Origin of the sequence: Streptomyces sp. NPDC004610, assembly GCF_040609715.1 — a bacterium.
Taxonomy (GTDB): Bacteria; Actinomycetota; Actinomycetes; order Streptomycetales; family Streptomycetaceae; genus Streptomyces.
This window is the reverse complement of record NZ_JBEXLA010000031.1, coordinates 1-57,671: the sequence shown is the minus strand read 5'-3', so window position 1 is coordinate 57,671 and position 57,671 is coordinate 1. Positions and strand designations below refer to the sequence as shown.

At 72.4% G+C, this 57,671-nt stretch carries 46 protein-coding genes and 1 pseudogene (1 of these 47 running past the window's edge); 26 read left to right on the top strand and 21 right to left on the bottom strand.

All coding sequences use genetic code 11. The features are described from left to right. The 6 genes and pseudogenes from ABZX40_RS29710 to ABZX40_RS29685 all read right to left on the bottom strand — a co-directional run. Nucleotides 1–268: the 5' end (the start) of an aromatase/cyclase gene (locus ABZX40_RS29710; RefSeq protein ID WP_355744613.1), read on the bottom strand. Its footprint begins 683 nt before the window's first position; the window shows 268 of its 951 coding nt (coding positions 1–268); its start codon is at nt 266–268; its stop codon lies beyond the left edge, outside the window. Between the two features lie 117 nt (nt 269–385). Further along, a complete protein-coding gene (gene fabG, locus ABZX40_RS29705) occupies nt 386–1,189 on the bottom strand; it encodes a 3-oxoacyl-ACP reductase FabG (protein WP_355744616.1) in 804 nt (267 codons plus the stop codon). 9 nt (nt 1,190–1,198) lie between these two features. Continuing rightward, nucleotides 1,199–1,477, bottom strand: coding sequence for an acyl carrier protein (locus tag ABZX40_RS29700; RefSeq protein WP_355744619.1), 279 nt, complete (start codon nt 1,475–1,477; stop codon nt 1,199–1,201). A 36-nt stretch (nt 1,478–1,513) separates the two neighbouring features. Further along, complete coding sequence (locus ABZX40_RS29695; RefSeq protein ID WP_355744622.1) at nt 1,514–2,746, bottom strand: ketosynthase chain-length factor; 1,233 nt, start codon at nt 2,744–2,746, stop codon at nt 1,514–1,516. Continuing rightward, nucleotides 2,743–4,015: pseudogene (locus ABZX40_RS29690) on the bottom strand (beta-ketoacyl-[acyl-carrier-protein] synthase family protein). The gene ABZX40_RS29695 and the pseudogene ABZX40_RS29690 overlap by 4 nt, the downstream one beginning before the upstream one ends. Continuing rightward, the gene (locus ABZX40_RS29685; protein WP_355744625.1) at nt 4,012–4,341 is read right to left on the bottom strand and encodes a TcmI family type II polyketide cyclase; all 330 of its coding nucleotides are present in this window, start codon (nt 4,339–4,341) and stop codon (nt 4,012–4,014) included. The pseudogene ABZX40_RS29690 and the gene ABZX40_RS29685 overlap by 4 nt, the downstream one beginning before the upstream one ends. Before the next feature lie 517 nt (nt 4,342–4,858). On the opposite strand from ABZX40_RS29685, the gene ABZX40_RS29680 reads away from it, so the two are divergent. The 10 genes from ABZX40_RS29680 to ABZX40_RS29635 all read left to right on the top strand — a co-directional run bounded on the left by ABZX40_RS29680 (nt 4,859) and on the right by ABZX40_RS29635 (nt 18,881). Then, the gene (locus ABZX40_RS29680; RefSeq protein WP_355744628.1) at nt 4,859–7,951 is read left to right on the top strand and encodes an aminotransferase class III-fold pyridoxal phosphate-dependent enzyme; all 3,093 of its coding nucleotides are present in this window, start codon (nt 4,859–4,861) and stop codon (nt 7,949–7,951) included. A gap of 2 nt (nt 7,952–7,953) precedes the next feature. Continuing rightward, nucleotides 7,954–9,207, top strand: a complete 1,254-nt coding sequence (locus ABZX40_RS29675; protein WP_355744631.1) for a substrate-binding domain-containing protein — start codon at nt 7,954–7,956, stop codon at nt 9,205–9,207. Between the two features lie 311 nt (nt 9,208–9,518). Then, nucleotides 9,519–11,141, top strand: coding sequence for an ABC transporter substrate-binding protein (locus ABZX40_RS29670; RefSeq protein ID WP_355744634.1), 1,623 nt, complete (start codon nt 9,519–9,521; stop codon nt 11,139–11,141). A gap of 6 nt (nt 11,142–11,147) precedes the next feature. Next, nucleotides 11,148–12,113 carry an ABC transporter permease gene (locus ABZX40_RS29665; RefSeq protein WP_355744637.1) on the top strand — a complete coding sequence of 322 codons (966 nt, stop codon included), beginning with the start codon at nt 11,148–11,150 and terminating at the stop codon, nt 12,111–12,113. Continuing rightward, nucleotides 12,110–13,009: an ABC transporter permease gene (locus ABZX40_RS29660; protein ID WP_355744640.1), complete on the top strand. Its 900-nt coding sequence runs from the start codon at nt 12,110–12,112 to the stop codon at nt 13,007–13,009. Before ABZX40_RS29665 ends, ABZX40_RS29660 begins: the two co-directional genes overlap by 4 nt. Further along, nucleotides 13,006–14,043, top strand: coding sequence for an ABC transporter ATP-binding protein (locus ABZX40_RS29655; protein WP_355744643.1), 1,038 nt, complete (start codon nt 13,006–13,008; stop codon nt 14,041–14,043). Before ABZX40_RS29660 ends, ABZX40_RS29655 begins: the two co-directional genes overlap by 4 nt. Continuing rightward, nucleotides 14,040–14,858 carry an ATP-binding cassette domain-containing protein gene (locus ABZX40_RS29650; protein ID WP_355744646.1) on the top strand — a complete coding sequence of 273 codons (819 nt, stop codon included), beginning with the start codon at nt 14,040–14,042 and terminating at the stop codon, nt 14,856–14,858. Before ABZX40_RS29655 ends, ABZX40_RS29650 begins: the two co-directional genes overlap by 4 nt. Continuing rightward, nucleotides 14,855–15,904 (top strand): P1 family peptidase, encoded by a 1,050-nt coding sequence (locus tag ABZX40_RS29645; RefSeq protein ID WP_355744649.1) that lies wholly within the window; start codon nt 14,855–14,857, stop codon nt 15,902–15,904. Before ABZX40_RS29650 ends, ABZX40_RS29645 begins: the two co-directional genes overlap by 4 nt. Continuing rightward, entirely contained in the window at nt 15,874–17,034 is a 1,161-nt protein-coding gene (locus tag ABZX40_RS29640; protein WP_356009091.1) for a C45 family peptidase, read from the top strand. The genes ABZX40_RS29645 and ABZX40_RS29640 overlap by 31 nt, the downstream gene beginning before the upstream one ends. Before the next feature lie 47 nt (nt 17,035–17,081). Beyond that, nucleotides 17,082–18,881, top strand: a complete 1,800-nt coding sequence (locus tag ABZX40_RS29635; RefSeq protein ID WP_355744655.1) for an MOSC domain-containing protein — start codon at nt 17,082–17,084, stop codon at nt 18,879–18,881. A gap of 3 nt (nt 18,882–18,884) precedes the next feature. On the opposite strand, the gene ABZX40_RS29630 is transcribed toward ABZX40_RS29635, so the two are convergent. Continuing rightward, nucleotides 18,885–19,637, bottom strand: coding sequence for a hypothetical protein (locus ABZX40_RS29630; RefSeq protein WP_355744658.1), 753 nt, complete (start codon nt 19,635–19,637; stop codon nt 18,885–18,887). A 342-nt stretch (nt 19,638–19,979) separates the two neighbouring features. On the opposite strand from ABZX40_RS29630, the gene ABZX40_RS29625 reads away from it, so the two are divergent. Next, nucleotides 19,980–20,939 carry a bile acid:sodium symporter gene (locus ABZX40_RS29625; RefSeq protein ID WP_355744738.1) on the top strand — a complete coding sequence of 320 codons (960 nt, stop codon included), beginning with the start codon at nt 19,980–19,982 and terminating at the stop codon, nt 20,937–20,939. A gap of 726 nt (nt 20,940–21,665) precedes the next feature. Beyond that, nucleotides 21,666–22,841 (top strand): MFS transporter, encoded by a 1,176-nt coding sequence (locus ABZX40_RS29620; RefSeq protein WP_356009093.1) that lies wholly within the window; start codon nt 21,666–21,668, stop codon nt 22,839–22,841. An 87-nt stretch (nt 22,842–22,928) separates the two neighbouring features. Here the strand turns inward: ABZX40_RS29620 and ABZX40_RS29615 are convergent, their stop codons facing one another. Beyond that, complete coding sequence (locus ABZX40_RS29615; RefSeq protein ID WP_355744663.1) at nt 22,929–23,375, bottom strand: Asp23/Gls24 family envelope stress response protein; 447 nt, start codon at nt 23,373–23,375, stop codon at nt 22,929–22,931. Between the two features lie 329 nt (nt 23,376–23,704). Between ABZX40_RS29615 and ABZX40_RS29610 the strand changes: the two genes are divergently transcribed. The 5 genes from ABZX40_RS29610 to ABZX40_RS29590 all read left to right on the top strand — a co-directional run bounded on the left by ABZX40_RS29610 (nt 23,705) and on the right by ABZX40_RS29590 (nt 28,102). Next, the gene (locus ABZX40_RS29610) at nt 23,705–24,670 is read left to right on the top strand and encodes an ABC transporter substrate-binding protein (RefSeq protein ID WP_355744665.1); all 966 of its coding nucleotides are present in this window, start codon (nt 23,705–23,707) and stop codon (nt 24,668–24,670) included. Continuing rightward, nucleotides 24,667–25,440 (top strand): ABC transporter permease, encoded by a 774-nt coding sequence (locus ABZX40_RS29605; protein ID WP_355744668.1) that lies wholly within the window; start codon nt 24,667–24,669, stop codon nt 25,438–25,440. Before ABZX40_RS29610 ends, ABZX40_RS29605 begins: the two co-directional genes overlap by 4 nt. Next, nucleotides 25,437–26,213, top strand: a complete 777-nt coding sequence (locus tag ABZX40_RS29600) for an ABC transporter permease subunit (RefSeq protein ID WP_355744671.1) — start codon at nt 25,437–25,439, stop codon at nt 26,211–26,213. Before ABZX40_RS29605 ends, ABZX40_RS29600 begins: the two co-directional genes overlap by 4 nt. Before the next feature lie 26 nt (nt 26,214–26,239). Then, nucleotides 26,240–27,019 (top strand): ABC transporter ATP-binding protein, encoded by a 780-nt coding sequence (locus ABZX40_RS29595; protein WP_355744674.1) that lies wholly within the window; start codon nt 26,240–26,242, stop codon nt 27,017–27,019. 396 nt (nt 27,020–27,415) lie between these two features. Beyond that, on the top strand, nt 27,416–28,102 hold the full coding sequence (locus ABZX40_RS29590; protein ID WP_355744677.1) for a response regulator transcription factor: 687 nt from the start codon (nt 27,416–27,418) through the stop codon (nt 28,100–28,102). Between the two features lie 25 nt (nt 28,103–28,127). Here ABZX40_RS29590 and ABZX40_RS29585 read toward each other — a convergent pair whose 3' ends face one another. Continuing rightward, entirely contained in the window at nt 28,128–29,333 is a 1,206-nt protein-coding gene (locus ABZX40_RS29585; RefSeq protein ID WP_355744680.1) for a histidine kinase, read from the bottom strand. Between the two features lie 592 nt (nt 29,334–29,925). On the opposite strand from ABZX40_RS29585, the gene ABZX40_RS29580 reads away from it, so the two are divergent. The 3 genes from ABZX40_RS29580 to ABZX40_RS29570 all read left to right on the top strand — a co-directional run bounded on the left by ABZX40_RS29580 (nt 29,926) and on the right by ABZX40_RS29570 (nt 33,745). Continuing rightward, nucleotides 29,926–31,443, top strand: coding sequence for a subtype B tannase (locus ABZX40_RS29580; RefSeq protein WP_355744683.1), 1,518 nt, complete (start codon nt 29,926–29,928; stop codon nt 31,441–31,443). 330 nt (nt 31,444–31,773) lie between these two features. Next, nucleotides 31,774–33,063 (top strand): alpha/beta hydrolase, encoded by a 1,290-nt coding sequence (locus tag ABZX40_RS29575; protein WP_355744685.1) that lies wholly within the window; start codon nt 31,774–31,776, stop codon nt 33,061–33,063. A 112-nt stretch (nt 33,064–33,175) separates the two neighbouring features. Continuing rightward, a complete protein-coding gene (locus ABZX40_RS29570; RefSeq protein ID WP_355744687.1) occupies nt 33,176–33,745 on the top strand; it encodes a hypothetical protein in 570 nt (189 codons plus the stop codon). Between the two features lie 224 nt (nt 33,746–33,969). On the opposite strand, the gene ABZX40_RS29565 is transcribed toward ABZX40_RS29570, so the two are convergent. Next, nucleotides 33,970–34,572 (bottom strand): TetR/AcrR family transcriptional regulator, encoded by a 603-nt coding sequence (locus ABZX40_RS29565; RefSeq protein ID WP_355744689.1) that lies wholly within the window; start codon nt 34,570–34,572, stop codon nt 33,970–33,972. A 209-nt stretch (nt 34,573–34,781) separates the two neighbouring features. Between ABZX40_RS29565 and ABZX40_RS29560 the strand changes: the two genes are divergently transcribed. After that, complete coding sequence (locus tag ABZX40_RS29560) at nt 34,782–36,188, top strand: MFS transporter (RefSeq protein ID WP_355744691.1); 1,407 nt, start codon at nt 34,782–34,784, stop codon at nt 36,186–36,188. Between the two features lie 95 nt (nt 36,189–36,283). Continuing rightward, nucleotides 36,284–37,609 carry a carboxylesterase family protein gene (locus ABZX40_RS29555; protein ID WP_355744694.1) on the top strand — a complete coding sequence of 442 codons (1,326 nt, stop codon included), beginning with the start codon at nt 36,284–36,286 and terminating at the stop codon, nt 37,607–37,609. A 329-nt stretch (nt 37,610–37,938) separates the two neighbouring features. Here the strand turns inward: ABZX40_RS29555 and ABZX40_RS29550 are convergent, their stop codons facing one another. Continuing rightward, nucleotides 37,939–39,393, bottom strand: a complete 1,455-nt coding sequence (locus tag ABZX40_RS29550) for an APC family permease (protein WP_355744696.1) — start codon at nt 39,391–39,393, stop codon at nt 37,939–37,941. Nucleotides 39,394–39,623: 230 nt separating this feature from the next. Further along, nucleotides 39,624–40,289 (bottom strand): TetR/AcrR family transcriptional regulator, encoded by a 666-nt coding sequence (locus ABZX40_RS29545; protein WP_355744699.1) that lies wholly within the window; start codon nt 40,287–40,289, stop codon nt 39,624–39,626. A gap of 92 nt (nt 40,290–40,381) precedes the next feature. Here ABZX40_RS29545 and ABZX40_RS29540 point away from each other — a divergent pair, with 92 nt between their 5' ends. Then, nucleotides 40,382–41,896, top strand: coding sequence for an NAD(P)/FAD-dependent oxidoreductase (locus tag ABZX40_RS29540; protein WP_355744702.1), 1,515 nt, complete (start codon nt 40,382–40,384; stop codon nt 41,894–41,896). Between the two features lie 246 nt (nt 41,897–42,142). On the opposite strand, the gene ABZX40_RS29535 is transcribed toward ABZX40_RS29540, so the two are convergent. Continuing rightward, complete coding sequence (locus ABZX40_RS29535) at nt 42,143–43,375, bottom strand: NAD(P)/FAD-dependent oxidoreductase (RefSeq protein WP_355744705.1); 1,233 nt, start codon at nt 43,373–43,375, stop codon at nt 42,143–42,145. A gap of 173 nt (nt 43,376–43,548) precedes the next feature. On the opposite strand from ABZX40_RS29535, the gene ABZX40_RS29530 reads away from it, so the two are divergent. Then, nucleotides 43,549–44,952, top strand: a complete 1,404-nt coding sequence (locus ABZX40_RS29530; RefSeq protein ID WP_355744707.1) for a PucR family transcriptional regulator ligand-binding domain-containing protein — start codon at nt 43,549–43,551, stop codon at nt 44,950–44,952. A gap of 160 nt (nt 44,953–45,112) precedes the next feature. Here the strand turns inward: ABZX40_RS29530 and ABZX40_RS29525 are convergent, their stop codons facing one another. The 8 genes from ABZX40_RS29525 to ABZX40_RS29490 form a co-directional block, all read right to left on the bottom strand. Beyond that, nucleotides 45,113–47,170 (bottom strand): FAD-dependent oxidoreductase, encoded by a 2,058-nt coding sequence (locus ABZX40_RS29525; protein ID WP_355744710.1) that lies wholly within the window; start codon nt 47,168–47,170, stop codon nt 45,113–45,115. Nucleotides 47,171–47,390: 220 nt separating this feature from the next. Further along, complete coding sequence (locus ABZX40_RS29520; RefSeq protein WP_355744712.1) at nt 47,391–48,020, bottom strand: TetR/AcrR family transcriptional regulator; 630 nt, start codon at nt 48,018–48,020, stop codon at nt 47,391–47,393. A 151-nt stretch (nt 48,021–48,171) separates the two neighbouring features. Further along, nucleotides 48,172–49,095, bottom strand: coding sequence for an SDR family oxidoreductase (locus ABZX40_RS29515; protein WP_355744715.1), 924 nt, complete (start codon nt 49,093–49,095; stop codon nt 48,172–48,174). 306 nt (nt 49,096–49,401) lie between these two features. After that, nucleotides 49,402–50,700, bottom strand: a complete 1,299-nt coding sequence (locus tag ABZX40_RS29510; RefSeq protein WP_355744718.1) for an MFS transporter — start codon at nt 50,698–50,700, stop codon at nt 49,402–49,404. Between the two features lie 177 nt (nt 50,701–50,877). Further along, nucleotides 50,878–51,267: a RidA family protein gene (locus ABZX40_RS29505; RefSeq protein WP_355744721.1), complete on the bottom strand. Its 390-nt coding sequence runs from the start codon at nt 51,265–51,267 to the stop codon at nt 50,878–50,880. 338 nt (nt 51,268–51,605) lie between these two features. Then, entirely contained in the window at nt 51,606–53,078 is a 1,473-nt protein-coding gene (locus ABZX40_RS29500) for an FAD-dependent oxidoreductase (protein WP_355744723.1), read from the bottom strand. Between the two features lie 432 nt (nt 53,079–53,510). Further along, nucleotides 53,511–54,116, bottom strand: a complete 606-nt coding sequence (locus ABZX40_RS29495) for a TetR/AcrR family transcriptional regulator C-terminal domain-containing protein (protein ID WP_355744726.1) — start codon at nt 54,114–54,116, stop codon at nt 53,511–53,513. Nucleotides 54,117–54,154: 38 nt separating this feature from the next. After that, nucleotides 54,155–55,453: an MFS transporter gene (locus ABZX40_RS29490; protein ID WP_355744729.1), complete on the bottom strand. Its 1,299-nt coding sequence runs from the start codon at nt 55,451–55,453 to the stop codon at nt 54,155–54,157. Between the two features lie 199 nt (nt 55,454–55,652). Here ABZX40_RS29490 and ABZX40_RS29485 point away from each other — a divergent pair, with 199 nt between their 5' ends. Both ABZX40_RS29485 and ABZX40_RS29480 read left to right on the top strand, forming a co-directional pair. Next, the gene (locus tag ABZX40_RS29485) at nt 55,653–57,158 is read left to right on the top strand and encodes an FAD-dependent oxidoreductase (protein WP_355744732.1); all 1,506 of its coding nucleotides are present in this window, start codon (nt 55,653–55,655) and stop codon (nt 57,156–57,158) included. Next, nucleotides 57,155–57,562 carry a RidA family protein gene (locus ABZX40_RS29480; protein WP_355744735.1) on the top strand — a complete coding sequence of 136 codons (408 nt, stop codon included), beginning with the start codon at nt 57,155–57,157 and terminating at the stop codon, nt 57,560–57,562. Before ABZX40_RS29485 ends, ABZX40_RS29480 begins: the two co-directional genes overlap by 4 nt. Nucleotides 57,563–57,671: the final 109 nt, after the last annotated feature.

Here is a 57,671-nt window from a genome sequence, read left to right as displayed (position 1 = left end):
CGGCGACCGGCGGGGCGCTGATCTCCTGCCGGAAGGTGACGCGCAGGCCGTCCGGGTCCAGGGTGCGGCGGGAGGTCCAGTGCTTGGCCTCGTCCCCGGCGGTGGCCCAGATCCGGATGCGCTCCTGGTCGCCGCTGTGCTCGACCCGGTCGACATGGATGGTGGGCGGGAAGATCCGGGGCCAGTTCACCACGTCGGCCAGCAGCCGGTAGACGGCCGGCGCGGGGGCGCCGACGGTGATCTCGTGCTCGACCTCACGGGTCGTCATGGTCACTGCTCCTCGGGAGGGGGTGGGTGAGTGGGTGGGTGTGGGGTGCCCGGCGCCGGGGTGCCGGGATGCCGGTCGGCGGCTCGACCGCCCACGGCGATGGAACCGGCGGGCGGTTCAGAAGTTGCCCAGACCGCCGCAGACATTGAGGGCCTGGGCCGTGATGGAGGCGGCGGCGTCCGAGGCGAGATAGCCGACCAGTCCCGCGACCTCCTCGGGGGTGGAGTAGCGGCCGAGCGGGATCTTCGCGGTGAACTTCTCCAGGATCGCGTCCTCGGTGGTGTCATAGGCGGCGGCGTAGCCCTGGCGGACCCGCTGGGCCATCGGGGTCTCCACATATCCCGGGCAGACCGCGTTGACGGTGATCCCGGTGGGGGCCAGCTCATTGCCGAGGGCCTTGGTGAACCCGACCACGCCGTGCTTGGACGCGGAGTAGGGGGCGCCCAGCACCACGCCCTGCTTGCCCGCCGTGGAGGCGATGTTGATGATCCGCCCCCGGTCCTTGTGCCGCAGTCCGCCGGTGGTGAGGACCTCGCGGGTGAGCCGGAAGACACTGGTCAGATTGGTCTCGATGACGTCCTCCCACAGTGCGTCGGGGAGGTCGGCGGTGACGCCGCCGCCGGAGCGGCCCGCGTTGTTGACCAGGACGTCGATCGTGCCGAACCGGGCGAGGGCGGCCCCGACGAAGTCCCGCACGGCGGCGGCGTCCCGGACGTCGACGACCGTGCCGCCCACGTCGAGACCCTCGGCGGTGAGTTCCTTGACGGTGGCCTCGACGTTCTGCGCGTCGCGGGCGCCGATGAAGACCCGGTGTCCCTGGGCGCCCAGGAGCCGGGCGACGGCCAGGCCGATCCCGCTGGTGGCGCCGGTGACGAGGGCGACCCGGCCCGCGGTGGGGGCGGTGGTGGAGGTGTCGGTCATGGCGGGTCCCTAGGAATGGTCGGCGGTGCGGGAGACGGTGAGCAGTTCATTGACGACGTCGATGAGTGCCCGGGGGGTGAGCCCGTCGGTGAGCACGTCGTCGTCCAGGGTGATGCCATAGGCGCGCTCGATGCGGCTGCCGGTCTCCAGCAGGGCCAGCGACTCGTAGCCGAGCGCCTCGAAGCCGGTGTCGAGGACGTCCGTGTCGAAGTCGACGCCCTCCTGGGCGCCCGCGGCGGCCAGCAGGATCTGGCGGAGGTCGGTGAGGGTGAACAGCTCGGCGGACAAGGGGACTTCCCTTCCGGTGGGACGGGGGCCGGACAGTCAGGCGCCGGTGTCGGCGGGGGCGCGCAGCACGACCGCGGAGTTGAAGCCGCCGTGCCCCCGGGCCAGGACCAGCGCGGTGCGCAGGGCGCCGTGGCGCGGCCGGTCGACCACGAGGTCGAGGGCGTACTCGGGGGCGGGGCGGACGTTGACGGCGGCGGGGACGACGCCGTCGCGCAGGGCGAGCAGCGCGGTGGCCAGATCGAGGGGCGCGGCGCCGGAGTAGAGCCGTCCGGTCATGGTCTTGGGTGCGCTGACCGGGACGCCGGACGGGCCGAAGACGGCGGTGAGCGCGTCGGCCTCGGCCCGGTCGAGGCCGGGGTCGGCGGCGGCGTCGGCGAACACCACGTCGATGTCACGGGCGTCGGCGTCCGCGTCGGCGAGGGCGAGTTCGATGGCCCTGCGCAGGGCGGGCGGGCGCCCGCTGCCGGGCCGGGGGTCGAAGGTGGCGCCGTAGCCGGCGATCTCCCCGTAGGGGGTCGCGCCGCGCTCCCGGGCCGCGTCGGCGTCCTCCAGGATCAGGATGGCGCCGCCCTCGCCCGGCACATGTCCCTGGGCGTCCCGGTCGAAGGGGAGGTAGGCGCGGTCGGGTTCCTCGCTGGTGCTGAGCCGGCCGCTGGTGAGCTGGGCGACCCAGCCCCAGGGGCACAGGGAGGCGTCGATGCCGCCGGAGACGATCAGCCGGGTGCCCTTGCGGATCTGGCGGCGGGCCTGGGCCACCGCGTCGAGCCCACCGGCCTGGTCGCTGACGACGACCCCGCTGGGGCCCTTCATCCCGTTGCGGATGGAGATCTGGCCGCTGTTGACGGCGTAGAACCAGGCGAACGACTGGTAGGCGGAGACGTACTCGCTGCCCTGGCCCCACAGTTTGCGCAGTTCGTTCTGGCCGAACTCGAAGCCGCCGGAGGCGCTCGCGGTGACCACGCCCATGTCGAACCCGGCGAGCCGGTCCGGGTCGACCCCGGCGTCGGCGAGAGCCCAGTCGGCGGCGGCCAGGGCGATCCTGGTCATGCGGTCGGTCTGCGGGATGAGGCGGCCCGGCAGATGCTCCTCGGCGGCGAAGCCGGGGATCTCGCCGGCCAGCCGGGCGGGGTAGCCGGAGGGGTCGAAGCGAGTGAGGCGGCCGATGCCGCTCTTGCCGCCGCAGGTGGCGGCCCAGTAGTCCCGGGTGCCCAGGCCGTTGGGCGAGGCGACGCCGAGCCCGGTCACCACGACGGACGCTCGGGTGTTCACAGCGGGGTCCTTTCCGGGTCGGCGAGCACCATCGCGCTCTGGAAGCCGCCGAAGCCGCTGCCCACGGTGAGGACCACATCGGTGAGCTGTTCGCGGGCGTGCAGCGGGACGTAGTCGAGGTCGCACTCGGGGTCGGGGGGTGCGCAGATTGGCGGTCGGGGGCACCACGTCGTGCTCCATGGCCAGGACCGAGGCGGCGATCTCGATGGAGCCGATGGCGCCCAGGGAGTGGCCCACCATGGACTTGATGGAGCTGACCGGTGTCCGGTAGGCGTGCCCGCCCAGGCTCTTCTTGAACGCGGCGGTCTCATGGCGGTCGTTCTGTTTGGTTCCCGAGCCGTGCGCGTTGATGTAGTCGACGGCCTCGGCGGGCAGCCGTGCCTCGTCCAGGGCGACCCGGATGGCCTCGGCCATCTCCGCTCCGTCCGGGCGCAGTCCGGTCATGTGGTAGGCGTTGGAGCGGGTCGCGTATCCGGCGATCTCCGCGTAGATGTGGGCGCCGCGGGCGCGGGCCCGGTCGAGTTCCTCCAGGACAAACACGGCGGCGCCCTCGCCGAGGACGAATCCGTTGCGGGTGCCGTCGAAGGGGCGGGAGGCGTGGGCCGGGTCCTCGTGGCGGGGGGTGGTGGCCTTGATGGCGTCGAAGCAGGCCATGGTGATCGGGGAGATCGGCGCGTCCGACGACCCGGCGACCATGACGTCGGCGGAGCCCTCGCGGATCAGTTCGGCGGCGTAGCCGACCGAATCGATGCCGGAGGTGCAGCCGGTGGAGACCACGGTGGTGGGGCCCTCGGCGCCGACCGCCCAGGCCACCTCGGCGGCGAAGGAGCTGGGCACCAGATGGTTGTAGAGGTGCGGCGCGGCATAGGCGTGGTCGACCAGGTCGAGCCGGCCGCCGTCGCTGACCACCCGGTACTCCTCGTCCAGGCCCATGGTGGCGCCGACGGCGCTACCGACGGTGACGCCGGTCCGGTAGGGGTCGGTGGCGGTGAGGTCGACGCCGCTGTCGGCGACCGCGCCGCGCGCGGCGACCACGGCGAACTGGGCGGCGCGGTCCATCCGGCGGACCTCCTGCGGGGTCAGTCCGTGGCGGTAGGGGTCGAAGTCGATCTCGGCGGCGACCCGGGAGCGGAACGGGGCGGGATCGAAGAAGGTGATGCCGCGGGTCGCCGTGCGGCCCTCGCTCAGCAGATCCCAGAAGTCCCCGGCCCCCACCCCGCCGGGAGCGAGGACCTCCAGACCGGTGATGACCACCCGGCGGCCGGTCACGCGGACGCCTCCCAGGTGTAGAAGCGGGTGGCCATCGCGTCGGCCGGGGAGCGCCAGGTCGCGGGGTCGTACGCCTCGATGTACGGCTTGAGGTCCTTGCTGATGCCGATGAAGCGGGGGTCGGTCCTGGCCGCCTCGATCTGCTCGCCCCCGTTGTCCTCGTCGAAGTCCTGGAGGTGGAAGTACAGCCCCCGGAACGAGAAGAGCTGGCGCCGCCGGGTGCCCATCCGGTGCGGCATCTCGGTGGCGTCGAAGGCGCCGAACAGCCGGGCCACATCGGTGCTCGCGCCCGGTTCCAGCCTGGCGACGATCAATGTGCTGTGCATGCGTACTCACTCCTCGTCGACCTGTAGTCCTTGGCGTCCCGGCGGCTCTCGCCGCGCCCTGAAGCCCCCCGAGCGAATGAACGGACCCGCGCTTTCAAGGCTCAGCCGTTCCGGGGCGCGGATCAACACAGGCCGTTTCAGGGCTTTGTCAGGGGTTGTCAGGGACGGCACGGCAATGTCAGGCCGGTGCCGGGCGGCGGCAGGGACGGACACGAACGGGACAACGGGGCGGCGGTCAGGTCAGACGACGGGCACGCGGGGCCCGCCGGGGAGGCCCCCGGGGTGTCCCTCGCGGTCGGCCACGATCCGATGTCGGTCCGCCCGATTTCCGTTCCGCCCGTTGACAGGGCCGCCGGGCCGTCCCTATCTTCACCATCACCCTGCCGGATCGTTCCGGCAGCGGGAACCGGCCGCGCGGCACGCACGGCACCACCCCCTGCCCGCCCCCCGGGCGGCCCCGCACGCCACTGATCGGAGCGCTATGGCCATCCCGTCCGCAGACTGGCCGATCCCCAGGATGGCCGCCGTCGGCGAGGAGTCACTCACCGCCCTGCTCAAGGAGCGGTTCGGGGTCGTCGGCACCCTGCACAACCTCGGCAGCCAGCAGGATCTCAACCACCGGGTGCGGACCGGCGACGGCGGCGACCATGTGCTGAAGATCGCCAATCCGGTGACCCGGCCCGCCGACCTCGACCGGCAGGTACGGGCGATCGAGGCGCTGTCCGCCGCCGCGCCGGACCTGCGGCTGCCCCGCGCCCACCGGGGCACCGACGGCGCGTTCGTCCAGCGGGTCACCGTCGACGGGACCGAGCTGCACGCCCGGCTACTCGACCATGTGCCGGGCGAGCCGATCATGGACAGCCGCTATCTCGCGCCGGAGGTCGTCGCCGCGCTCGGCACCCTGTCCGGGCGGGTGGCCGCCGGGCTCGCGGGGCTCGGCACCGTCGAGGGGGAGGGCTTCCGGCAGTGGGACCTGCGCAATGGGCTCGCGGTGGTGGAGACCCTCGCCCCGTATCTGGCCGACCGTACGGCGGCCGACCGGGTGCGCGCCGCCGCGCGCGCCGCCGACGACCGGCTTGAGCCGTATGTCGCGCGGCTGCCCGTCCAGACCATCCACGGTGATGTCACCGACAACAACGTCGTCTGCGAACCGGGGCCCGACGGCCGCCCCCGGCCGGTCGGCGTGATCGACTTCGGTGACCTCGGCGCGGGCTGGGCCGTCGCCGAACTCGCCGTGACCTGCACCTCGGTGCTGCACCATCACGGCAGCGGACCCGCCTCCGTCCTGCCCGCGGTCCGCGCCTTCCACGCCGTACGGCCCCTGTCGGCCGACGAGGCGGACGCGCTGTGGCCGCTGATCGTGCTGCGCTGCGCGGTGCTGGTGGTCAGCGGTCGGTACGACGTCCTCCAGGATCCCGGCAACGACTACGCCACCGCCGCGCTCGACCGCGAGTGGGCCATGCTGGAGTCGGCCCTGTCCGTCCCCACCGAGGTGATGACCGCGGCCGTGCGCGCGGCGACCGGGCATCCGGCGCCGCCCGGTCCGCCCGCCGCCCGGCACTCGCTGCTGCCCGCCCCGGACGGCCCGGTGGACCTGCTCGATCTGTCCGTCCTCTCCGACGCCCTGCACGACGGGGCCTGGCTCGACCCGGACGCCGAGGAGATCTCGGCCGCGCGGGCGCTGGAGTCGGGGGCGGCGGCCGTCCTCACCCGGCACGGCGAGCACCGCCTCACCCGCTCCCGCCCCGACGACCCGTCGGCGGCCACGGCGGCGCTCGGGGTGGAGGTGTGGACGGCCCACCGGACGACACTGACCGCGCCCTGGGACGGCGAACTGACCCGGCACGCACGAGGCGGGGTGACCCTCTCGGCGGAGGGGTGGCATCTGGTGATCGACGGGGTCTATGGCGGCGATGGCGATGGCCTTGCGGGTGACGGGGTCGACGGCGCGCATCGCCTCGCGGGTGACGGGGTCGACGGCACCGAACGCCTCGCGGGTGACGGCGTCGACAACGCCCATCGCCTCACGGATGACGGCATCGACGGCACCCATCGCCCCGCCCCCGAGGACCGCGCCGAGCCCGTCCGCGCCGGTGCATCGATCGGCGTCCGCGCCCCTGAACCGATCCGCGTCCGCGCCGGTGAGCCGATCGGCGTCCTCGCCCCCCGCACGGCGGCCCACATACTCCTCACCCGTCTCGACGCCCCCGCCGCCGCACCCCGGTTCGCCGGGCCCGCGCTCGCCGCCGGGTGGCTGGCCTGCTGTCCCGACCCCACCGGCCTGCTCCTGACGGCCGGGACCCGGGAGCCCGCCACCGGCGACGGCTCCCCCGCCCGGCTCCTCACCCGCCGCGACCGCTCCTTCGCCGCCGTCCAGGAGCACTACTACGACGCCCCGCCCCGGATCGAACGCGGCTGGCGGCAGTACCTCGTGGACACCGAGGGCCGCTGCTATCTCGACATGCTCAACAATGTGACGATCCTCGGCCACGGCCACCCCCGGCTGAGCACCGCCGTGCATCGGCAGTGGCAGCGGCTCAACACCAACTCGCGGTTCCACTACGCCTCGGTGGTGGAGCTGTCGGAGCGGCTGGCGGAGCTGCTGCCGGCCGGGCTCGACCAGGTGTTCCTGGTCAACAGCGGCTCCGAGGCGGTGGACCTGGCCCTGCGGCTGGCCTGGGCGGCGACCGGGCGGCAGGACACTCTCGCCATCGGCGAGGCGTACCACGGCTGGACCTACGCCAGCGACGCCGTGTCCACCTCGATCGCCGACAACCCGGGCGCCCTCACCTCCCGCCCGGACTGGGTGTACGCCCTGCCCGCGCCCAACACCTACCGGGGCACCCACCGGGGTGCCGAGGCGGGCCGGTACGGCACCGAGGCGGTCGCGGCGATCGAGGAGCTGGCCGCGTCGGGGCGCCCGCCGGGGGCGTTCATCTGCGAGCCGTACTACGGGAACGCGGGCGGTATGGCGTTGCCGGACGGCTATCTGGAGCAGGTGTACGCGGCGGTCCGGGCGGCGGGCGGGCTGTGTGTCGCCGATGAGGTGCAGGTCGGCTACGGCAGGCTCGGCGACCACTTCTGGGGGTTCGAGCAGCAGGGTGTCGTCCCGGACATCGTCACCGTCGCCAAGGCGATGGGCAACGGGCATCCGCTGGGCGCGGTCGTCACCACCCCCGAGATCGCCGCGGCCTACCGCACGCAGGGGTACTTCTTCTCCTCGGCGGGCGGCAGCCCGGTCAGTTCGGTGGTCGGGCTGACCGTCCTGGACGCGATCCGCGACGAGCGCCTCCAGGACAACGCCCGCACGGTCGGCGACCGGCTCAGGAGCGGGCTGCTGGAGCTGGCCGGACGCCATCCGCTGATCGGCGCCGTGCACGGCAGCGGGCTCTACCTCGGGGTGGAGCTGGTGCGCGACCGCGCGACCCTCGAACCGGCGGCCGAGGAGACCGCCGCGATCTGCGAGCGGCTGCGGGAGCTGGGCGTGATCGTCCAGCCGACCTCGGACCGGCAGTGCGTGCTGAAGATCAAGCCCCCGCTGTGCCTGACCCCCGACAGCGCGGACCGGTTCGTGGCCGCGCTGGACGACGCCCTGACCCACGGATGGTGACGATGAGCGACGACCACCGGCCGGTACCGGGCCCGCGCGAACCCCGGTCCGCCCCTGCCCCCCGTGCGGCGGAACCCCGGGAGTCCCGGGCCGGAACCACCACCCCCCACACGGCGGAACCCCGCGAACCCCGGGCCGGAACCACCACCCCCGACGCGGCGGAACCCCGCGAACCCCGGGCCGGACTCACCACCCCCCACGCGACGGAACCCCGCGAACCCCAGACCGGAACCACCACCCCCGACGCCCGGGAACCGCGAGCCGCGCCGACCATCGCGGACGTGGCCCGCCTCGCGCAGGTGTCCCGGACCACCGCCTCCGACGCGCTGCGCGGCCACGGCCGGGTGTCCGAGGCGACCCGGGAGGCGGTGGCGGCGGCGGCCCGGCAGCTCGGCTACTCCCCCAACCGCAGTGCCCGTTCGCTGCGCACCTCGGTGACGGAGACGATCGGGCTGCACATCCCGGAGTTCCTGACCAGCGCCGAGTACTACATGTCGTTCGTGTTCGGGGTGATCGAGGAGGCGACCCGGGCGAGTCTCAATGTCACGCTGATGTCCGCGGGGCATCTGGGCGATCGGCCCGGCGCCCCGCAGGTCGACGGTCTGGTGCTGTGCGATCCGATGGCCGGTGATCCGGTGGTCGACCAGCTGATGAGCTGCGGTCTGCCGGTGGTGACGGCCGAGCGGTACGTCGGGGAGAAGGAGTCCACCGGGGTCGTCGTCTCGGACCACCACCGCCATCTCGAACAGCTCCTGGACCATCTCGCCGAGCGGGGAGCCCGCCGGGTCGCGTTCCTGGCCTCGGACACCACCGGCGAATGGGCCACCACCCTGTGCGCCACCTACAGCGACTGGTGCGCCCGGCGCGGGGCCCCGGACCTGACCCATCGGGCGCCGTTCGGCTCCCCGCCCGAGGTGCTCCAGGCGGAGGTGCGGCGGATGCTGGCGCTGACCCCGGGGATCGACGCGATCGTGTGCGCCGCCGACGGGGCGGCGGCGGCGATCCTGCCCGAACTGCGCGCCGCCGGGCGCACGGTGGGCGAGGATCTGCTGCTGGCGTCCTGTGTGGACAGTTCGGCGATGCGGCTGGCGCAGCCGCCGATCACCTCGATCCAGCTCCACCCCCGCGCGGTGGGCGCGGAATGCGCCCGTCTGCTGTGCGAGATCCTCGCCCGGCAGACCCCGGAGGGCACGATTCGCTCGGTCCCGATAGAGCTGAACATCCGGGATTCCAGCCACCCCGCACCGATCCGATAAGCCGAGTCGAGCCGAGCCGATAAACAGCGGCGCAGAACTCGGCCGACCGCTCTCCGACGCCTAATCCCTGCCCCACCGCGGCGAATTCCCGATCCCGCCCGGCACAGCCCCGTCACAGCTCCCCCATGGGTCTTTCGCGGACAGCCTTCCTGGTTGTCCGCGAAAGACCCATGCCCCTTTTCAGGTTACTTCTGCGAGTCTTTCCGGTAATCAGAGAATTTCGCGCGAAGTGCATTGACATCGGCTTGTGACGGCACATAGCTTTCCGGCACGCCGGAACGATCCGGCCATGTTTGGCAAGGAGTTGAACCGTGCGCAGATCCTCCTCCGTCATAGCCTGTTCCACCGTCCTCGCGACGGCCCTCACCGCCTCCTGCACCGCCGCCGCGGGCCCCGACAGCGCGGCCGGCGCCGATGTCCCCGCCGGCTATCTGGCGGTCGCCGACCAGGCCCTCAAGGGCCAGGGCCCGCTCACCGTCCAGGTCGACTACGACTCGGCGGAGGCGGGCGGCCTCGATCCCCAGCTCGCCGGGAGCGCCCGTTCCTGGTCCCTGGGCTCCCTGGTCTACGAGCCGCTGGTCACCGTCGGCACCGGCTTCGAGATCGAGCCGCTGCTCGCCGAGTCCTGGACGCAGCCCGCCCCGACGACCTATGTGTTCACCCTGCGCGACGGCGCCACCTTCTCCAACGGGCGCGCGGTCACCCCCGACGACGTGGTGGGCAGCCTGGAGCGCCTCGCCGACTCCGACGCCCCCTACGGCGCCCAGCTCGGCCCGGTGGAGTCGGTACGGGCCACCGGCCCCGCCGAGGTCACCGTCGAGCTGGAGAAGCCCTACGGCGCCTTTCTCTCCGCGCTGTCGAACACCCCGGCCGCCGTCCTGCCGATGAAGGAGATCGAGGACGGCTCGCTGGACATCGAGAAGGAGATGCTCGGCACCGGTCCTTTCGTGGTCGGCGAGCACAAGCAGGACCGCTACTGGACGTTCACCCCGAATCCGGAGTACCGGTTCGCCGACCAGGTCGGTGTCTCCGAACTCCAGGTCGAGATCGTCCCCCAGGAATCCACCCGGCTCGCCGCCGTCCGCAGCGGCAACGCGGGGCTCGCCTTCTTCAACAACGTCGATTCCATGGACCAGTTGTCCGGAACGGCGAACGCGAAGGTCGTCAACCAGCAGTACAGCGACTTCTATTACCTGATCCAGAACTCCCAGAACCCGGATTCCCCGCTCGCCGACCAGAAGGTGCGGTTCGCCCTGAACAGCGCCCTGGACCGGCAGCAGATCGCCGACAACGCCCTGGGCGGCCAGTCCCGGCCGACCGGCGTCGCCCCCTCCGTCCTGCCCGGCGGCTGCGACCCCGCCGCGCTGCCCGGCGCCCAGGCCGGAGCGGAGGGCGCCGAGGCGGCGATCGAGGCGGCCGGGGCCGAGGGCACCACCCTGCGCCTGGCCGTCTACACCTCGGAGCCCGCGCTCGCCCAGATCGCCCAGGTCGTCCAGCAGCAGTACGCCGCCGCCGGAATCGAGGTGAAGATCGAGAAGTTCGACGACGCGACCTATCTCGACCAGGTCTTCGGTGAGAACCCCGACTTCGACATGGCCATCGGCTGGTTCGCCGGCTACGCCGACGCCTCGATGGTGTCGCGCTGGTGGAACCCGTCCGTCGCCGGCTTCTCCAGCGCCTTCCTCACCAACGACACCACGCTCAACGAACTGATCGACACCGCCACCGCACAGGCCCCCGGCGACGGCCGCGACGCCGCGCTGCGCGAGGTGTGCGAGCGGGTGGACACCAACGCGGAGATGCTGCCGCTGGTCACCCGCCCCGGTGTCGTCGGCTACCGCACCGACAAGGTCAGCCCCACCCTCCACGCCCGTGAGGGATACGGCAACCTGCTGCGCAACATCACCGAGTACAAGATCCCCGGCGGCAAGTAGCCCGCCATGACCTACTTCCGCTGGGCTCTCGGGCGCCTCGGTGTCGCGGCCCTCACCCTCTTCGGTGTCTCCCTGCTGATCTTCGCCGCGGTCCGCGCGATGCCCGGCAGCTACTCCGACCTGGTCCTCGGCCCGCTCGCCACCGACGCCGACAAGGCCGCCGCCGCCGAACGCTACGGCCTGGGCGGCTCCCTTCCCGAGCAGTACGCGCACTGGCTGCTGAACGCGGCCCGCGGCGACTTCGGGATCTCGATGGCCAGCCAGACCCCGGTGGCGACCGAGTTCGCCGACCGGCTGCCGGCCACCGTCACCCTCACCGTCCTCGCCCTGTGCGTGACCGTCCTCATCGGTGTCCCGCTGGGCGTGCTCACCGGGATCCGGGGCGCGGGCGGCGGAAAGACCGGCCGCGTCCTGGGCAGCCTGGGGCTGAGCCTGCCCGAATTCGTCGTCGGCTCCCTCGTGGTCTTCGTCTTCACCCGGTACGGGCTCGGCCTGAGCGTCGGTGTCTATGTCCCCTGGGACCAGGGCCCGTTCCGGTCGGTGCTGTCCCTGGCCCTGCCCGCCGCGGTCCTCGCGGTGTTCTGCACGGCGGCCGTCGCCCGCACCACCCGGGACGCGGTCCTCGGCGTCCTCGTCGAACCGCATGTCGCCGCCGCCCTCGCCCGGGGCGAGTCCACCGCCCACATCGTGCGCCACCATGTGCTGCGCAACGCCTCCCTCCCCGTCCTGACCCTGCTGGCCACCCTGAGCGCCTATCTGCTGGGCGGGGCCGTGATCGTGGAGCGGCTCTTCAACACCCCGGGGCTGGGCTCGTTCCTGGTGGACGGCCTGGACCGGCGGGACTACGCGATCGTGCAGGCGGGGGTCCTGCTCGCGGCGACCGTGTTCATCGCCGTCAACGTCCTGGTCGACATCGTCTGCGGAGTCATCGACCCGAGGATCAGCACCCAGGCCGGGAGGACCACGACATGAGCGCCCTCACCTCACGGGACACCAAGCCGGTCACGCCCCGCCGTGCCCTGTCCCGGCTGCGGTCACTGCTCGCGCCGCGCTCCTTCGACGGGCTGTTCCGGGTGGCGCTGTGGGTGCTGCTCCTGCTGGTCGCCGCGACCGTGCTGAGTCATCTGACCGGCCTGGGCGGCGACCCCGAGGCCACCGTCGGCGAGCGGCTCACCCCGCCCGGCGCCGGCGCCGTCCTCGGCACCGACAACCTGGGCCGCTCCCTGCTCCCGAGGCTCCTCCAGGGCATCGGCACGACCCTGCTGCTGTCCTCGCTCGCGGTCGTCACCGCCGCCGCCATCAGCACCGCGCTCGGCATCCTCGCCGGGTACCGGGGCGGCCGTACCGCCGAGGCCGTCTCCCGGGTCTCGGACGTCCTGTACGCCTTCCCGTCCATCGTGCTGGCCGTGCTGGTGTCGGCGGTGCTCGGCCCCGGCCGGTCCGCCGCCCTGGCCAGCACCGTACTGGTCACCGTCCCGCTGATGACCCGTATGGTCGCGACCGCCGCGCGGTCGGTGGCCCGCCGGGACTTCGTGGTCGCGGCCCGGATCAGCGGTGTACCGGCGCTCACCCTCATGCGGCGGCACATCCTCACCAATGTCTCCGGCACGATCGCCGTGCAGGGCACCTACGCCCTGTCGGTCGGCATCCTCGTCGAGGGCGGCCTCGGCTTCCTCGGGTACGGGGTGCAACTGCCCGACGCCTCCCTCGGGCTGCTGATCCAGGAAGGCAGCCTCTACCTGGTCAACGCCCCCTGGCTGATCATCGCGCCCGGCACGGTCCTGGTCGCCGCGATCGTCGCCATCAACCTCATCGGGGACAGCCTGCGCGACCACTTCGAACCCCGTGAAACGAGGGCGCTGATATGACCCCCGCCACCATGGCTCCCGCCGGGAAGAGCCCCATCGTCCTCATCGACGACGTCACCGCCGAGTACCGCACCCCGCAGCGCACGGTCCGCGCCCTGGACGGTGTCGGTCTCGCCGTCGAGGCGGGCGGGCATGTCGGGATCGTCGGGGAGTCCGGGTCCGGCAAGTCCACCCTCGGGCTGCTCATCGGCCGCCTGCTGCCCGACACCACCCGCTTCCCCTCGGGCCGGGTCCTGGTGGACGGCGAGTCCGTGCTCGACCTGCCCCGCGACCGGCTGGCCCGGCTGCGCCGCGAACGCCTCGGCTTCATCCCGCAGGACCCGGTCGGCGCCCTGGACCCGACCCTGCGCATCGGCCGCCAGCTCGCCCTCACCCTGCGCGCCAAGGGCACCCGCCGACCGGCCCGCGCGGACCTCGTCCGGCGGCTGGAGCAGGTCCGTATCAAGGACCCCGAACGGGTCCTGGGTCTCCATCCGCACGAGATCTCCGGCGGGATGGCCCAGCGCGTCGTGATCGCCATGGCGATGGCCCGCACCCCGGCCGTACTGATCGCCGACGAACCCACCGCCGCCCTCGACGCCCAGGTCCGCCAGGACGTGCTGCGGCTGCTGTTCACCCTCGCCGACGAGCACGGCACCACCCTGGTCTGGCTCAGTCACGACCTCGGCGGTGTCGCCCGGTGGTGCGGCCGGATCGCGGTGATGTACGGCGGCCGGATCGTGGAGGACGGGCCCACCGCGGACGTCCTCGGCGCTCCCCGGCACCCCTACACCGCCGCGCTCGCCGCCGCCGACCCGGCGCGTGCCGTCGACGGCGACCGGCTGCGGGCCATCGCGGGCGCCCCGCCGGTGCTCTCCGGCGCGGCGACCGGCTGCGCCTTCGCGCCCCGCTGCCCCGCCGCCACCGACCGGTGCGCCACGGTGCGGCCGGAGCCGCGGTCCCTCCGGGAGCGGACGGTGCTGTGCCATCACCCGCTCGACGGCGAGGGCACGCCGACGCCCCACCCGACCACGCCCGTGGAGGCGGCCCCGTGAACCCCGTCGACCGCACCCCGGAAGACCCCGCCGTGACGGACACCGGCCCCGTGAAAGTCACCGGCGATTCCGGTCCACTCCTCGAACTCGACGCCGTCAGCGTCGTCTTCCCCGGGCGGCGCGGCAAGGGCGGCCCGGTCACCGCCGTCGACCGCGTCAGCCTCACCATCGCCCCGGGCGAGACGCTCGGGCTGGTCGGCGAGTCCGGGTCGGGCAAGTCGACCACCGGTTCGCTGGCGCTGGGGCTGCTCCGCCCGACCTCCGGCACGGTCCGCTTCCTCGGGGAGCCGCACCGGCGCCGGGGCCCGGCCGGGGCCATCCAGGCTGTCCTCCAGAACCCGCACTGGTCCCTCAACCCCCGGCTGACCATCCGTGACAGCGTCGCCGAACCCCTCGCCGCCGCCACCCGCACCCGGCTGCGCGCCCACCACGGCGCGGTCGCCGGCCTCCTCGACCAGGTCGGCCTGCCGGAACGCTTCGCCGACCGGCTGCCGCACGAACTGTCCGGCGGACAGCGCCAGCGCGTCGCCATCGCCCGCTCCCTGATCACCCGGCCCCGCTTCATCGTCTTCGACGAGGCCGTCAGCGCCCTGGACGTGTCCGTCCAGGCCCAGACCCTCAACCTGATCCGCGACCTCCAGCAGGAACACGGATTCGGCGCCCTGTTCATCTCCCACGACCTCGCGGCCGTCCGCTACGCCGCCCACCGCATCGCCGTGATGCGGGGCGGCCGGATCCTCGAACTCGCGGACACCGCCCGCTTCTGGCACACCCCCGAGCACCCGTACTCCCGCACCCTCCTGGAGAACCTGTGACCCTCACACCCGACACCCCCGCGACCGCCCCGGAGCACTTCCTGACCGGCGCCCCCGTCTTCGGCCCCTGCCGGGGCAACGAGGACGTCCACCCCGAGCCGCGCCCCAGCACCGACCGCACGGTCCGCTACGACTTCCCCGGCGTGGAGGTCGGCACCGCCGAGTACGCCGAGGGCCCCACCGGTGTCACCGTCGTCCATGTCCCGGCCGGTGCCCGGATGTCCATCGACGCCCGGGGCGGCGCCATCGGCCTCACCTACGGCGCCGACAGCTTCGCCCACGCCGTCTGCCTGGCGGGCGGCTCCCTGTACGGGCTCGGCGCGGCGCCCGGCGTCGCGAACGAACTCCTCACCCGGGTCGGCAACGACGTCAACTGGGACCAGCTCAAGTGCGTGGCGGGGGCGATCATCTACGACTTCAGCGCCCGCGACAACGCCGTCACCCCGGACGCCGCCCTGGGCCGGGCCGCGATGCGTGCCGCCCGGCACGGCGAGTTCCCGGTCGGCCGCTGCGGCGCGGGGGCGTCCGCCTCGGTCGGCAAGGTCGAGTACTCCCGTACCGAGTTCGCGGGGCAGGGCGCGGCGTTCCGGCAGATCGGCGACATCAGGATCCTCGCGGCGACCGTGATCAACGCGGTCGGGGTGATCGTGGACCGGGACGGCAGTGTGCTGCGCGGCAACTACGACGCCGCGACCGGCACCCGCGCTCTGCCGCAGCTGGACTACGCGGAGGCGTTCGAGAAGAACCCGGGCGCGGTGCCCGCGACCGCGCCGGGCAACACCACCATCTCGGTCGTGGTCACCAACGTCCGTCTGGACGACCGGGAGCTGGCCTACTTCGGCCGTCAGGTGCACGGTTCCATGCACCGCGGCATCCAGCCCTTCCACACCAATCTGGACGGCGACACCCTGTTCACGCTCACCACGGACGAGGTCGATCTGCCGCGCAACCCGATGCGCACCGGGCAGGACACCATGACCTCCGTCGCGCTGGGCGCGGTGGCCTCCGAGGTGATGTGGGACGCGATCCTGAGCAGCGTCCGGTGACCCACGCCGAACTCTCCCCCGCGGGCGGCCCCCCGCCGCTGCCCGCCCCGGCACCCGCCCTGCCCGCCTTCCACTCCGACGACCCCGACCCCACCCGGCGCGGCCACGCCTTCGGCCGGACCCACGGCCACCGGATCCGCGCCACCGTCACCGCCTACCGCGAACTGTTCGACGCCGTCGGGGTGGCCCCGCACGATCTCCGGCCGCACGGCGAGCAGGCCGTCGACGAGATCGCCCGCTGGGCCCCCGACCTGTACGCGGAACTCGCCGCGTCGGCGTCGGGGGCCGGGCTCCCGGTCTGGGAACTGGCCCTGGTCAACGCCCGTACGGAGGTGCTGGCGACGGTCGGGGCGACCGCCGAGGGTGAGTGCTCGACCGCCGTCCATGTCGGGGGTCCGGGGGCCCCGCACACCATCCAGACCTGGGACTGGCACGAGGAGATGGCGTTCGCCCGCACCCTCACCGGGCACCGGGCGGGCGCGTCGGGCCCCGGGGTGCGGACGTTCACGGAGGCCGGTGCGCTGGCGAAGATCGGGGTCAGTGAGGCGGGCCTCGGTGTCCACTTCAACATCCTCAGCCACCGCGAGGACGGCGACGGCATCGGCGTACCCGTGCATGTCGTCGCCCGCCGGATCCTGGACCTGGCGGGGACGGTCGCCGAGGCCGTCGACATCGCCCGCTCGGCCCGGGTCACGGCGTCGACCGTGCTCACCGTCGTCACCTACGACGGTCGGCGGGCGGACGCGGCGAGCATCGAGATCTCCCCGGCGGGGGTCGCCGTCGTCCGCCCGGACGCGGACGGTTTCCTGCTGCACACCAATCACTTCCTGGACCCGGTGCTGGCGCTCGGGGAGAACGCGGCGCCCACCGGCAGCACCTACGCCCGCCACGCCCATCTGCACACCCACCGCGCCCTGCTGGCCGACCCCGACCCCGAGCGGTGGACGGAGCTGCTGCGGGCGCACGACAGTGACGGGGCGCCCGTGTGCTGCCATCCCCAGGACGGGCTGCCGTTCCATCTCCAGTGGCGGACCCTGCTCACCGTGAGCCTGGACCTCGCCGCCGCCCGGCTCAGACTCCACCCGGGCGGCCCCTGCACGGCGGCCCCGGACACCTGGATCCACCTGTGACCGGACCGCCCATTCCACCGGCCCCGTACCGGGGTCTCACCGCTCGGGTGGCACGGATCGTCCGCTACCCCGTCAAGGCGATGGCGGGCCGGCCCCTGCCCCGGGTGTTCCTCACCCCGGGGCAGGGGCTCCCCCTGGACCGGGTGATCGGGCTGCGCAACGGCACCCTGATGGTGCGCCGGCACACCGGCTGGACCGACAGCACCGCGTTTCTGCGCCTGCTGAAGAACGCCTCCCTCGCCCGTCACACGGTCACCCTCACCGAGGAGGGCGAGGGCGTCGCCGTGCTGTGCGTCACCGCGCCCTCCGGTGACCGCATCACCCTGCGGCTGCGTGACGGTCTGCCCCTGCCCGGCGACATCGACCGGGCGGACGCGGCCCTGCGGACCTGGTTCCCGGACGGCCCCCACGGCCCCGTCACCACCGACGCCCCCGGTGTCTCCCTGTGGGACTGGCCGACGGCACCGATCTCCCTGATCAATCTGGACACGGTCAAAACACTCACCGACGCGGCCGGGGTCCCGGTCGACCACCGGCGGTTCCGCGCCAACCTGTATGTCGAAGGGCTCGGCCCCTGGCGGGAGTTCGCCCTGGTGGGCCGGCGGGTGGCGCTGGGCGGGGCGGAACTGGACATCGTCCAGGCCACGGACCGCTGCCGCGCCACCACCGTCAACCCCGACACCGGCCACCGCGACCTCAACGTCCCGGTCCTGCTCGCCTCCCGCTTCGGGCATCTGTACTGCGGGGTGTACGCCCGGGTCGTCCGGCCCGGACCGGTCACCGAGGGCGACCGGCTCACCGTGCTGGACACCCCCGCCGACCCCCGCACCCTCCCGGCCCCCGAACCCGACTGGCCCCGCTACGCCACCGTCACCGCCCTGCGCGAGGAGAGCCCGACGGTCACCACCGTCCGCCTGCACGACCCCGCCGGGCTTGGCGCCGCCCCCGGCCAGCATCTGCGCGTCCACCTCGCCGACGGCCACGGCCCGACCTGGCGCAGCTACACCCTCACCGGCACGACCCCGGGCGCCCTCGCCATCAGCGTCAAACGGGTACCGGACGGCCGGGTCTCCCCCCTCCTGCACACCCTGCGCCCCGGCACCCCCCTGCGCATCTCCGGCCCCTACGGCTCCCCGCTGGTGTCCCCCGAGGCGTCCCGCCCGCTGCTGCTGGCGGTCGCCGGGGTGGGGGTGACGCCGGTGCTCCCCATCCTGCGCGCCCTGGCCGACAGCACGCCCGACCGCCCGGTGACGGTCCTCAATGTCGTCCGCACCCTTGAGGACGCCCCCCTGTGGCCGACCATCACCGCCCTCCTCGCCCGTCTCCCCCACGCCACGGGACGGCTGTACGTCACCGGCACCTGCGGCCCCCTCCCGCCGGACGCCCGCCCCGGCCGCCCCACCGAGGCCGACTACGCCGACCTCGCGCCCGACCCCGGCGGGGAGGCGTACCTGTGCGGCCCCGCCGAGTTCGTGAAGGCGGCCCGCACCGGTCTGCTGGCCGCCGGGCTGGCCCCCGACGCCATCGCCGACGAGCACTTCTTCTCACCCGTCGAGGTACCCCTCACCGACCGCCCGCCCCCGGCGCCGGGCCCCTTCACGGTCCGCTTCGCGGCGAGCGGCACGGAGGCGACCTGGACCGCGGACGACGGCACCCTCCTGGACCTGGGGGAATCCGCCGGTGTCCGGCTGCCCTCCGCCTGCCGCGCGGGCGCGTGCGGCACCTGTCTGCAACGGGTGGACGGCACGACGGCCCATCTGATCACCCCGGGCCCGCCGGTCCCGGCGGGACACGCGCTGCTGTGCTGCGCGGTTCCGGTGGGGCCGGTGACGGTGACGAGCGCCTGAGGGTCACCACGACTCCTGGGCGTCCACGACATCCGGGTGCGATGGCAGCGCACCGGGGCGGTCCACGCCGTAGGCGGGGTTGAGTCCCAGGGCGAGCCGCGTGGCGCCGTCCCCCTCCAGCAGCACGCGTGAGGGCCCGCCTATGTGCTCGTTCTCGACGTAGTAGCGGGTCCGGGTGTGGACGGCCTCGATGGCGTGGCGGAGGGTCTCCAGGTCCAGTGCCTCGGGGCCGTCCTGGACCCCCTCGACGAGGCCGTCCACCAGGGTCTCGGTGAAGGGGTCCCCCAGGGGCCAGAAACTGGGTGTCCCGGCGGCCATCACGACGGCCCTGGGCGCGGAACCGGCGAAGGTGCCCAGGGCGGTGTCCACATCACCGCAGTCCAGAACGACCACGGGACGGGCCGCCCGGCTGCCCCCGACGATCCCGGCCACGGCATCGAGGCCGATCCCGCTCCCCGGCCCGCCCGCGAACCAGAACATCAGCACGTCCGACGCCGCCTCCGCGTACTCCCGGAGGACGTCGAGGACCTCGCCCGGACGCTCCACGCCGGGGAACGCGCGGGTGTTCCCCCGGTAGAAGGCGCCACCGGGGCCGGGGACGGTCAGTACCCGCGCCAGCCGCCCCGCGAGCGCCTCCGGCTCCCCGACCGAGGGTTCATGGCGCAGCCCCGCGCTGGACCCGACGAGCACCGCCCGTGACCGCTCGCGCTCGGGCAGCAGGGGGTGACGCGGCGGCAGTACCGGAGGCATGATCATCTGGTTCCCCTTGCACGGCGGTTGAGCGCGGGATCGATCGGTTCGCATCGGCACGAGCGCCTTCAGGATCGCCTACGGCGCGGGGTGACGCAGCGGAATCCGCGGGCCGCCGCACCCGGCCCGGACCCACCGGTGGCCCGCACCCCGGGCGGGCGCACCACTGAGAAGCGGCCGGGCGATGCGGCGGTACGGCGTGCGCGGAGCGGGAGCCGCAGGTCGGGGCACCTGCCGTGGGCTGTGACAATGGCGGCGAGCACAGGGCCGCCACGAGGTGGCCGGCAGGGACGGCGCGAGGGAGCGGTTCGGGTGTCGCAGCGGGGACCGCAGGGCCTGGCCGAGCGGATGGAACACCACCAGGTCCCGGTCTATCTGGCGGCGATGGCCGTCGGGGGACTGCTCGGCTGGGCGGCACCGGGGCTCGGGCCGGGGCTGGAGCACGCGATCAACCCGGTGCTCGGGGCGCTGCTGTTCGTCACCTTCCTCCAGGTCCCGGCCGTGGAGCTGGTGCGGTCGCTGCGCGACGGGCGGTTCCTGTCGGCGGCGCTGGCGGTCAACTTCGTGGTGGTGCCGCTGGTGGTCGCGGCGATGTTCGCGTTCCTGCCGGACGATCAGGCGGTGCGGCTCGGTGTGCTGCTGGTGCTGCTGTGCCCGTGCGTGGACTATGTGATCGTCTTCTCCGGGCTTGCGGGCGGTTCCAGCCGTCGGCTGCTGGCGGCGACGCCGGTCCTGCTGGTGGCGCAGATGCTGCTGCTGCCGGGGTTCCTCTATCTCTTCATGGGCCCGGAACTCGCGGACATCGTCGAGGTGCGCCCGTTCGTCGAGGCGTTCGTCGTCCTGATCGTGATCCCGCTCGCCCTGGCCTGGGCGCTCCAGGCATGGGCGTCGCGCGGTGCGGGCGGCCGACGGGTGTCCGGCGCCGCGACCTTCATGATGGTGCCGCTGATGGCCGCCACCCTGTTCGTCGTGGTGGCTTCGCAGGTCCCGGGGCTCGGGGACAGCCTGACCGACGTGGCCGCCGTCGTCCCGTTCTACGTGGTGTTCCTCGTGGTGATGGCGGGCGCGGGGAAGGGGGTGGCCCGGCTGTTCCGCCTGGACGTGCCCGCGGGGCGGGCGATCGTCTTCACCGGGGCGACCCGCAACTCCCTGGTCGTGCTCCCTCTGGCCCTCGCCCTGCCCGGGGACATGGCCGTCGCGGCGGTCGTCGTGGTCACCCAGACGCTGGTGGAGGTCGTCGGCATGGTCGCCGGTGTCCGCCTGGTGCCTCGGCTGGTGCCGGAGCGGGGTGCGGCGGCCGGCGGCTGAGGTCACCCGGGCGGGGGTTCGGGTGGCCCGCGCTCCCCGGACAAGATGCGAATCGTAAGAGATCCCCGATCGGTGTGTGCCGACATGCGGGTGTGCTCTCCAGGTACCGGCCGTCAGCGGACCGTGAATCGGGTTATCGCACGAGGCAATTCGGAAAATCACCTTTGCTTTCCCCGTGTTCACCGACGGCCGGACCGCTTCGCGTGATCCGTGCGCCTTTCCGGTTTGCCCCGCCGATCTCCGCGCCCATGACCTGCCCCGGTGCGCTCAGATGGTGTCGGTGAGCGGATCTTTCCCCTACCCGGGCGGTTTGCGCACCATTTACACCCTCGCAATGAATTGTCCCAATTGGCGCGGGTAGCAAAGACTTCGGGATCGAGAGACCTGATGGTCGCGGAGCTGCTCATGTCCTTCGTCCCGTGATTCAGATCAAGCCCCTTGCGCAGTCGCCGATCCGCTCTCCGCACAGCGGAATTCGGCGCGGGGCTCTTCCCGTCACCCCGGCAGTAAACACGTCCTGCCTCATCTCATGGACGCGACCTTCGGCCTGACGGCCCGACCGCTGCCGGCCGAGGCGTACACCGCCGCCACCCGCTCCGCTTTCCCTTGCGAGGAGTCTGTGATGCCACGATCCGAGCCGCCGCTCCCACCCACCCGGGTGGCCGGCGAACCGGCCACCCGCCACGGGACCGGACGGCGGCCCACCGCCCTGCTCCGGGCCACCGTATGAGCGAGCGCGCGGCGTCCGCGTCGGCTCACACATCCCTGGCGGTGTCCCTGGAGACCGCCCGTCGGCTGCTGACGGCGTTCTTCGCCGGTCTCGGCGCCGCGATGGCCGTCTGGGGCGCCCGTCTTCCGTCCGTCCAGGATGCCGCGCAGATCGGCGCCGGACGCCTCTCCCTGGTCCTTCTCGCGGCGGCCCTCGGCATGGTCGCCGGACTGCAACTCGGCTGTCATCTGGCCCACCGCCACGGACCCTCGCGCCTGCTGGCGGGTCCCGGCGCGGTCTTCGGCCTGACCCTGGTGCTGCTGGCGCAGTGCCGCTCCCTGTCCACGCTCATCGCGGCGGCCACCCTCTTCGGGCTCGCGCACGGCGTCCTCGACGTCGGTGTCAACTCGGCCGCCGTCAACTGCCAGACCGCCTACGGCCGCCCCATCATGGCGTCGCTGCACGCCGCGTGCTCGGTCGGCGGGGTGGGCGGTGCCGCCCTCGCCGCGGGCGCCGCCCGGATCTCCCACACCCTCCTCTTCACCATCGTCGGCGTGCTGGTGGCCCTCGCCGCCGCCGCCGCGGCCCCCGCCCTGCGCCTGGCACCCCAACTGGACGCGGACCCCGCCGGAGCGGGCGCCACCCGCAACCCCGCCGACTCGTCGCGCCGTACGGTGTGGCTGCTGGCCGGGCTCGCGGCGGCCTGTCTGCTCAGTGAGGGCGCGGCACTGGACTGGTCGGCGGTGCATCTGAGCGGGCTGGGCGCCAGTGAGGCGGTCGCCGCCGCGGCCTACGCCCTCTACTCCGCCGCGATGGCCGTGGGACGGCTCCTCGGTGACCGGCTGACCGCCCGCTACGGGGCCGCGGCCGTGGTGCGCACGGGTGCTGTCGTGGCGGCGGTCGGGCTGGGCGGCTCGCTGCTCGTCGGCAATGTCGCCGGGGCCCTGGTCGGCTGGGCGGCGCTGGGGCTGGGGCTGTCCATCACCGTGCCGTCGCTGATCACCGCCGCGGGCCGGGGCGGGCCCCGTACCGTCGGTGCCGTCACCGCGGTCGGTTACATCGGGCTCGTCGCGGGCCCGGCGGCGATCGGGGCGCTGGCCACGCTCACGTCGCTCCCCCTGGCCCTCGCCCTGCCCGCCGTCCTGGCGGCGGTGGTCGCGCTCGCCTCCCGCCGGGCGCTGGACCCCCGTTGACAGCCGAGCGGCACGGCTCGGCCGCCGCTCCGGGGCGGGCCCGGGGCGGCGGCCCTGCCCCCGGCCGGTGTCGGGGGCCACAGCCCCTCACTGCACCCGCACGCTCTCCTCATCGCCGTCCGACTCGTCGTCCTGCGGCGTGTGGACATCGAAGACATTGATATTGATCTCGACGACTTCCAGACCCGTCATGGTCTCCACGGCGTCGGTGACACGCTTTCTGACATCACCGGACAGTTCATGGATGGGAATGCCGTACTCCACCGCGATGTCCACATCGACCGCGGTCTGTTTCTGGCCCACTTCGACCTTCACACTGCGGTCGCCCGAGGCCGTCCCGGGTATGCGGCCGGTGACGGCGCCAAGGGCCTTCGACGCTCCGCGGCCCACCGAATACACTCCGTCGGTCTCGCGGATCGCGATCCCCGCGATGGCCGCCACGACGGCGTCGGAGATGGTCGTCGTGCCACGAACGCCCCCGTTCTCCCGGCCCTTCCTGGCTGTCACCGTCTTCTCACTCTGAGAAATGGCCATATCCGCCTCACAGAGGTCTCTTCACCGGCCCTTTCCTCCACTGTGCGCCAGTCGGCCACCTTCCGCCATCACGGGCGGTCGCACCCCTCGCCGAGCCCGGTGACTCCCCCGCCCGGCTACCGCCCCGGCCGTACCCCGTACCCCCCGTACGGCAGCCGCCGTACGCCCCGGTGACGGCCCCCGGGGGATGTGTGGGAGGAGCGCGGACGACACCTTTGGCAACGTCGAACCCGACGTCATGTCATGACCCTTCGTCTTTCTCCCCAACACATCCCATTGCGCGCGGACCGGCCGGAACGGATCGGACACGGCCCGCGGGAGGACAGAACATGCAACGCCTATTCGCCGGCATCGCCGCCGTCGCCCTTCTGCTGGGCGCCACCGCCTGTGGTGCGTCCGCCGACTCCGACAGTTCCGCCTCCGAGAGCGGCGGCGTCTCCCGTGTCGATGTCGGAGTCATTCCGATCGTCGATGTGGCCGCCCTCTATCTCGGCAAGGAGCAGGGGATCTTTGAGAAACACGGTCTCGACATCTCGATGACCACGGCGCAGGGCGGCTCGGCGATCGTGCCGGGTGTGGTCAGTGGGCAGTTCCAGTTCGGCTTCAGCAACACGACCTCGCTGATGGTCGCGCAGAGCAATGGCGTCCCGGTGAAGGCCGTGTCCAACGGTGTGGCCACCACCGGTGTGAGCGGCGAGGACTACGGCGGGCTCGTCGTCCAGGAGGGCAGCTCGATCAAGTCCCCCAAGGACCTGGAGGGCAAAACCGTCGCCGTCAACACCCTCAAGAACATCCTCGACACCTCGGTCCGTGAGTCCGTGCGGGGGGACGGTGGCGACCCGTCGAAGGTGAAGTTCGTGGAGCTGGCCTTCGACCAGATGCCGGCCGCCCTGGAGAAGGGCCAGGTCGACGCCGCGATGGCCGTCGAGCCCGCGCTGACCACGATCCTGGAGCAGGGGGGCGTGCAGGTCGCCTCGCCGTATGTGGATGTGGCCGAGGACCTCACCGTCGCCATGTACTTCACCTCGCAGGAGTACGCGCAGCAGAACCCGGAGGTGGTGGAGAAGTTCCAGCTGGCCACCGCGGAGGCGCTGGCCTACGCCAACGGCCACCCGGACGAGGTCCGTGACATCGTCGCCACGTACACGGAGATCCCGTCCTCGGTCCTGTCGAAGGTGACCCTGCCGAAGTGGCCCGAGGACATCAGCCGCTCCTCCGTGGAGAAGCTGGAGCAACTCGGCCAGCAGGACGGCCTGTTCAAGACCGCCCCGGACCTGGACGAGCTGCTGCCGTGAACCCTCCGAACTTCGCCCTCGGCGCGGCGGGCCTCACGGCCTTCCTCGCCGTCGGCGAGGCCGTGCCACGGCTCGGCCTCGTCAGCACGGACTACTTCCCCCCGCCGAGCCGCATCGCGGGCGCACTGGGTGAGGAACTCGGCGACCCGGCCTTCTGGTCGGCGCTCGGGGACACCCTGACCGGCTGGGTCCTCGGCCTCGCCCTCGCCTCGGGCGCCGGCATCCTCGTCGGCCTGCTCCTCACCCTCGTACCGTTCCTGCGGCGTGCCACCGCCTCCACCATCGAGTTCCTGCGCCCCATCCCGTCCGTGGCGCTGATCCCCCTGGCCGTGCTGCTGTACGGCTCCGAACTGCGCTCGGTCCTCCTGCTGGTGGTCTACGCGTCGTTCTGGCAGATCCTCCTCCAGGTGCTGTACGGCGTCCAGGACGTCGACCCCGTCGCCGACGAGACGGCGCGGTCGTACGGGCTGGGCACCTGGGCCCGCGTCCGGCATGTGACCTGGCCGACGGCGCTGCCCTATGTCATGACCGGCATCCGGCTGGCCGCGGCCGTCGCCCTGGTGCTCGCCATCACCGCCGAACTGGTCATCGGGGCACCGGGGCTGGGCTCCCTCATCGCGGTCGCCCAGGCATCACAGGCCGTGCCCGACATGTACGCCCTGATCACGGTGACCGGAGTCCTCGGGCTGCTGATCAACGTCGGTGCCCGAGCAGTGGAGCGCAGGGCGCTGGCCTGGCACCAGTCCGTGCGCGGGGAGGTGGTGTCATGAGGGCGCTGACCCGGCAACTGCTGTTCGCGATCGGCCTGCCCGCTGTGCTGCTGACGGTGTGGTGGGCCGCGTCGGACGGGAGCACCGACCCGTTCTGGCCGCCGCTGCGCACGATCCTGGAGACCTTCCCCTCGGTGTGGACCGGGGAGCGGCTGCGGGCGGATCTGCTGCCCAGTGTGCTCCGGCTGACCGCGGGCTATCTGCTCGCGGCGGTCGTGGGCATCGGCCTGGGCACCCTCATCGGCTCGTACCGGGCGGTGCGGGCGTTCTGCGAGCCCGTGCTGGAGTTTCTGCGGGCGGTGCCGCCGCCGGTGCTGGTACCGGTGATCATGCTGTTCGCGGGCATCGGCGACACGATGAAGATCGTGGTGATCGCGAGCGGCTGTGTCTGGCCGATCCTCCTCAACACGGTGGAGGGGGTGCGCGCGGTCGACTCGGTCATGCTGGAGACGGCGCGCACCTATCATCTGCGCGGGGTGGGGCGGCTGCGCCATCTGGTGCTGCGTTCGGCGAGTCCGCAGATCGTCGCCGGTCTGCGGCAGGCCCTGTCCGTCGCCATCATCCTCATGGTCATCAGCGAGATGTTCGCGGCCAACAACGGGATCGGCTTCACGGTGGTGCAGTTCCAGCGCAGTTTCGCCATCGCCGACATGTGGACCGGGATCCTGATCCTGGGTCTGCTCGGCTTCCTGCTCTCCCTTGCCTTCCAGTTCGCCGAGCGCCGGGTGCTCGGCTGGTACCACGGCCTGCGCGCGTCCACCCGGCGGTCGTGAGTGAACATTCCGAAAGGGCGAAAACCATGCTCGACGTACGTGGCCTCAGGAAGGTCTACCAGGGGTCCGGCCGGCAGGTGGAGGCGGTCCGGGACCTCACCTTCACGGTGAAGGCCGGTGAACTCGTCTGTCTGGTGGGCCCGTCGGGCTGCGGCAAGACGACCCTGCTGAAGTGCATGGGGGGACTGCTCGAACCCTCCGGTGGACAGGTGCTGCTCGCCGGTGAGGCGGTCACCGGGCCGCCGCCCGGCATGGCGATCGTCTTCCAGGAGTACGGGCGCAGTCTCTTCCCGTGGATGAAGGTCGGTGAGAACGTCGATCTGCCCCTGAAGCAGAAGGGGACACCGAAGGCGAGGCGCCGGGAGCTGGTCGCCGACGCGCTGCGGTCCGTCGGACTCCCGGACGCCGCCGACGCCTACCCCTGGCAGCTGTCCGGGGGCATGCAGCAGCGTGTGGCCATCGCCCGCGCCCTGGCCTACGAGCCGCAGGTCCTCCTCATGGACGAGCCGTTCGCGGCGGTCGACGCGCAGACCCGCGCGGATCTGGAGGACCTGGTGCGAACGCTGTGGCGGGAGCGCGGGATCACCATCCTGTTCGTCACCCATGACATCGACGAGGCGGTCTACCTCGGTGAGCGGGTGATCGTCCTGTCCGCCTCACCGACCGTCGTCCAGGACGAACTCTCCGTCGACCTGCCCGACGAGCGCGATCAGCTCCACACCCGGGTCACCCCTCGCTTCACCGAACTGCGGACACATGTCTACGAGCAGATCCAGGCGGCGAAGCGGGCGGTGGTGAAGAACTGAAGCACTGGAGGACTGAAGGGTTGAAGCACTGACGGACTGGAGGACTGGAGGGCTGGAGGACCCGGAGACACGAACGGCTCCGCCGCGACCGCCGCCGCCACCGCCGACGACGGGCACCGGTCCGCTGATCCCGGCCGCGCCGCCCCTCCGTCACGCTCAGGAGGGGCGGCGCCCGTCTCTGCCGCGCCGGCGCAATGGGAGGCTCTCCGGCGGTGGCGCGCTCAGGGGGCGTCATCGGCATGAGTGCCGGTCCCCGCCGGAGCGGCACCCCGTACTCGGCATCGCGGCCTCACGGGCCTCGGATCCGGGGAACTCGGCGGCATCGGTCCGGCCGCTCCCGGGACAGCCCCGCACTTACCCGGAGACTAAGTCTCCGCTTTGCCGTATGGTGTCGGCATGAACGATGCCTCGATCCGGGTGGCCATCGCCGACGATCAAGCACTGCTGCGGGGCGGCTTCCGCGTTCTGATCGACTCGACCGCCGATCTGACGGTGGTGGGCGAGGCCGCGACGGGCCGCGAGGCCATCGAGGTCGTCCGCCGCACCACACCGGATGTCGTCCTCATGGACATCCGTATGCCCGAGCTGGACGGTCTCGCCGCCACGCGGGAGATCGTCTCGGATCCGGCACTGGACGGCGTCCGCATCGTCATCCTCACCACCTACGAGGTGGACGAGTACATCCTCACCGCCCTGCGGGCCGGGGCGTGCGGCTTTCTGGGGAAGGGGATGCGCCCGGCGGAACTGCCGGAGGCCATCCGTATCGCGGCGCGCGGCGAGGCGCTGCTCTCCCCCAAGGCGACCCAGACCCTGATCGCGAGATATCTGGCGCTGCCCGACGGACCGCCGCCCGCCGTGTCCGGGCAGCTGGCCGATCTCACCGACCGCGAGCGGGAGATCGTGGCGCTGGTGGCCGAGGGACTGTCCAACGAGGTCATCGCCGACTATCTGATCATCTCCCGCCAGACCGTCCGCACCCATGTGCACCGGGCCATGGCCAAACTCGGCGCCCGGAACCGGGCACAGCTCGTGGTGTTCGCCTATCAGACGGGGCTGGCCCGCCCCTCGGCGGCGGACCTCTAGGACCGGGCCCACCGGCACCGGATCGCTACCCGTGAGCCGGGCGGCGGCCGGGCTGCTCCGGCCGGGAGGCGGGAAGCAGGGCGTCCACGCTGAACCGCTCGGTGTCCCGCTCGACATCGAGGTGACCGCCGACCGAGGCCGCCCGCTCGTGCAGACCCAGCAGACCGCTCCCGGTCCCCCAGCGTTCCCGGCGAGGCGCCGCGGACCCGGCCGCTGAATCCCGCCCCGCCGCACCGCCGTCGACCGGGTTGACCACCGTGATCCGGAGCCGGTGCGCGGTGCTGGACAGACGTACCGTCGCCGTCCGGGGCGTGGCGTATCTGAGCGCGTTCGTCAGGGACTCCTGGATGATGCGGTACCCGGCCAGGCTCACGGCCGGGCTCAGGGCGGGGGTCTGCGCCCCGTCGTGCTGGAGGTCGATCGCCAGACCGGCGGCCCGGAATCCGGCGAGGAGATCGTCGAGGCGGTCGAGGCCGGGCAGGGGCTCCGGCGGGGACTGCGCCGGGGCGTCGCCGTCGGGCTGGCGCAGGACGGTCAGGATGGTGCCGAGTTCGGAGAGCGTGGCGCCGCTCGCCGTGATGACATGCTCGATCGCCGTCTCGGCGGCGTCGGGTTCCCGGCGCAGCAGTTCGGCGGCCACTCCGGCCTGGAAGTTGATCACGGTGATGCTGTGGGCCACGATGTCGTGCAGTTCGCGGGCGAGCCTCAGGCGCTCCTCGGCCACCCGCCGGGACGCCTCCGCCTCCCGGGTCCGTTCGGCGCGCTCGGCGCGGTCCTTGATGGCCCGGATGTAGGCGCGCCGGCTCCTGGCCGCGTCACCGATGGCGGTGGCCGCGGCCAGCCAGGCGATCAGGACGAAGTTGGCGGGGTCGAAGAAGTGACGGCCCGTCACAAGGAGCGCCGGGACCGAGATCACCGCGGCGGTGACCGTGCCGACGATCACCGCCCGGGTGCGCGAGGCCGCCACGGCAGCCGAGTACAGCGCCACCAGACAGCACACGATCCCCGGGCCGGGCTCCCCCCTCCACAGCAGCACGGCGAGGAAGACGACGGCCGTCATGGCGAGGGCGGGCACCGGCATGGTCCGCCGCACCGTGAGCGGCGCCGCCGAGAGGAAGGTGACCAGCACCGCGGACCCTACCGGGACGCCCTCGCCGAGGAATCCGGGGAGGACGATGCCCGCGCAGACAGCCGCCAGCGCCCCGTCGACCAGGAACGGATGTCCGGGCACCCGGCCACGGATTCCCCCCGGCGCACGCGCACGCGTCCCCTCACCCGCACTCGCACTCGCACTCGCACTCGCACTCGCACTCGCCACCGAGCCCCGGGCAGCCATTTCCCGCGGCCGGAGCACACGCACACCGTTCACGCCGTTCACCGTACGCGCCGCAGCCGGTGCGGACACCCCGCCCGCAGCAGCGGAACCGGAGCCGCCCTGTCCGCGCCCGCCGTACCGCACCCACGCGGCGAGCTGCGCCTTTACGGCGGCCAGGGGTCCCGGCGACCCGCCCGCCCTACGCCGCCCCGCGTAGGCCGCGCGGCAGGATACGGCGGACGCCGTAGGCGGGAGTGACGGCGTCCAGGGGACGCGCCGACCGAAGAGCAGCAGGCAGTTTGAGCGCATCGCACCCCATGCGACGAGGCCACCGCATCGGCTCCGGTACAGCTCGCCAGACCAGGGAGCCGCGACCGCACAGCCCGATACCCGCCGACCCGACTCCCCTGCGCGGCACAGGCCGAGCGCCACCCGCCCGCACCGCCGCCAGGAGCGTCAGCCGTCGGAGAGTGGCCCCACCCACCCGCACTCCGCGAAGGACAACGATGTGAAGCGCCGAATCTTCCTTTCCGGTACGGCAGCCACCGCCGCGGGAGCGGCCACCGCCTGGTACAGCGGCGGTACGCGGGACGCGGCGGCGTCGACCGGTGACTCACTGGCATTCCCCCGGACCGCGTACACCACGGCGACGAAGACCGTCACGACGGCCGACGGCAGCCAGAAGCGGGTCACCTACCGGCTCTGGCAGAACGTCGTCTATGTGTCCCGGCCCGTGGACGCGACCTACCAGAGCCTCAAGGTCGAGGAGCCGTTCGAGATCGACGGGAAGGCGGTCAACGCCTCCCGCGCCCCGATCTTCTTCTACATCCCGATCGGCGGTTTCATGGCGGGCACCGCCTCCGGCAACACCGGCGGCGGAGGCGGCACCCCCACCCCGGGACCCACGAACGGCCCGCTGCCCCCCGGGGCGGGCGACCGGGGCCGGAACGCGGAGCTGGCCCTCGCCGCCGGCTATGTCGTGGTCACCTCGGGCGCCCGGGGCCGGAACAACGTCAAGGACGGCACGTACTACGGCAAGGCGCCCGCCGGGATCGTCGACCTCAAGGCGGCGCTGCGGTACATCCACCGGAACAGGGGCTCGCTGCCCGGCAACCCGAGCAAGATCATCACCAATGGCGGCAGCGCCGGTGGCGCCTTCTCGGCCGTGCTGGGCGCCTCGGCGGGCAGCCCGCTGTTCGAGCCCTACCTCCAGGAGATCGGCGCGGCCAAGGCGAGCGACGCGGTGTTCGCGTCCGCCTGCTTCTGCCCGATCATCGACCTGGGCAACGCCGACAAGGCGTACGAGTGGATGTTCGGCTCGGCCGAGTTGTCCGGCGCGCTGGTCGACCAGGTGGCCTCCAAGGAACTGGCCTCGCAGTTCGCGGCGTACCAGGCATCGCTCGGCGTCCGGGGCATCAACCGTTTCGGCCGGGTGACCGCCGCCAACTACGACCGCTACCTGCTGGAGAACTACCTCCGGCCGGCCGCGACCCACCGTCTGCGGTCCCTCTCCACCGCCGACCGGGCGGCCTATCTCACCGCCAACCCCTTCATCACCTGGTCGGGCAGCAAGGCGTCCTTCACCTGGGACGGCTTCATCGAGCATGTGGGCCGGTCCCGCTCCCTCCCGGCGTTCGACGACAAGAACATGGCCCAGCCGGAACCCGGCTACTTCGGCGACGCCACCCGCAACGCCCGCCACTTCACCGACTTCGGCCTGCGCTACGCGACCGGCGACAGCACCGCCACCGTCGACAGCGACATCCCGCACAAGGTCCGGCTGGTCAACCCGATGCACTATCTGAGCCAGGAGAACCCGCGGCGGGCGCGCCGGTGGTGGCTGCGGATCGGTACCAGCGACACCACACACTCCCTGACCGCCATCACCAACCTCGCCCTCAAGACCCAGAACCTCGGCGACGAGGTCAACTTCAAGATGTTCTGGGACGGCGGCCACGGCGCCAACGACGACCCCGGCGACATGATCACGTGGATGGGCCGGATCACCGGGTACGCCGCCCGGTAGCACCACGGGGCTCATACGGGCCCGGGGCTCGTACGGCCTCGTGCGGCCTCGCATGGGCCCGCAGGGGCTCGCACGGCCTCGCACGGGCCCGCACGGCCTCGCCGTCGCCCCTCGGGGTGGTCGGGCGCATCGATTGCCCGACCACCCCGGCTCCTCACCCCCGCCCCCACCCCCACGCCCACCCCCACCACCACCTCCCCTTCCCTGCTCTCGGCGCCTCGTCACCCTGAAACGGAGATGCTATCTCCGTTTCATGTAGAGTAGGGAAATGGAAACGGAGATCCGATCTCCGTATACCGCACCATTCCGCGAGACCCCACGGGAGAATCCGTGCTGCACCAACACTCCAGCCCCACCGACCCCGCCACGATCGGCCGCCGGCGCCCGGCGCGACGCCGGGCGAGGGGCACCGCCCTCATCGCCGTCACCCTGGTGACCGCGCTCGCGCTGACCGCCTGCTCCTCCGACGACTCCTCGGACGAGGCAGCCGCCGCGCCCTCCTCGGCGTCCCCGTCGTCGTGCCCGACCGCGGAGATGAGCATGCCCCAGGGCGGTGACATGCCGGAGGGCATGCCCAGTGACATGCCGGAGGGCATGCCGTCCGACATGCCCGCGGGCGGCGCGATGGACCTCGGCGAGGCCACCAGCATCAAGGAGACCGACAACAGCACCAGCACCGTCATCGACCCTCAGGGCCCCGCGATCACCTGCGACACCTCGGCCGTCACCACCACGAACGACATCACCTACTCCACCCCCACCACCGACGGCACCAGCACCGAGCTGAAGCTCGACATCCAGGTACCCAAGGACACCTCCGAGGCCAAGCCCCTGGTCGTCTACCTCACCGGCGGTGGCTGGCAGCGCGCCGAGCGCACCGGCAACCTCGACCAGCGCACCTATGTGACCAACCAGGGCTATGTCGTCGCCAGCATCCAGTACCGCACCACCGTCGACGGCGGCACCTACACGGACGCCCTGACGGATGTGAAGTCCGCGATCCGCTATCTGCGGGCCAACGCCGACACCTACAACATCGACACCGACAATGTCTTCGTCTGGGGCCAGTCGGCCGGCGGCTACCTCGCCGCCATGACCGGGGTCACCAACGGCGACGACACCTATGACGCGGGCGACCATCTCGACCAGAGCAGCGATGTCCAGGGCGTCATCGACGAGTTCGGCCCCGCGAACCTCTCCCGCATCGCGGACGACTACGACCAGGCCGCCAAGGACAGCAACTACGAGGCGGGCAACCCGGCCGCCCAGTGGGTCTACGGTGCCGGTACCACCAAGTCGACCAAGGAGTACACCAGCGAGGTGGCCGCCGCCGACCCCGCCACCCACATCACCTCCGACACGGCGCCGTTCCTGCTCCTGCACGGCAGCGCCGACCCGCTCGTCTCCCCCAGCCAGACGCTGAACCTCTTCAACTCCCTGACCGAGGAGGGTGTGGACGCCGAGCGCGTGGTGCTCACCGGCGCGGGCCACGGCGACATGACCTTCGGCCCGGCCGCGACCGCCGCGGACGGCTCCGAGGACGCCGAGAACGTCCTGCCCTGGTCCACCGAGGAGACCATGAGCCACATCACGGACTTCCTCGCCGACAAGACCGGCTGACACCCGCAGCAGAGCACTAGCAGTAGCACTAGCAGAAGCAGAAGTAGCGCAGTGGCTTTCGCCCTCCCGCCCGCCAGGGACGGAAGCTCAACAATGAGAGGACCGGCATCACATGGGATACATCCGCGGGTTCGTCCCCTGGATCGCGTCAGGCGTCGTCTCGGCGGTCGCCGACTGGCGCTGGGGCGCGGTGGCAGGCTTCGTCACCGGGGTGCTGCTGCTCCTTCAGGACCGGCGCCGGGGGGTGGCCCTCGACGCCCTGGTCCTGGAGGCCAGCAGCATCATCTACTTCGCCGTCATCGGGACCTATGCCTTCATCTCCCCCGACTCGGCGGTCGCGGAGTACAACGGCACGCTGTCCTTCGTCTGGCTGGCCGGGACCGCGTGGTTCAGCCTGGCCGTCCATCGCCCCTTCACCCTCGGGATCGCCCGCAGGCAGGCGCCGGAGGAGTACTGGAATCACCCCGGCTTCATCGCCGTCAACAATGTCATCACCGCGGTGTGGGCGGGCGGGTTCACCTTCATCTTCGTCGCGCTGACCGTGTGCGAGCTGACGGACGCCTCGGGCTGGCTCCAGGGTCTGGCCCATGGGGTGGGGCTAGTCGTCCCGGCCGTCGTCACCAAGGTCTATCCCGCGCGGATCCAGGCCCGGATGGCGGCCCTCAGGCCCCAGGCGGGGTGACGAGCGGAAGGCTGAGCCGGTTGGTCACCGGCTGCCGGACGACGGACAGCCGGTGATGCGACACGGACCACGGGTAGCCCGATCACTTCGATCGGGCTACCCGTCCTGACGTTCCGGGACCTCACCCGCGGGCTCGTTCACGAGCGCAGTTGACTATACATTTGTTCAGTTACCTAGCGCGGCGTGCCGCCTACCCCCACCTACGCCACTCCACACCACCGAGGTCATTCGGTGACGAGCCACACCACCTCATCGACGAAGTCGAAAAGGGCGTCGGCGGCCACCGGATCCCCGGAGGAGTGCCAGAGCGCGACCCGGCCATGGGCGGCCGTGAAGACCAGGACCGCGGCTCGCCGCGCCGGCAACCGCAGCCGTACGCCGGCCCGCTGGCAGCGCTCGAAGGCCGTGGCCACCTTGGTGACGAGGTCGATCATCGGCCCGCTCCGCGGGGCCGTCAGGGGCTGATGGTTGATCAGCAGGCGGTAGTGACCGGGGTTGTCCACCACGAACTGACAGTAGGTGCGCACCTGGGCCCGCACCCGCTCCAGCACGGCGTCCGGCGGGCATGACTCGTCGGCCGCGTCCATGGCCTGCGAGATCTGCTCGTAGTCGTACCCGATCAGCCCCTTGACCAGTGCCGACTTGTCGGCGAAGTGCTGGTAGATGGCGCCGGGCGAGATGCCCGCGGCGCGGGCGACGCCACGGATCGTCAGCCCTTCCTCGCCGCCCAGTTCGGACAGCAGGCGTGCGGCTGCCTCCAGGATCTCCAGGCGGAGCCGGTCGCCCTGCCCTCGTGGATTGCGCGCTCGCTGCGATGTCTCGGCCACGAGGCACTTTAACCGGTGACGCCGGATTCGGCGCCCTCCATGACCTCGGTCACATCCCACCCGATCACGGGCCGCACCCGCCGGGACGGGGCGCTACGCCGCCCTCCATGAATGAACGAATGTTCAGTTACCGAGGGTGGCGGCGTGCGTCGACACCCCCGCCCTCCACAGCCACCGGAGAACCTCATGAGCATCAGCAAGAACAGAGCGTGAGCGTCGACAAAGACGAGAAGGGCGAGACGGCCGAGAAGGGCGAGAAGGGCGAGAAGGGCGATAGGGACGACGAGGAAACGCCCCGTGGCGGGCGGGCCCCCGGGTGGATTCCCGCTCTTCTCGGAGTCGTCTACGGACTCGCCACCACCGGTACGTCCGCCCTCGCGGTGAGCCTGCCCCAGGTCTCGGGTGAGTTCGACATCAGCGCGAGCGGCGCCGCCTGGGCGATCAGCGTCTACACGGTGATGCTGGCCGTGGCGACCCCGCTGCACGGACGGCTGGCCGACGCGTACGGGCTGCGGGTGCCGCTGATCGTCGGGGTGGTGACGATGTCGGTCGGCGCGGTCGCCGCCGCGCTGGCCCCGTCGTTCCCGCTGCTGCTCGTCGCGCGGATCGTGCAGGGCTTCGGTGGGGCGAGCATCGCGGTGCTGACCACCGCGCTGCTCTCGGCGCTCTGGGAGGGTCCGGCGCGCGGTGCGGCACTGGGCCGGGTGACCGGGGTGGGTGCCACATTCAGCGCGCTGGGCCCGCTCATCGGCGGTGCGCTGGAGAATCTCGGGGGGTGGCGGCTGGCGGTGACCATGCCCGCGCTCGGGCTGCTCGCCCTTCCCTGCCTGGCCCGGCTCGCGCCGTCCGGCGGTTCCGGCAACCGTATCGACCGGACCGGCGCCCTGCTCGTGGCGACCGCCGCGTCCGGGCTCGTCCTGCTGTTGCAGTCGCCGTCGTCGGGTGCGGTCACGGGCGTCATCGGCGCGGTGCTCCTCGCCTCGGGCGCTCCCGCTGTCGTCGCCTGGGTGCGGGCCCGGCCGCAGGGGTTCCTGCCACGCCCGGTCGTCACCAACCCGGTCGTGCTGCGCAGCGCGTTCGCGGCCTCCGCCATCCCGGCGAGTTGGTTCGCGCTGCTCGTCGGGGTGCCCAGTGTGGCCGCGGGCTGGGGCTGGACGCCGCTGGAGACGGGTCTGCTGATGCTGCCCGCGGCGGTCGTCGGACTGGTGGCGCCGTCGTTCTGCCGCAAGGCGCTCGCCAAGCTGGGTGCCCGGCTCGCCATCACCGTCGCCTGCACCCTCGCGATGCTGGCCCTGCTGGTCGCCGCGGCCGGGGCCGCCATGGACTCGGCTCCGGTGCTGGCGGTGGGCGTCGCCCTGACCACCGTGTCGTTCGCGATGGGCCAGCCCGCCATGATGTCGGCCGTCAGCGAGGCGGTGGACGCCGCCGATCGTGGCGTCGCCATCGGGATCGCGACGCTGGTGTCCTTCACCGGTGCCAGCGTCGGCGCCTCCCTGGTGGGCGGCCTCGGCGGGGTGGCGAGCCTGTCGACGGTGTTCCTCGTGCTGACGGCGCTGCCGGTGCTGGGGCTGACCGTCCTGCTGCTGGCCGGGCGGCGGCGCGCCGCACTCGCATGACCGTGCCGGTGCCGCCTCCGCCGCTGCCAGTGCCGGGGCGGCCCCGCCCGGCCGAACCCCCAGTCCCCCCCACGCACACAACAAGGAACCCCACCATGAGCACAGTCACCCCCACCGGATCCGTTCTCGCCCGCCCAGAGTCCGGCCCGGTCACCGGCCTCCGTGGCACGGACCGGCTGCTGCGGTTCCCCGGGATCCGCTACGGAACGGCCGAGCGGTTCGCCCGGCCGGTCCGCGCCGACCGGCACGGCGGCCCCGTCGACGCGACCCGGCCGGGCCCGGTCTGCCCGCAACTGCCCTCCCGTCTGGAACCGGTCTACGGCCCGCACCGGAACGAGCCGCCGCAGTCCGAGGACTGTCTGTATCTGGCGATCACCACACCGGCTCTCACCGGGAACCGGCCGGTGATGGTGTGGGTGCACGGCGGCGGGTATCTGACCGGTGGCGGCACGCTCCCCCAGCACGACGGCGGGCGGCTCGCCGCCGACGGTGATGTCGTCGTCGTGTCGGTCAACTACCGGCTGGGCGCGCTGGGTTTCCTGGCCCTCGAAGGCGTCAGCGACGGCAATCTCGGCCTGTACGACCAGATCCTCGCGCTGGAGTGGGTGCGCGACAACATCGCCGCGTTCGGCGGTGATCCGGCGAACGTCACCCTGTTCGGCCAGTCCGCCGGGGCGACCTCGGCGCTCGCGCTGCTGTCGGTCCCGCGCGCCCGGCGGCTGATCCGCCGGGTGATCGCGCAGAGCGCACCGGCCCTGTCCAGGCTCCCCACCCGTGACGAGGCGTTCGCGGCCGGGCCCCGCTTCGCCGAGGCGGCCGGGGGCGATCTGCGGACCCTCCCGGTCCGGGCGATCCTCGACGCCCAGGCCAGGACCGAGCGGTGGAACACCGCATCGCCGTCGCGGGCGGGGACGGTGTCGTTCCGGCCCGCGCTGACGGCTCCGTTCCCGGACGCCGGGACCCGTGAGCGGACCTTCCGGTCGGCGCCCGTGCCGGATCTCGTCATCGGCTGCACCTCCCGGGAGGGCGGCGCGTTCGTCGTCGGCGCCCCGACCCCGGTGCCCGAGGAGGCCGTCGCGGCGATGTCCCGTACGACGTTCATCGAGCCCGCGCACGAGATCGGCCGCCGGGTCCTCGACGCCGGTGGAGCGGCCTTCGTGTACGAGTTCGGCTGGGCGCCGGTGGAAGGGGGGTTCGGCGCGGTGCACGGCATCGAGGTGCCGTTCCTGCTGGGGACGCGGGAGGCGTGGGCCGGGAGCCCGGTCCTGGGCACCACCGACTGGGCCACCGTAGAAGCCCTGGGCCGGACCCTCCGGCAGAGCTGGGCGCGTTTCGCGTGGCACGGATCGCCGGGCACCGCCGGGTTCGCGTGGCCGCGTTGGGACGGCGAGGAGGTGTCCGTGCGGCGGATCGGTCGGTGACTTGTATGTGCCCTGTGCCCCTGCCGTCGCGGAGTTGACCGGGCGGCCGGGGCGCGCGCCGCGAAGGGCCTTTCCCCGGCGCGTCGCGCCGCACCGCTTAGGCGGGGGGTGGGGTCGTGCCTCACCTCTTCGGGGAGGGGAGGGGTCGTGCCTCACCGCTGCGGGGAAGGAGCGTGGCGGGACGGCCATTCGTCCGGTTGCGGGCGGTGGGCGGCTCGCGTTCCGGCGGGCCGGATTCACGGGCGGGGCAGGGACGATGGGCGCCGGTACCCGGGTGGGCCTGCCGGCCGACGCCCGGCCACCGGTCACCGGTCTCCGCAGTCACCCGGTCAGACCGAGGCCGTCTCCGAGGCCGTCCCCAAGGGCGCCTCCGCGGTGCGGGCGAGGCGGTCGGCCCGTCGGGCGAGCGGGAAGTAGAGCAGGAACGAGCCGCCGACCACGACGAGGCAGTACACCACGGCCTGCCGGCCCTCCGAGACATACTGCTGCCAGGTGGCCCAGACACTGATGCCCAGGAGGGACACCGTCACCAGGCCCACCGAGAACCAGCCGCCGGGGATGCGGAAGGGGCGGCGCAGGTGCGGCTCGCGGATGCGCAGCGCGATGAGGGCCGCGACCTCCAGCAGGATGCCCAGGTTGGTGAGGAAGACGTCGAAGACGATCAGGTCGGCGAAGCTGCTCATGCAGAACATCGCGTAGACCACCGAGGAGCCGATGATGGAGACGACCGGGATCTTGCGGCGTGGGCTCTCGCGGGCGAACACCGCGGGCAGATAGCGGTCCTGGGCGAGCGCGTAGGGCAGTCGGCTGTTGGAGGCGAGCAGGGCGGAGAACAGGGCCACGGCGGCGACCATCCCGCCGACGGTCACCGTCCACTGGAGCCAGGGCCCGGCCAGGCTGAGCGCGACATCGGAGAAGGAGCCCTCGTCCCAGTTCGCCCAGCCGTCGGAGCCGTCCTTGCCGACGCTGAGCGCGGCCAGCGCGGGCAGTACATAGCTGAGCATGATGAGGGTGACGGAGATGGCGAGGGCGCGGGGAAGGTGTTTACGGGGATTCTCCATTTCACCGGCCACGGTGCTGACCGCGTCCCAGCCGCAATAGGCCCACATGACCACGAAGAGTCCGTCGCCGAACGCGTCCCACCCGGATTGTTCGGGACTGCTGGTCAGTTCGCCGACCGGATTCGCTCCGGTCTGGACCAGATGCGCGAAGCCGATGACGGTGAGGATCAGCATCGGGGTGAGGCAGAGAATTCCGAAGAGTACGGAGGATTCGCCGACCCAGCCGGCGCCGAGCAGATTCAGTCCGGTGAAGACGACGATCACCGCGACACAGATGAACCAGTTGAGGTCGAATTCCAGGGGGCCGGCCGTGAAGAGCACATGCTTTCCCGGTGCCACATCGGCGACGATGCTCTGGAGGTAGCTGGTGAACAGCACCGGATAGAGCGCCATGTCGACAAAGCTGCATATCCATTGAAGCATGCCCTGCTGGAATCCCCAGAAGCGGCCGAGCCCGCGTTTGACCCAGTGATAGTAGCCGCCCTCTTCCGGAATCGCAGTGCCGAGTTCGGCGACGACCAGTGAATGCGGGATCGCATAGATCAGCGGGGTTATCAGGAGCAGGATCATGCCCATTCCCGGGCCGGATGTGGAGAACAGTTCCTCGATTCCGTAGGCGCCGCCGGACACACAGAAGAAAATGAGTGCGACCAGCGGAAGAAGGCGTACTTTCCTTGTCTCGGGAAGGGGGAGGGAAGGGTTTTTGGGCAGAGCTCTGGCCATGGCGAACGCTCCGGGTTTGCAAGATCATGCCTCGTGAGGGCAGTCATTGTGTGAGCGAAGACCGATGACGTCAACGTCCGAAATGTCGGAATCTCCCGGGCGCACCCGTCCCTCCGGGGCGCATCGCCCACAGTGGCGGAAAGCCGTCGCGCATGCCCTCACCTGCGTCGCACGGTCACGTCCGGGCGGCGCGTCACCCGGCGCCGGAACCCGCCGGGAACGATACGAAATCAGCCGGACGAAGCCGGGAGCGCCCGGTCGAGGTAGGCCGCGACCACGCCGTGCGCCATGGCCGGATCGACCACCGGGTCATCCAGCGCGACCTGCACGGACAGTCCGTCCAGCAGCGCGGCGTATGTGGTCGCGACCTGCCGGGCCCGGTCCGGCTCCAGCGGGAGTTCGCCGACGAGCCGCAGGACCAGCGCCCGCCACCGGTCGTCCTGGGCCGCCCGCATCGCCGCGATCTCCTCGTGGCGTACGGCGTGCGCCCAGGAATCCAGCCACACGGCCCGCAGTTGCGGGTTGCCCCCCTCCGCCGAGAGGACCCTTCCGGCGAGCGCCAGCAGCCGGTCGCGGACCGCGCCGTCGTCGTGGAGGATCTCGTCGGCCGCCGCGTAGAACCGGTCCTCGACGTCCCGCAGGGCCTGGACCAGCAGCCGGTCGAGGGTCTCGAAGTGGTAGACGACCGTACCGCCGCTGACCTGGGCCCGTTCGGCGATCTGCGCGACCCGGGTCTGTGCGAAGCCCTGTTCGCGGATCACCTCGGCCGCGGCCCGCAGGATCCGCTCCCGACTCCCCTCGGACGCCGTGCCGTCGGCCGCGACGGGCGCCGGGGCGGACCGGCCGTCCCTGGCGGCAGCCCCGTCCGCGCGCTTCGCGAATCGACCCCGTGGCATTGCCGTCCTCCCGCGCCGCTCTTGACGGGACAGCTTAACCCGCTGCTACATTCATCTGAATGTTCATTCAAATTTGACGAAGGTCGGTTCTCATGCCAAGCGGACACCTGGACACCGTGGTGATCGGCGCCGGGATCGCCGGACTGACGGCGGCACGGCTGCTGACCGCGGCCGGACTGCGGGTGACGGTGCTGGAGGCAAGGGACCGGACCGGGGGCCGTACCTGGACCGAGGTCGGCCCCGAGGGGCGGACCCTGGACCTGGGCGCGTCCTGGATCCACGGCGTCGACGGCAACCCACTGGCCGCCCTGGCCGCCCGACTCGGCCTGGAAACAAGGGAGTTCAGCGTCGGCAGCTCCCAGCCGGACGGCCATCCGGCCGCCTTCTACGACACCACCGGCACCCGGCTCACCCCACCGCAGGCGGCGTCCTGGGCGGCCGACGTCCGGACCGCGGACCGTGCGCTGCGCCGGGCGATCGCCACGGCCGGCCCCGGCACCTCCTACGCCACCGTGCTCGAACGGGCCCTCGCCGCCCAGGACTGGGACGCCGAACGCCTGGAGCGAGTGCGGGCCTATCTGCGGCACCGGGCCGAGGAGGAGTGCGGGGCCCAGGTCGGCGACCTGGACCGGGAGTTCCTGGGCGACACCCCCGTCCCCGGCGCCGAGGTCGTCTTCCCCGGCGGGTACGACGCCTTCGCCAGGGTCTTCGCGGACGGGGTCGACGTACGACTCGGACACTGGGCCCGCGTCCTGGCCTGGGGCGCGGACGGGGTACGGGTGGAGGCGCGGACACGCCTTCGCCGTCCCGAAGACCGGTCCGACGACCGTCCCGACGACCGGTCCAACGGGGGGTCCGGCGACGGGTCCTGGGCGGACCGGGGCGGGGACGGTGGTCAGGGCACGCGGGGTGGTCAGAGTGAACGGGGTGGACGGGGTGGACGGGCGCTGCCCTGGAAGAAAGCCGCCCGCTTCAGCGCGGACCACGCCGTGGTCACCGTCCCGCTCGGGGTGCTCAAGGCGGGTGGGCTCCTCTTCTCGCCGCCCCTGCCGGCCACGGTGTCCGACGCGATCGGCTCCCTCGGCATGGGCGCATTCGACAAGGTGTTCCTCCACTTCCCCCACCGGTTCTGGGACGAAGGGGTGTACGTCGTACGGCAGTTGGGGCGGAGCGACGGACCGTGGCACACCTGGTACGACGTCTCCGCGACCGTCGGTGTCCCCACCCTGCTGGCGTTCGCCGGGGGCACGGCGGCCCGCGAACTGGAGTCGGCGGACGACGCCGCGATCACCGCCTCGGGACTGAGCGCGCTGCGGGAACTCTACGGGGACCGGGTACCGGCTCCGCTCGGCGTCCGGGTCACCCGCTGGTGCCAGGACCCCTTCGCGCGCGGCGCGTACTCCTATCTCGCGGTGGGCGGCTCGGCCGAGGACCACGACCGGGTCGCCACACCGGTCGGCGGGGTTCTCCACCTCGCCGGTGAGGCGACCTGGTCGGACGACCCCGCCACGGTGCAGGGGGCACTGCTGTCCGGGCACCGGGCTGCCGAGCGGATTCTCGGACGGCCGGTCGACCTCGCCGACCTCACCCGGCCACTTCTCCCGTAGCGGCACGGCGGCCGACCGTCGAGGACCGTCCTGGCGCGGCTCCCCCACCCCGGCCGGGCGGCTGCCGCCGGGAATCCTCTGCCTGGGGGCTCCCGGCGGTAGGCGTAGGTGGTCAGCGATCGGCTATCGCCGGTCGGCGATCGGCCATCGCCAGTCGGCGGAAGGCCGTCGCCGGTCAGCGGAAGGCCGTCAGTGGTGGGCCGTCGCCAGTCAGCTGACGGCCGTCAGCCATAGAGCCCTCGCCGGTCAGTCACCAAGTCGCCGCAGAATCCGCGCGGCGGCCCGTTCCCCGCTGCGGATCGCGCCTTCCATCAGACCGGTGAAGTCCGGGTCCGTGTACTCCCCCGCCCAGTAGACGCTGCCGGTGGGTTCCTCCAGCGCCCGCTCCGACGGGCCGCCGGACGTGGGGGCGTGTGCCGAGTAGGCGCCCCGGGCGAACGGGTCCCGGGACCAGACGGTGGTGAGGGCATCGGCGTCCTCCGCGATGTCCAGGTCCGGCCGGAGCCGCCGTACGTCCGCCGTCCAGGCGCCGGGGCCGAGGTGCAGGCCCGCGGCCTCGATCGCCTGGCGCGACCCCATGAACCCGTTGAGGACGGGGGGAGCCGTGCCCGTCGTGTCCCGTGCCGTCCAGGTCCAGTACCGGCCGCGCACCGACATCACCGCGCTCGTGGACGGTCGCTTCCGCAGCGGGACGTGCAGTTTCGCCGCGTGGCCCTGGACGGTCCCGGCGAGCGCCGCGTCCCGCCGAGCGTCGCCGGGGAGCGTGATCGCGTGCTCACCGCGGACCAGCGCCAGCGGCAGCGCGACCAGCACCGCGTCGAACTCCTGGCTGCCGGTGGCCGTCGCGACCACGGCTCCGCCCCCGTCGAGGTCGGTCACCCGCTCGACGGGGGTGTTGTAGTGGACCGCGGCCCCGAGCCGTGCGGCCAGTGCGTCGGGCAGCCGCTGGTTGCCGCCCGCCACCCGCCAGCTCGGCCCGGGAACGAACGACGCGACCTGCTCCAGCGCGCGGGCGGTCACCTCGTGCGCGCCGACCGCCGTGGAGATCTCGACACGGGCCCGCACGGCCTCCACCAGACGGGGGTCGAGTGCGAGGTGGGTGAGGACCTCCCCGGCGGAGGGAGCGCCGAGGTGCTGTCCGGCCCGGCGCACGGCCTCCCGGCCGGCCGCCACGACATCGCCGGTGCCGAAGGCCGGTAGATCACCGAGTTCGCGGACGTAGTAGCTCATGCCGGTGTCGACCAGGTCCAGCCCGGTCTCGGCGAGCAGCCGACGCAGGGCGGTGTAGCCGTCGAGGACGAACTCCGCGCCCCGTTCGACGACCTGGTCATGGCCTTCGGCGCGGACCGTGCCGGACCACACCCGGCCGCCCGCGCGGTCGCGTGCCTCCAGCACGGTGGTGTCTATTCCGTTGCGGACGAGTTCCCGGGCCGCGGCGAGACCGGCGAGTCCGGCCCCGACGACTGCGATGCGCTGCACTGGGTGACCTCTTCTCCCCTATGTACGGCCGCCCGTACGCGTCTGCCGATGCCGTGCCGGCGCGGCCGTCCCTGTGTGGTTCGCGCTCACCGTAGGAGGGGTCACCCGGCCCCCACGATCGGACTCTGATACAGAAAATACCCAGACCCTGTACCTGGGTATGATCCGGCGGCATGACCCCGCGTCCGCTCACCGTCGCCGAACTCGTCGCCGCCCCCGGTCTGGGCACCACGGTGCTCGCGGGCCGGGACGGCCTGGGCCGCGAGGTGCTGTGGGCGCACAGCTGCGAGATGGCGGATCCGGCCGCCTGGCTCGGGCCGCACGAACTGCTGATGACGGTCGGCCTGTGCGTGCCCGCCGATGCCGAGGGGCAGGTGGCGCTGGTGGCCCGGCTGGACGACGCCGGGCTGGCCGGGCTGATGATCGGCGACCACGCGCCCGCCCCGCCGCTGACCGGGGCGCTGCTCGCCGAGGCCGACCGGCGCGGCTTCCCGGTCCTGCTGGCGGCGGCGCGCACACCGTACGCCGCCGTCGCCCGGCATGTGGCGGCGGCGAACTCCTTCGGTCAGCTGCATCAGGTGCTGCGGCTCAGCAAGCTGTACCACCTGGCCGCCCACGCCGGTGACGACGACTCGGCGCTGACCGACGCCCTGGCGACCCTGCTCGACGTCGGGATCACCGTGGCCGACACCGCCACCGGCACCACCCTCCTGGCCTCCGGCCCGCCGCCCGGCGCGGCACCGACGGCACGCCGCTACCCCCTGCGCGGCCATCACGACGCGGAACTGCGGCTCCGGGAGCTGCCCGGCGCGGAACTGGACAGCTTTCTGCTGGTCCATCTGATGAAGGTGATGGAGGTGGCGGTCGACCGGGTCCTCAACGCCGCCGACCGCCGGTCCGAGCTGTCGGCGGCGGCCTTGGCGGCCCTGCTCGGCGGCACCGTTCCGGCCGGGCTCGCGGAGGTGCTGCGACCGCACCGGCTCACCGAGGGGTTCCGGCTGGTCGCCGTCGGGGCCGGGGACGGGGCGGCGGTCGCGCGTCTGGCCGCCGTGCACCGGCTGCCCGTGGCGGTCGGCCCCGGCCGGTCCGGCCATCTGGCACTCGTCCCCGCCGCCGCGTTCGCCGACTTCCGCTCCCTGGTGCGACCGGTGGCCGGGCGCGCGGGTGTCTCCTCCGTCTACTCCCACCCCGCCGACGTCCCCCACGCCGCGGCGGAGGCAGGCCGGGCCCTGGCGGAGGACGGGCGTACGGGCTCCGGCTGGGCGGAGTTCGAGGGTACGACGGTCTCGGTGCTGGCCCGCTCGCGCCGGGAGGCCGAGCAGATCACGGCCTCGGTGCTGGGCGGCCTGTGCGAGGACGGTCCCCGTGCGGCCAGGCTGCGGGAGACCCTCTTCGCCTATCTGCGCAACGACCGCGCCTGGGCCGGGACCGCGGCCGAACTGGGCATCCACCGGCAGACACTGGCGTACCGGCTGGGCCAGATCACGGAGGAGACCGGGCTCGATCTGGCCGCGACGGGCGATCTGTCCTCGGCGTGGATCGCCTACCAGGCATGGGAGTCCCTGCGGACCGAGTGACGATGCCAGGGACAGGGGCGGGGACGGAGACGGGGGCCCGCGGTGATCCGGTGCCCCGGAGCCCCTCTTGCGGCCCGGTTGCCTGCGGCCCGTCGCGCGGGTCCGGCCCCGTCACCCGCGCCCCTCTCCCGGTGGTGTCCGATCGTCGGCTCCGGGGTGCTCAGTCCTCCACCCCGGGGCGTTCGATCAGGACCGGGAGTGGGGTCATCGGGTCGGGGCCGTCGATCTCGCGGGCCAGCCGATGGGCGTCGAAGACCGCCTCCGAGGGCATCCTGGGGGCGAGGACGTCCCCGGCCGCGTAGACGGCGCGCACTCCGCTCCGCTCCCACTCGTCCTCGCGCCGCAGCAGTTCCCGGTAGAGCGCGTCGTCGCTGCGCTGGACGGTGGCGAGCACCAGCCCGTCGGCCGGGAGGGTCCATGGGTCGCCGTACCCGGTCCGCCCGGTGACGGCGGTGCCGTCGAAGGCGTGCAGCACCACTGCGGTGTGGAACACGACCCCCTTGTCGTGCAGGTGCTGACGCAGCATCGGCCCCTCCAGCGCGAGGTCGGAGACGGGGGACACCTGCTCCAGCGGGGTCACCAGGTGCACCTCATAGCCTTCGTCGCGGAGGAGTTCGGCCAGGCCGGGAGCGGTGTAGTACCCCTCGCCGTCATAGACCACCACGCGGCCGGGCGCGGGGCGGCTGCCCGCCATGATCTGCTCGGGGGTGAGCGCGAGCTCGGCGCCCTGGAGGGGCCGGCCCGTGCCGGGCTGGAACCCGTCCGCGGCCCAGACCGAGCCCGTGGTGACGACGACCAGTTCCGCGCCGTAGTCCAGGACGGCGTCGGCGTCGAGGGTCCGGTTGAGGACGGTGGTCACGGCGGGCAGCTTGGCGAGCTGGACGAGGCGGTGGTCGACGATCCTGCCCCAGTCCCCCAGCGTCGGCAGCCTCCTGGTCCAGCGCAGCTTGCCGCCCAGCTCACCGGCCGCCTCGACCAGGTGCACCGCCTCGAAGCCGCGCCGGCCGAGGACGACGGCGCACTCCATTCCGGCGGGCCCGCCCCCGACGACCAGCACCGGGCGTTCCGGCTGGGTGGTGCGGGTGAACAACTCGGGGTGCCAGCCGCGGCGGTACTCCTCGCCCGCGGTCGGGTTCTGCACGCAGCCGACGTGGTGGAAGGTCTCCTCGCGCAGGATGCAGACATTGCTGCCGGTGCATTCGCGGATGTCGTCGGAGCGGCCCTCGCGGATCTTCGCCGGGAGGAAGGGGTCGGCGATGGCCGGCCGGGCCGCCCCGATCAGATCGAGGTCACCGGATCTGACCAGGTCGGCCATCAGATCCGGATTGCTGAAGCGGCCGACGCCGACGACCGGCTTGGCCGTTGCCTCACGCACCCGCCGGGTCCACGGCAACTGACTGCCCTCGCCGTAGTAGCGCGAGGTCCCGGAATCCTCCGGCCAGCCGCCGACATTGACATCGAAGAGATCCACGTACGGGTCGGCGAGCCGGATGAATTCGAGCAGTTCCTCCTCGTCCAGGCCCGGCAGGTCCCGGCCGGGGCCGACCGGGGTGCGGACGGCCACGGCGCAGTCGTCCCCGATCGCGGCGCGGACCCGCTCCAGGGTCTCCAGCTGGAATCGCGCCCGGTCGCGCAGACTGCCACCGCCGTAGCCGTCGGTACGCCGGTTCAGGGTGCGGGAGAGCATCTGGGTCATCAGGTAGTCGTGCGCCCCGTACACATAGACGATGTCGAAGCCGACGTCCCTGGCGCGGCGGGCCGCGCGCTCGAAGTCGTCCTGGATGCGGTGGATGTCGGCGAGCGTCATGGCCTTCGGACGGCTCGCGTGGACGGTGGGTGTGTGGTCCTGGGTGGGGGCCACCCTGGGCAGCCGGGAGGAGCCGTTCACCGACGCGGCCCCGCCGTGGAAGAGTTCGATGCCGGCCAGCGCGCCGTGCGCGTGGATCGCCTCGGCGACGGAACCGAGCAGGCGCATGTCCCGGGGGTGCCAGCACTCGGCGCCGACGACCGGGGTCTCGTCGGCGTCCGGGGACACCGGGGAGTACTCGGTGCACACCCCGCCCCAGCCGCCCTCCGCCTTGACCGCCCGGAACGCCGCGTGGGTGCGGGGCCTGACGGTGGCGAAGCCGGAGGCGTGGGGCACCTGGTAGAAGCGGTTGGCGAGGGTCTTCGGTCCTATCCGCACCGGCTCGAAAAGGATCGCGTGTCTCGGGTCCACTGCCGCCACCTCATTATTTTTGACTGACCATTCGGACAGTATGGCAGTATGGCAGCGCGGGTCGGCTGAGGGAATGCCCGGGGACGGGGGGTGTGGGGGCGAGGCGCGAGACGGGGTGGTGGGACGGGGGATCGGGGAACCCGGTGAAGGGCGGCGCGCGGATCGGTCGTCGTACGGACCGGCGCGGGAGGCGGCGGGTGCCTGTACGGCGGTGAGCGGGTCAGTTCCCCAGGTCGGCGCGGGCGTAGACGAGGGCCAGCTCGCGGGCGGTCTCCGGGGTCACCGCGCTGTCCTCCAGGACGACCTGCACGGCGAGCCCGTCCACCAGCGCGGCGAACCCCGCGGTGAACGCCGTCGCCCGCTCCTCGTTCAGTCCCAGGTCGGCGACGATGTCCGCGAGGATGCCCCGCCAGCGCGCGTCCTGCGTCTGCCGGGCAGTGGCGATGCCCGGGTTCCAGCGGGCGGCGCTCCAGGTCTCCAGCCACAGCCGCCACAGCCGACGGGTTTCCGCGTCGGTGGCGAAGAGCCACTCCACCAGGTGTTCGAGCCGCCGCCGGGGGTCCGCCCCGGCCTCGGCCGCGGCGGCCAGGGCCCGTTCGCAGAACCGCTGCTCCGCACGGGCCAGCGCCTCGGCCAGCAGCGCGTCCAGCGTGCCGAACTGGTACAGCAGCGTGCCGTTGCTGACTCCGGCGGCCCGCGCGACATCCGCGGTGCGGGTCTGCGCCAGGCCCTGCTCGACGATGACCACCTCGGCCGCGTCCAGCATCATCGCCCGGCGTTCCGTGCGGTTGCGGGCGGGACCCCGCCCACGCGAACCCTCGCGCGGCACGGCGGGCAGATCACCGGACACGAGTGCTCCTTCGGGACGCCGGGGTTCACGGGCTGCGAGTCGGTCGAGGTCAGCGGGTTGCCAGGGCAGCCAGCCTAGCCCGCCCCCGGTCGGGTCGACTCCGTCTCCCCTGCCAGGACTCGGACACCCGGCTCAGGCGACCCACCCCCGCTCACGCACCCCCGCCGCCCGCATGCACCGGATCCGGAAAGTAGTGCCCCTCCCTCAGATCCGCGAGCAGCCCCGGCCGCTCCGGGTGCCAGTCCAGCAGTGCCCGGGTGTGGGTGCTCGACGCCGGGGCGTCCATTCCGGCGAGGACGCCGAGCCAGCCGAAGTGGTCATGGGCCGTGTCGTGGGGTACGGAGGCCGTCCGCAGGCCCAGTCCCTTGGCGATGGCCTCCGCCAGGGCCCGGAACGGCACGCCCTCCTCGTCCACGCCGTGCAGGCGCGCACCCGCGGGGGCCTTCTCCAGGGCCAGCCGGAACAGCCGTGCCGCGTCGAGGCGGTGCACGGCCGGCCAGCGGTTGGCACCGTCGTCGAGATACGCGGCGACCCCCTTGCGGACGGCCATGTCGACCAGTACCGGGACGAGGCCGTGGTCACCCCGGCCGTGCACGGCGGGCGGCAGCCGGACGACGCAGACGCGCACCCCGCGTTCGGCGAGCGCCAGCGCGCCCTGCTCGGAGGGGGCCCGGAGCGCGCCCGGCGTGGTCGGGACGGCGATGTCGTCCTCCGTGACGATCCGGCCCAGCGCGGGACCGGCCGTGCCGGAGGCGACCACCAGGGGGCGGTCCGAACCCGCGAGGGCGTCGCCCATCGCCTCGATGGCCCGCCGGTCGATCTGGACGGAGGTGGTGTAGGTGGCGAAGTCATGGATGAACGCGGTGTGGATGACTCCGTCAGCCGCGTCCGCCGCGCGCCGCAGCCCGTCCAGGTCTTCCAGCTCACCCGCGTACGGTTCGGCCCCGGCGGCGGCGACCGCCTCGGCCGCCCGCTCGGAGCGGGCGAGGCCGATGACCGAGTGTCCGGCGGCCAGCAGTTCGGGGACGACTGCGCTGCCGATGAATCCGGTGGCGCCGGTGACGAGGACACGCACGGGTGGGCTCCCTTGGGCCGGGGATGTGGAACTTCCAGCTTGGGCTGGGGACTTGAGCGAGGGCGTGCGACCGTCGGGGCGGGAGGTGCCCCGGTTCCGACGGCCGCGGCCTGTTCCGCATTAGGCCAGATGGGCAGGGCGCGCATCGTCTTCTCGCCGGCGATTCCACCCGAACGGGTATGGCGTACCGGGCCGGTGTCCTGCCCGGCCCGGACACCCTTCACCGACGCCCCCGTACACCCCTCGTACACCTCCGTACGCCCCCACCGTCGCACGGCCCTCACCGCTCACGGCCTCGGCAGCGGTCTACGACTGGCCCTGGTGCACCGCCTTCTCCTCCACCGCCGCCTTCTCCAGCCCCCGGGCCAGGAAGTCCGGCTTCACCGCGAGGAAGACGAGGGCCGCGAGGGCGGTGGTGAAGATGAGCACGGAGAACGCGGCCGTGAACGAGATCTGGTCGGAGATGAAGCCGATCAGCAGCGGAGAGACGAAACCGCCGAGGAAGCTGCCCATCCCCTGCACACCCATGACCGCCCCGATGGCCCGGGTCGGTACGCGCCGCATGATCGTGCCGATGACGGTGACATCGGCGAGGCCGGAGGAGACAAGGGCGAGGGTCTGGAAGACCACGAACCCACCGGCCGTGTCGGCGAAGATCATGGGCACCATCAGGATGCTGGACAGCAGCAGCGCAGGCGTGGCGAGCAGCCGGGGGCGTTCGCTGAACACCCGGTCGAACAGCAGGCTTCCGCAGACCACGGCGACACCCATCGCGCCGAAGGCGACGGAGGTCATCCAGCCGGTGGAGGCGGCGTCGACACCGCGTTCCCGGATCAGATAGGTGGGGCCCCAGAAGAAGAGCCCGAAGGTGATCAGGTTCATCAGGGCGGCGAGGAGCCCGAAGCGCCACACCGCCGGGAGCCGGAGGATCTGGCGTGCGGTGAGGTCGTCGTCGTTGTCGGCCCTGACCTCCTCGCGCAGTCGGAGCGGGAGCGGTGCCGGCAGGAAGAACCAGACGTAGGCGGCGCCCACCAGACCGATCACGGAGGCCCACATGAACAGTGAGCGCCAGGAGTGGGAGGTCATCAGCGGGGCGACGACCAGGGGCACCAGTGAGATCGCGATCAGGTTCGCGGTCATGATGGAGCTGGAGCCCACCGTCCGCCAGCGCGGGATGATCCGCTCGCCGACGAGTTTGTAGGTGGAGACACCCATCAGACCGGCCGCGAACCCGAAGACGAGACGGAGTCCGATCAGCGCCCACAGGGTGCTGGTCAGGCCGATCAGAAACATGAAGGCTGCCCAGGCGACCAGTTCGAAGGTGAGCAGGCGCCGTGGCCCGAAGCGGTCCACCAGCAGCCCGGCGGGGATCTTCATCAGGGCCACACTGAGGGTGAACCCGCTGACGACCCAGCCGAGTTGGGTGTTGCTGGCGGAGAACTCGTCACCGATGGAGGGGAGGGCGAACGCGACCAGCGCGCGGTCGATGTTGTCGACGAACCAGGCGAGGATGACGATGCTGATACTGACGGTGGCCGTGCGGACGAGCTGACTTCTGGGAGGTTCCGCCTCCATGGAGTCGATGCGCTCACCTGTGCTACTCATGCCGAGTCCTTCCGGGACATGCCGTCTGGCGTCCGTGTCTCAAGTGGCGGTGCTTCGCCGCGCCCTGGCCGGCGAGGCGTGCGTGCGCCGGTGACTGCCCCCGCTTCGGTGAACCGTCCGGTGTGGCGGCGGCGGTGCCGCCACACCTGGATCTGGTGAGTGGTGATCCGCGTGCGGTCAGCCGTCCAGGCTGATCACCGCGTTCACCTCGACCAGGACCTCGGGGGCGTAGAGGGACTCCACGCCGATATAGGTGCTCGCGGGCGGCGGAGCGCCATTGGCCCGCAGGGTGGGCACGATGACGGCGGACAGCTCCGGGGTGTGCCCCACGACGAAGATGGTCTCGCTGACGACGGCCTCGGCGCCGACGCCGAGTTCATCGAGGATGTGCTGGAGGTTCCGGCTGATCTGCTCGGTCTGCTCCCGGTGGGTGGTGCCGACGATGCTGCCGTCGGCGTCCCAGGCGACCTGCCCGGACACGAAGGCGAACGGTCCGCTGACCACGACCTGGGTGATCCGGTCGGGGATGCGGTGGAGGGTGTCGGGGTTCAGACGACGGATCGTCATGCTCGCTCTTTTCGGGTGAGGGTGGGGTGGGATGGGGTGAGGGTGGGGCGGGATGGGATGGCCCATACTGAGGTGCGGGGTCATTGCCGGGGGTGGGACTGAGGTGGGGAGTCACCGCCAGGGTGTGACTGAGGTGCGGGGTCACTGCCGGGGGTTGACTTGAGCGCGGGGTCACTGCCGGAGGTGTGACTGAGGTGCGGGGTCACTGCCAGGGGGTGACTGAAGCCCGGGGTCGCCGCCGGGGCGTGGCATCGCAGGAGTTCGTCACCCCCGTTCTCGCCGACACCCGCCGCGAACGGACCGACCGACCGACCCCGCCGCCGCAGCCGCAGCCGCAGCTACTTGCCCCCCGGCCGCAACGCGGCCACCGCGTCCAGGAGTTCGCCATCGACGCGGGAGGAGGCGTCCGTCCCGCTCGCCGCCCAGGCGACATAGCCGTCGGGGCGGATGAGCGCCGCGGTGACATCGGCCCAGGCGGCGCGTTCCTGGGGGGCGAGGGTGTGTGCCGCGATGTCGTGGCCGCGCAGCTTCCCGGTGAGGGTCTCGTCCAGGACGCCGGGGACGGCGAGGGCCACCGGCCGGGCCTCGTGCAGCGCGTCGAAGAGTCCCGTCGTGGCCCCGGTCAGGGGCAGATCGGGGGCGCGGGAACCGGCGAGCGGGTGGCCCGGGGTGTCGTAGCTGACGGCGAAGCCGGAGAGGCGTTCGGCGAGGGCGAGGGAGAACTCGGGGACGGTGGCGATGAGTTCGGCCAGCAGTGCGCGCAGGGCGAGTCCGTCGGTGGTGTACGACCTGAGCGCGGCCTGGGCGCGGGTGGCGAGGAGCAGGTCGAGGCCGACCGGGCGGCGCTCGGCGTCGTACTGGTCGAGGGAGGCGTCGGGGGCGTGGCCCTGGATGACGTCGGCGAGTCGCCAGGCGAGGTTGGCGGCGTCCTGGATGCCGACGTTCATGCCGACGCCGCCGGCCGGGAGGTGGATGTGGGCGGCGTCGCCCGCGAGGAAGATCCGGCCCGCGCGGTAGGAGGCGGCGATCTTCGCGGCGTCGCCGTAGCGGGACAGCCAGACCGGGTCGCGCATCCCGAAGTCGGTACCGGTGACATCCATGACGGCGGCCCTGAACTGCTCGAAGGTCAGCTCGTTGTTCTCGGGCAGGAGGGGGGAGCCGCCGACGATGCGGTGGAGTCCGCCCTTGGGGAGCGGGACCATCATGATGCCGCCGCGTTCGTCGGAGTGACTGAGGACCGGGACACCGGGCGGGTCGTCGAGGACGACATCGCCGAGGAAGCCCCAGTGGGTGGAACTGGTGCCCTCGAAGGCGATCCCGGCGGCGGCCCGTACGAGGCTGCGGGCCCCGTCGGCGCCGATCGCGTAGGCCGATTCGAGGACATAGGTCGAGCCGTCGCCGTGGACCTGGGTGGTGACATGGTCGCCCCGGTCCTCGATCTCGCGGACCTCGTGCCCGCGGCGGATGTCGGCTCCGGCGGCGCGTGCCGTGCGTTCGAGCAGGATCTCGGTGTCCTCCTGGGGGTAGAGCAGGGTGAACGGGTAGGGGGTGTCGAGCGGGCGGAAGTCCATCCGCTGGTCCAGGTTGGCGAAGTGGCCGCTGGGCAGCCGGATGCCGGCGTCGATGGCCTCGCCGACGATGCCGCGCTGGCCGAACACCTCCAGGGTGCGTGGATGGACGGTGAGTGCCTTCGAGTGCGGCGAAGGGCGAGCGAGCTTTTCGAGCACTACGACGTCGATACCGCGGCGGGCGAGTTCCCCAGCGGCCCAGAGACCGACCGGGCCCGCTCCGACAATCGTGACGTCAGCCATGTGATGACCACCTCTCACGTCGTGCACTTGATCAGAGACCCAACAAGACTTGGTCAATGAACAAATTTTCTCGGTAGTATCAACACGCCCCCAGTCACCCGTCAAGACATCGGCCGAGGGGATGCGCGAGGGTGTTTCCGGGACATGACCGGCGGCGAACCGGCGGCGAAACCGCCTCGCCCGCACCCGACTTCAGGGCATACCGAGGCCACTGACCTGCGGCGGGGCAGGGAGGGGTGGGTTGTCGGGCGGGGCGGCGGGGTGAAGTCGTATACGAGGGCCGGGAGGGTGACTCCGGGCCGTCGACGCGTGCCGGGTTACTTCGACGGAGTTACTTCGACAGGGCTACTCCGCCGGAGTCACTGCACCGAAGCCACTACGCCAGAGCCACTACGCCGAAGTCACTGCACCAACGTCACTCCACCGGCATCCCTACGCCGAAGCCACCGCGTCGAGCCCCAGAAGGCGGCCGACCCCGTACTCGAAGCGCGCGTCGAAGGAGTCGGAGACGACCAGCCGTGCCCCGATGCGCGCCGTGGCGGGGTAGCGGCCGGAGGCGATGGCCGCCGGGACGGCCCCGCTGGGGGTGGCGGGGCGGCTCTGCTCCTCCTGGGTCAGTCCGAGGGTGAAGTAGACCAGCGCCCAGCAGCCGCGCGCCGCCTCCTCGGGGCTGCGGTCGGCCGCGAGGAGGCCGTCGAGGAGGGCCTCGGCCACCCTGAGCGTCCCGCCCTCCGCGGCGAAGGTACCGGCGACCAGGCGTCCGCCGTCTCGGTGCGTGAGCAAAGCGCGGCGGTAGCGGCGGGTGATCTCGGCGACCCTCGGGAGCGGATCGCCGGGCAGGTCGTCCAGGCTCACGGTCGCGACGATCGCCTCGGCCATCAGATCGATCAGCCCCTGCTTGGTCTTCACGTACCAGTTGACCGAGTTGAGGTGTGCGCCCAGTTCACGGGAGACGCCACGCAGGGAGAGCGCGTCGAGACCTTGCCTGTCCAGCAGGGTCAGTGCGGCGGCCACCACGTCGTCGCGCGTCCAGCGCACCGGGTCCTCCTCGGGGGCATGAGCGATACCCCGGCATCCTACGGCGGGGTGGTACCCGTCGAGGTCACCGCCCCGGCGGCCCCGGCCGCACGCACCGCGCGCAGCGCCGGCAGGCTCACCAGCACGACGGCGACCAGTACCCCGGCGGCGATGTTCACCGTCGGGAAGCCGAACGCCGCGAACAGGAAGCCGGACAGGAACGCGAAGGCGGCGCTGGCGAAGGTCATCGCCATGTCACCGAGTCCCTGCAAGCCGGGCCGGTCGGGCGCGGGCACGTCCCGCACCAGGAGCGCCGATCCGGCGTTCGAGGTGGCCGACCAGCCCAGTCCGAGCAGCAGCAGTCCGAGCACGAACGCGGGGAGCCCGGCACCGGCGGTCGCCGACACGGCGAGGGACGCGGCCACGAGTGCCTGGCCGACGACGACGGTGCGCGCGGCGCCGATCCGGTCGGTGAGGACGCCCATGACCGGGGCGAGGCCGTACATACCGGCGAAGTGAATGCTCATGATCATGCCGATGGTGCCGAAGGACCAGCCGTTGTCCTGCATCTGGATCGGGGAGACCGCCATGACCAGGCCGGTGGTGCCCTGTGCGGCGCAGACGGTGATGAGTCCGACGCGGGAGGGGACCGCCATCCGCCGCCGTATCCGGGGCGACGATCTCCGGCGGCCCGGCGCCCTCGTCCCGCCGGCCGCGACCAGGGGGTCAGGGCGCAGGGCGACGGCGTTGATCAGGCCCGCGAGGGCGAAGGCGACCGTCGAGAACACCATCGAGCCGGCCGCGTCGGGGATCGACAGGGCCCGCGCCACCTCGGACGCCGGGCCCGCGACATTGGGCCCGGCGACGGCACCGGCCGCCGTGGACCAGGTGACCAGGGACATGCTGCGGCCGACCTGGTGCGGCGGCGCCAGATCGACGGCGGCGAACCTGCTCTGGAGGTTGGCCGCCACGCTGGCCCCGAACAGCCCCAGCCCCAGCAGGAGCAGCGGCAGTACGGCGGTCATGGCACCGGCCACCGAGCACGCGGCACCGGCCGCGCCGAGGGCCCAGCCGAGCGCGAGGGACGGGCGCCGCCCCCGGGCTCCGGCGAGCCGGGCCAGCGGGATGGAGACGGCGGAGGCGCCCAGGGTCACCATCACCACGGCGAGCCCCGCCCACCGGGTCGAGCCGCTGACCTCCCGGATCAGCAGGGACGCCATGGTGAGTCCGGCGCCGCTGCCGATGCCGCCGACGACCTGGGCCAGTGACAGGACGGTCAGGGTGCGGCGCTGAAGTCGGCCCGTACTGTCCCCGTCCGCCCGGCACCCGCCCTCAACTGCTGTTTCATGAGCGCTCACCTCTTGGTCACCCCTTTGTGAAGGTCCGCCTCGCGTACCGGGTACGCGTGCGGGTCTGGCGCAGCATAGGAAAAACTTGTTCAATGACCAAGTCCCCTTGATGTGATTCCCCGTCTCCGGGGTGGGTCCCGAGGCGCTCGGTGGGTGGGTGGGCGCGCGAGGACCCAGGTGGGGGCACCAGCCGCGAAAGGAGCCTGATATGCGGGATGTGATCGTTGTGGGAGGAGGGCCGGTGGGTCTGTGGACCGCCGGGGAACTCGCCCGGCGCCGGCTGTCCGTGACACTGATCGAGCGCCTCGACCAGGTGTCACCCCACTCGAAGGCACTGACCGTTCACCCGAGAACGCTCGAACTCCTCGCCCAGCGCGCTCTGATCGAGGAACCCGCCGCCGACGGCATCCCGATCACCAGCGCGCACTTCGCCCAGCTCGTCAACCGGACGGACCTCGGCGTCCTGGACACCCCCTACCCCTACACCCTCATGTACTCCCAGGAGGACGTAGAACTCCTCCTGGAGCGTGCGGCCCGTGCCCTGGGCGTCGACATCCGGCGCGGACACGAGGTGACGGAGGTCGCCGACCGGGGTGACTCGGTCACGGTGACCGTGCGGGCACCGGGGTCCGGCGCGGCGGGGCCGCTCGAACCGGCCCACACCCTGGAGTGCCGCTACATCGTCGGCGCGGACGGCGCCCGCAGCACCGTCCGCGCGGCGGCGGGCATCGCGTTCGACGGGGCCCGCTCACCGGGGTTGGGCACCCTGGCCGATGTCAGGCTGGACGCTCCCCCGGCGCGGGGCGCGCTGAGCCGGTACACCGAGGACGGCGGCATCAACATCGTCCCCCTCAACAAGGGCGGCCTGCACCGGATCGTCGTCGGCGCGGGAGCGCCCGCCCTCGCCGGTGTCCCCGAGCCGACCTTCGCGATGTTCCGGGAGGCGGTGCGGCGGATCGCCGGTACGGACTTCGGGATGCGCGATCCCGTCTGGTTCTCGTCGTTCGGCAACTCCGCCCGGCTGGCGGCCACCTACCGCAAGGGGCGGATCCTGCTCGCGGGCGACGCCGCGCACATCCACTCCCCGTCCGGGGGCGTGGGCATGAACGTCGGACTCCAGGACGCCGGCAATCTGGCCTGGCGCCTCGCGGACGTCCTGACCGGATACGCGGACGACTCGGCGCTGGACGACTATCACGCCGAGCGGCACCCGGTGGGGGTGGCCCTGCTGCGCGACACCAAGGCGCAGTTCGCGCTGCGCCGGTTCGACCGGGAGGGTCTGGCGCTGCGCACCTTCCTGGACGGACTGATCGGCAGCGTCCCGGCGTTCTCGCGGGCCCTGGCCGAACGGATCGCCGGGTTCGCCGTCCGCTACCCCGCCTGGGGCGCCCACCCGCTGTGCGGAACCCGGGCACCGGACGTCCCGCTCAAGGACACCACCCTGTTCCCGGCGCTCACCGGCGCGTCCCCTCTGCTACTGCTGCGCGCCGAGGCCCCGCCCGCCCTGCGCGAGGCCACCGCCGAGCGCGCGATCGAGGTGCACACGCTGGCCCCCGACCCGCTCCGGCCGGAGTGGAACGAGGTGACCGCGGCACTCGTCCGCCCCGATGGCTTCCTCCACTGGGCGAGCGCCGAACCCGACCCCGGCGCCCTCGCCGCCGAAGCCCTCACCGCCCTGTCCTCACTCCGCACCCTCCCGGGAGCCCGCGCATGACCGTCACCCGTCTCAACCCGCCCTTCCTCTACGCCGCCCCGCAGCGCATCAGTCAGCTCATCCGGGTGGACCCGGCGGGCCTGGCGTTCCTGGCCGGGCAGGTCGACCGCGACCACTCGGGGGAGATCGTCGGCCGCACCCCCATCGAGCAGACCGAGGGCATCGCCCGCAACATCGGGGCGGTGCTGGAGTACCTCGGTGTCACGCCGGACGCGATCCTGAGCGAGACCGTCTACCTGGTCGGCAGGACACCGGACCTGTCCCGGCAGGTCCTGGGCGTCCTGCGGGAACACGGGTGCGCGCCCCCCGCCGGCACCTGCGTCGGCGTGCGGAGCCTGTACCGGCCCGAGGCGCTGGTGGAGGTGACCCTGACGATCGACACCCGGGGAGCGGGCGTGCCGTAGGGACAGCGGGCCGCCCTAGGAGTTGTCTTCAATTGTCACGCCCACATCAGGAGCGATGCGAGGGTGACGGCTGCCTGGTAGGACTCGGCGGTCTTGTCGTAGCGGGTTG

What these genes read in the sequence shown, in the direction of transcription:
- ABZX40_RS29600 (WP_355744671.1), top strand. Translation starts at nt 25,437, where the DNA reads ATGAGGGCGCTGACCCGGCAACTGCTGTTCGCGATCGGCCTGCCCGCT.
- ABZX40_RS29485 (WP_355744732.1), top strand. Translation starts at nt 55,653, where the DNA reads ATGCGGGATGTGATCGTTGTGGGAGGAGGGCCGGTGGGTCTGTGGACC.
- ABZX40_RS29595 (WP_355744674.1), top strand. Translation starts at nt 26,240, where the DNA reads ATGCTCGACGTACGTGGCCTCAGGAAGGTCTACCAGGGGTCCGGCCGG.
- ABZX40_RS29655 (WP_355744643.1), top strand. Translation starts at nt 13,006, where the DNA reads ATGACCCCCGCCACCATGGCTCCCGCCGGGAAGAGCCCCATCGTCCTC.
- ABZX40_RS29610 (WP_355744665.1), top strand. Translation starts at nt 23,705, where the DNA reads ATGCAACGCCTATTCGCCGGCATCGCCGCCGTCGCCCTTCTGCTGGGC.
- ABZX40_RS29615 (WP_355744663.1), bottom strand. Translation starts at nt 23,375, where the DNA reads ATGGCCATTTCTCAGAGTGAGAAGACGGTGACAGCCAGGAAGGGCCGG.
- ABZX40_RS29630 (WP_355744658.1), bottom strand. Translation starts at nt 19,637, where the DNA reads ATGATCATGCCTCCGGTACTGCCGCCGCGTCACCCCCTGCTGCCCGAG.
- ABZX40_RS29530 (WP_355744707.1), top strand. Translation starts at nt 43,549, where the DNA reads ATGACCCCGCGTCCGCTCACCGTCGCCGAACTCGTCGCCGCCCCCGGT.
- ABZX40_RS29625 (WP_355744738.1), top strand. Translation starts at nt 19,980, where the DNA reads ATGGAACACCACCAGGTCCCGGTCTATCTGGCGGCGATGGCCGTCGGG.
- ABZX40_RS29680 (WP_355744628.1), top strand. Translation starts at nt 4,859, where the DNA reads ATGGCCGCCGTCGGCGAGGAGTCACTCACCGCCCTGCTCAAGGAGCGG.
- ABZX40_RS29555 (WP_355744694.1), top strand. Translation starts at nt 36,284, where the DNA reads ATGAGCACAGTCACCCCCACCGGATCCGTTCTCGCCCGCCCAGAGTCC.
- ABZX40_RS29480 (WP_355744735.1), top strand. Translation starts at nt 57,155, where the DNA reads ATGACCGTCACCCGTCTCAACCCGCCCTTCCTCTACGCCGCCCCGCAG.
- ABZX40_RS29550 (WP_355744696.1), bottom strand. Translation starts at nt 39,393, where the DNA reads ATGGCCAGAGCTCTGCCCAAAAACCCTTCCCTCCCCCTTCCCGAGACA.
- ABZX40_RS29500 (WP_355744723.1), bottom strand. Translation starts at nt 53,078, where the DNA reads ATGGCTGACGTCACGATTGTCGGAGCGGGCCCGGTCGGTCTCTGGGCC.
- ABZX40_RS29665 (WP_355744637.1), top strand. Translation starts at nt 11,148, where the DNA reads ATGACCTACTTCCGCTGGGCTCTCGGGCGCCTCGGTGTCGCGGCCCTC.
- ABZX40_RS29505 (WP_355744721.1), bottom strand. Translation starts at nt 51,267, where the DNA reads ATGACGATCCGTCGTCTGAACCCCGACACCCTCCACCGCATCCCCGAC.
- ABZX40_RS29540 (WP_355744702.1), top strand. Translation starts at nt 40,382, where the DNA reads ATGCCAAGCGGACACCTGGACACCGTGGTGATCGGCGCCGGGATCGCC.
- fabG (WP_355744616.1), bottom strand. Translation starts at nt 1,189, where the DNA reads ATGACCGACACCTCCACCACCGCCCCCACCGCGGGCCGGGTCGCCCTC.
- ABZX40_RS29685 (WP_355744625.1), bottom strand. Translation starts at nt 4,341, where the DNA reads ATGCACAGCACATTGATCGTCGCCAGGCTGGAACCGGGCGCGAGCACC.
- ABZX40_RS29675 (WP_355744631.1), top strand. Translation starts at nt 7,954, where the DNA reads ATGAGCGACGACCACCGGCCGGTACCGGGCCCGCGCGAACCCCGGTCC.
- ABZX40_RS29570 (WP_355744687.1), top strand. Translation starts at nt 33,176, where the DNA reads ATGGGATACATCCGCGGGTTCGTCCCCTGGATCGCGTCAGGCGTCGTC.
- ABZX40_RS29620 (WP_356009093.1), top strand. Translation starts at nt 21,666, where the DNA reads ATGAGCGAGCGCGCGGCGTCCGCGTCGGCTCACACATCCCTGGCGGTG.
- ABZX40_RS29590 (WP_355744677.1), top strand. Translation starts at nt 27,416, where the DNA reads ATGAACGATGCCTCGATCCGGGTGGCCATCGCCGACGATCAAGCACTG.
- ABZX40_RS29510 (WP_355744718.1), bottom strand. Translation starts at nt 50,700, where the DNA reads ATGAGTAGCACAGGTGAGCGCATCGACTCCATGGAGGCGGAACCTCCC.
- ABZX40_RS29545 (WP_355744699.1), bottom strand. Translation starts at nt 40,289, where the DNA reads ATGCCACGGGGTCGATTCGCGAAGCGCGCGGACGGGGCTGCCGCCAGG.
- ABZX40_RS29660 (WP_355744640.1), top strand. Translation starts at nt 12,110, where the DNA reads ATGAGCGCCCTCACCTCACGGGACACCAAGCCGGTCACGCCCCGCCGT.